The sequence below is a fragment of the Paenibacillus paridis genome (assembly GCF_006345825.1).
Classification (GTDB): domain Bacteria; phylum Bacillota; class Bacilli; order Paenibacillales; family Paenibacillaceae; genus Pristimantibacillus; species Pristimantibacillus paridis.
Genome location: NZ_VCIX01000072.1, coordinates 1 through 57671, shown reverse-complemented (window position 1 = coordinate 57671; position 57671 = coordinate 1). Strand labels below are relative to the sequence as shown.

Below are 57671 nucleotides of genomic sequence, written 5' to 3'. Positions count from 1 at the left end.
TGCATCATCGTCCGTTCCCGACGCTGTTTCTGTCCTTATTCCTTAGACAAATTCCACATTCCCAGCCGCAAAACATTTTGAATATGACTAGTCGGTCGATGCAAAATTTCCATGGGCAAATGAATGTGCTGAAATCGGAAATGGAGCGTTGGCGCAAGACAGGCGCTACCGTGATGATGCTGGCCGGAAACTCGGAGCGCATGGAGAGAATGCGCCGTGTGCTCGATGATTACAACATAGAGACACCTACTCTGCTGGAAGGCAATTTACAGTCCGGGTTCGAGCTGCCATCCTCTCATTTGGTTATTATTACCGAAGGAGAGATGTTCTCGCAGAAGCAGCGCAAAGCGCGCAAGCTGGACAAAAAAGTCGATAATGCCGAGCGGATTAAAAGCTATACCGAGCTTAAGGTTGGCGATTACGTCGTTCACCATAATCACGGAATCGGCAAGTACGTAGGTATCGGTACGCTCGAAATTGCCGGCATCCATAAAGATTACCTCCATATCCTGTATGCTGGCGGCGATAAGCTGTCAGTTCCGATAGAGCAAGTGGATATGATTCAGAAATATGTCGGCAACGAGGAGAAGGAGCCGAAGGTCAACAAGCTTGGCGGCAGTGAATGGACGCGCGCGAAGAGCAAGGTAAAAGCTTCTGTACAGGATATTGCTGACGACTTGATCAAGCTGTATGCCGAGCGCCAGACGGCACCGGGCTATGCCTTTGGACAAGACACCTCTTATCAGAATGAATTCGAGGCTATGTTCCCTTATGACGAGACGCGTGACCAGCTCCGTGCGATCGAAGAGATCAAGAAGGATATGGAGAAAACCCAGCCGATGGACCGCTTACTCTGCGGTGACGTAGGCTACGGGAAGACGGAGGTCGCGATCCGCGCAGCCTTCAAGTCGGCTATGGACAGCAAGCAGGTTGCGGTACTGGTGCCGACGACGATTTTGGCGCAGCAGCATTATGAGACATTCCGCGAGCGCTTCGCGGGTTATCCGATCAACGTACAGGTGCTTAGCCGGTTCCGCTCCCGGAAAGAGCAGAACGAGACGATGAAAGGACTAAAGGCGGGAACCGTTGATGTGGTCATCGGTACGCATCGTCTGCTGTCCCAGGATATTATTTTCAAATCATTAGGCCTTCTGATTGTCGATGAGGAGCAGCGCTTTGGCGTATCCCACAAAGAGAAGCTGAAGAAGCTGAAAACCAATGTCGATGTGCTTACGCTTACAGCGACACCGATTCCGCGGACCTTGCATATGTCGATGCTCGGCGTGCGTGATTTGTCGGTTATTGAGACACCGCCGGAAAATCGCTTTCCTGTACAAACGTACGTGGTAGAGTACAGTCCATCCCTGGTGCGTGAAGCGATTGAGCGCGAGCTTGCCCGCGGCGGCCAAGTCTACTATCTCTATAATCGCGTGCAGGGCATCTATCAAATGGCTGAGCAGATAAACGCGCTCGTCCCTGGTGCTAGAGTCGCGGTCGGGCACGGACAGATGTCGGAGCAGGAGCTTGAGAAGACGATTCTCGACTTTCTGGACGGGGAGTCCGATGTGCTTGTCAGCACGAGTATCATTGAGACAGGCGTCGATATTCCGAACGTCAACACGTTGATCGTGCATGACGCGGACAAGATGGGGCTCTCGCAGCTCTATCAGCTGCGCGGGCGCGTAGGCCGGTCAAACCGGATTGCTTATGCTTATTTTACGTACCAGCGGGATAAGGTGCTGACGGAGGTTGCGGAGAAGCGTCTGCAATCCATTAAGGAGTTTACGGAGCTCGGGTCCGGTTTCAAAATCGCCATGCGTGATTTATCAATTCGCGGAGCGGGGAATTTGCTAGGGGCCGAGCAGCATGGCTTCATTGCTTCTGTCGGCTTCGATATGTACTCGCAAATGCTGGCTGACGAGATCGCTAAGCGCAAAGCCGAGATGAGCGGGGAAGAAGTGAAGGAAGAGAAACCGGTAAGCACGCTTATCGATGTGAGCATAGACGCGTATTTGCCATCGGATTATATTTACGACAGCATTCAAAAAATCGAAATCTACAAAAAAGTCGCCGCTATCCGCACGTTTGAAGAATCGGACGACTTGATCGACGAACTGGTTGACCGCTTTGGCGATTTGCCGCAGGCGGTTAGCAATTTGCTTGCGGTAGCCAGACTTAAGGTGTACGGGACCTTGTATGGCATCGAGCAGGTTGGCGGGAAAGGCGATGACTTGCTTCTTCGCTTCGCGGCCACCGAGAAGCGCCGGATTGACCGGAAGAAAGTGGACCAGCTTTGCTTGAAGCATGAGAACCGATTCAAACAGAGCAGCGATCAGGAGCCAAACCCTAGTATATTACTGCGGGGCAAGGGATTGAATATGGAGCAAAAGATTCATATGATCGAACAATTTTTGCAAGGCTATAAAGATGTTCTTGTCCAAACGGACAAATTGCAAAATGTGTCGCCATAGACAATATTCGCTTTCTGCGTCCCTTTTCTGATACAATACTAACAAGTTCATAAGATGAAAGGGGATTCAACATGTTACACAGTTCACGCAAATCGGCATGGCGCAAAGGCGCGCTGCTTATCGTGGCAGTCGTGCTGGTCTTGACGATGGCGGCATGCGGCGCGAAAGAGACAGAGGTTGCAACTTATAAGGGCGGCAGCGTAACCGATAAGGAGTTCAACAAGTATCTGGACGTATTCACGATCATGCAGCCAACTTATGCGCAAATTATTGAAATTCCGCAATTTAAGGAGCAGTTGCTCCAGCAGTATATCTCGTACAAAATTTTGGGAAGCCAAGCTTCTGATGAATCCGTGAAGAAAGCGGAAGCGGATGTCAAAGAGCAAATGACACAATATAAAGACGCTCTGAAGCAAAACGCTGATCTGAAAGCATCGGTAGACGAGAAGAAATTGAAAAACAAAGATATGGAAAACTTTCTGCTGCTGACCTCCAAAGTGTCAGCACATATGAATGCTCAAGTAACAGATGATGAAATGAAAGCAGAATATGAGAAAAACCTAGTCAATTATGCGAAGGTTACCGTTCGCCATATCTTGGTTGCTACATCAACAACCGATCCAACAACGCAAGAGCAAAAAGAGCTGCGCACGGATGCAGAAGCTTTGGCACGTGCCAAAGAAGTGAAAGAAAAGCTTGTGGCTGGCGGAGACTGGGCGGCATTGGCTAAAGAATACTCCGATGACACAGGCTCGAAAGACAAAGGCGGCCAATATGTTGACCAACAAAACGGCAATTGGGTAGAAGAATTCAAACAGGCAGCATTTAAACAAGAGGTAGGCGTTGTTGGCGATCCTGTGGAAACAGAATTCGGCTACCATGTTATTCTTGTTGAGAAACGTGATACGCCAGCCTACGCTGATCTTACGGAAGAAGGCAAAGAGCCGGTAAGAAGCGTGCTTGCTAACGAGAAAATGAGTAAATTCATGACGGACGAGCTTCCAAAGCAAGAGATCGTCATCAAGCTTCCTAAAGCGGAAGAAGAGACTCCTGCAAGTGACGCCCCTGCTGGCGAAACGCCGGCAAGCGATGCTCCGGCTGGCGAGGAAACACCGGCAACGGATGCGCCTGCGACGGATGCTCCTGCAACGAAATAAGCTTGAAGATGCTCGATTCAGACCCTTTAACCGCAAGCTGGTTAAGGGGTCTTTTTCTGAAAAATATGCGAAGCAAGGGCTGATTGACGGGTGAAGACGAATCAATATGTGCTGCGAGAAGCGAGAAGTGTTGTTTTGAAGTTCCCTGAACCATCCAAGGAAATGGTGATACAGGCTCCTGCTCTATTCCTCCTTGGCGAGGGCCACGGCATAATGGAGATGAATGACCAACAATATGAGTTAAGCTTTGGCTGTCTCTTGTTTGCTCACGGGGGATCGCGTGTTGTTATATCCAGTTCCGGCCAGTCTGATCTGCATCTCTATATGATTCAATTCACGCCTTATAAGCTGATGGAAGATACGCAAGATCGGCTTTTTTATCAACAGGATGGCGAAGGGCTCCCAAGCAACGGTTTGATTGCGACTAACCGCTTTGGCGTCTTGATTGGCCTATTCAAGGCCATTATTGAAGATTATGAAACTGAGGCCACCGAAAATCCTTTGGAGGGCCAGAGACTTCTGCTTGAGCTGCTGCAAGAGGTACTGATTACAAATCGGCAAATCCCTCAATATAACCACGCAACACCGATACAAAAGGCCATTCACTACATAAAGGAAAATTACAATACGAAGCTGGAACGTCCCTTTCTGGCGCATTTAACCGGCTACCATCCGCATTATTTATCTAAGCAGTTTCATAAGGAGACGGGTAAAAGCTTGTCGGATTATATTTTGCAAACTCGCATGGATAAGGCAAAAGAGCTCCTGTCGATTACCGACAGTCATATTAATGAGATCGCATCGGAAGTGGGATATGCGGATGCGTTGTATTTTAGCCGAAAATTCAAGCAAGCGACTGGCAGTTATCCAACGGAATTTCGTCAAAGCCCCAAGCGCATCGTGGCTTTTCAATATATCGGCACTTTGCTGGCCTTAGGCATTACGCCAGTTGGCGTAGATGCGCGTTTGGTTCGACACTCGCAGCTGCTGAGGAGCGAGCTGGCCGGCATCCCGTCTTTCGAAGAATGGGAAAGCCATAAGGTGCGCATGCTGCAGCCGGATATTATCGTTGCGCCTAATTATTTCAGAGCAGACCAGCTTCGCCAGATGCGTGATATCGCGCCGGTCCTTACACAATCATGGGAAGAAATAAGTCCGTTGGAACGAATGCGAATGCTAGGGCAAATGGTTGGAAAGCAGCGTGAGGCAGATAACTGGATTTATCAGTTTAAGCATATGGCTGGCCAGCTGAGACGCAAGCTTGAGAATGTAATTGAAGCAGGAGAAACGGTTGCGGCTTATGAAATTGCAGACGGCAATGTGTATGCGCTTAGCAGGCAGGACCGTGGGGCTTATGCTTTATATGACGCACTAGGATGTACGCCGCCTGCCGCGCTCAAGCAAAATGTGCTGGATGTGGGAAAAAGTAAAATTATATCGCCAGAGGAGCTTTCTGGCTACGCGGCTGATCATATGGTGGTTAGTATATATGACGAGGCTGGAATGGAAAATACGAACCGTTTATTGGCAAGCGAAACGTGGCAGCAGCTACCCGCTGTTAGGAATAATCGAATGTATTCCATTCCGGTAAATAAATGGTTCTCTAACGATGGCGTTTCCTTGCAGAAGCTTACAGTGCTGTTGGCCCAGTTGATTTTGTCCCAATAAGCAGGTGACAATAATCCATATGACATGGTGACTTTTATCTATGGACGATGAGTGAAGTCATCTGATATGCTTCTAACGATAATGATTCGCATTATCACAAATGCGAAAATGTTGTTGAACGTAACTAGGGAGGCTCATCATGTTAAAGAGAAAATCGTTGTTAATCATTAGTGCGTTAATTCTTATGCTGTCTGTACTCGTATCTGCCTGCGGGGGAGCGAATAATGCAACTAATAGCAAAACTTCGACGAATACACCGGCAGAAACGGAAGCGCCAGCGCCAACGGAAGCACCTGTGGCTGAGTACCGCAGCTTCGATACAACGAAGGGTGCTGTTCAGATTCCGGTTAAACCACTTCGGATTGTTACCGACTATTACGGCGGGGAACTGTTGTCAGTAGGGGCAAATGTGGTTGGTGTGGAGCCAAGCGCTTTCGACAATCCCTTTATTGCTGAGCAGTTGAAGGACGCTGCGGATGTAGGAGCTCCAATTAATGTGGAGAAGGTATTGGAACTAAAGCCTGATTTAATCGTGGTGATGTATGACGAGAGCTATGAATCCTTGTCCAAAATTGCTCCTACACTATATCTGCCTTACGGCACGGCATCGGATATCTATGAGAGCGTGCGGTTATTTGGCGATATTGTCGGAGACAAAGAGAAGGCAGAGCAATTCATCACAGCCTATGACCAAAAGGCCAAGGAAGGCCGCGAGAGGCTGAAAGGTATCGTAGATGAGAATACGACGGTTGGTATTTTTGAGCTGACAGACAAAGGCGAAATCTGGATGTTCGGAGAAAATTCGGGGCGCTCGGGTCAAGCTGTATATAACGCATTGGGCTTAAAAATTCCCGATTCCATCAAAAAACAAGTAGATGCAAACGGCGGATTCTTCCAGCTGTCCAAAGAAGCATTGCCTGAATATGCGGCGGACTACATGTTCATGACCGTTTATGATCCGGAGAAAAAGGGCGAGGCGATAAAACAATTGACAGACCTGGCCGTATGGAAAGGGTTGGATGCAGTAAAAAACAATCAGTATTTTGAAAATGATTTTGATACCTTCTATCGCTATGACCCACTCGCTATAAGCGGACAGGTCGATCTGATCGTAGATATGCTTATCGCAAGAGCGGACGAGAATAAGAAATAATACGGATAGGTATCAAGTAAACCCATCTTAAGGCACATGCCTTGAGATGGGTTTTTTATTTCTTCTATATATGTAATGATATCTGTCATAAATGATTTAAAACGAACATATAAAAATAGATCCACACGTCAATAAGGTCAAAATACCTAACATAAATTAAATAAAAATACCCCTAAATTCCTATTTTTTATAAAAAACCTACTCCTTTAAAATTTTGGTGTAAAGTATATTGACATCCATATAATGGTCAATCTATAATGAAAGCACGAACGATGGAGTTGAAAAAAGCTTGATCGTTCGGAAAAAACAGATAAATACATAGAATTGGGGAGTGGGAAGATGAAAAAGAGAATGTTTTATCAATGCGGCTTGTTGCTTGTGGCTTTGACGATTGTATTGGCAGGCTGCGGAGGAAACAACAAACCGGCATCTACGAACTCAGAAACGGATAAACCGACCAATGCGGCAAATACAGGTGGAAGCGCGGAGGGGGAAATTAAAGTCGGCATTCTTCACTCGCAGAGCGGTACGATGGCCATAAGCGAAGTATCGGTCATCGATGCGGAAATGATGGCGATTGACGAGATTAATGCGGCGGGTGGCGTGTTAGGCAAAAAAATCGTACCGGTGCTTGAGGATGGAGCGTCGGATTGGCCGACCTTTGCAGAGAAAGCGCGCAAGCTGATCTCTGAAGATAAGGTGGCTACAGTATTCGGCGGCTGGACTTCGGCAAGCCGGAAGGCAATGAAGCCGGTATTCGAGGAGCTGAACGGCTTGCTCTGGTATCCCGTGCAGTATGAAGGCTTGGAGTCATCCCCTAATATTTTCTACACAGGCGCAACGACCAATCAACAGATCGTACCTTCGGTCTCTTGGCTGCTCGAAAACCGCGGCAAGAAATTTTATTTGCTCGGATCGGATTATGTTTTCCCCCGCACGGCAAACCTCGTCATTAAAGAGCAGTTGAAAGCGGAAGGCGGCGAACTGGTGGGCGAAGAGTACACTCCGCTCGGCCATACGGATTACAGCACGCTGATCAGCAAGATTAAGGCGGCTAAACCGGACGTGGTGTACAACACCTTGAACGGTGACAGTAACGTAGCCTTCTTCAAGCAATTGAAGGATGCGGGTATTACAGCAGAGGATCTAACGACATTATCGGTTTCTGTTGCAGAGGAAGAGATTCGCGGTATTGGCGTTGATGTGCTAGAGGGTCACTTGGCCGCATGGAACTACTACCAAACGACAGATACGCCGGCGAACAAAACCTTCGTTGAAAATTACAAAAAGAAATACGGCGATGAGCGAGTTACGGCTGACCCGATCGAGGCCGGTTACACGGCGGTGTACTTATGGGCAGCAGCCGTAGAGAAAGCGGGTTCGACGGAAGTGGATAAGGTGAAGGAAGCAGCGAAAGAGCTGGAGTGGGATGCGCCGGAAGGCAAAGTGAAAATTGATGGAGCAACGCAGCACATTTACAAAACCGTACGTATCGGCGAAGTGCAGGCTGATGGCCAATTCAAGGAATTGTGGAATTCGGGTGAAGCGGTGAAACCGGATCCGTACTTGAAAGGTTATGAATGGGCAGCTAGCATTCAGCCGACGGAATAATTCATAAGCAAGCTATGGTCTAATACGCAGCAATACATGGGGGAGTATTCGATCGCTTCGAATGCTTCCCTTCTGTTTTTTTTGCGAAAGATAGGCGTAAGCCATTTACGCATGAAAGGAGCGGTCATATGGAATTATTTCTGCTGCAGCTGTTCAACGGTTTAAGTATCAGCTCTATTCTCCTGTTGGTTGCCTTGGGGCTTGCGATCACGTTTGGCTTGATGAAGGTCATCAATATGGCGCATGGCGAGCTCATTATGATTGGAGCGTATTCAACCTATTTAACGCAAAACCTGTTCCATGATTATTTGCCCAAATCAATGTTCGATTGGTATTTTGTATTGGCGGTTCCTGTGAGCTTCGCCATTGCTTTCGTATTTGGCCTTATTCTTGAAATGTCCTTGATCCGTTTCTTATATGGCCGCCCGCTCGATAGCTTGCTGGCAACCTGGGGAGTCGGGCTAGTTCTACAGCAGCTGGCAAGATCCATCTTTGGCGCTCCGAACGTGGCGGTTACAAGTCCGGCTTGGCTCAATGGCGGATTAAAGATTATGGATGGCACTTTGCTTCCGTATAAACGGCTTTTTATTATCGCGCTCGTTATTGCTTGCCTAGTAGCGATGTACTTCTATATTTACAGAAGCCATGAGGGACGAAGGATGCGCGCAGTTATGCAAAATCGCGATATGGCAGCCTGTCTTGGGGTTTCGACAAGGCGCGTGGATGCCATGACCTTTGCCATTGGCTCCGGCATTGCGGGTATTGCCGGGTGCGCACTGACGCTGCTCGGACCGATCGGGCCTTCGCTAGGCACCTATTACATCGTGGATGCGTTCATGGTCGTCGTCCTTGGCGGTGTAGGCAAGCTAGTGGGAACGGTGCTTGGAGCGATGGGGATCGGCATGTTTAATACCTTATTCGAATATTGGACGAATGCATCGCTTGGCAAGGTGCTCGTGTTTGTTTGTATCGTTGCATTCCTTCAATGGAAGCCGATGGGACTTGTAGCCATGCGCTCGCGGTCGCTTGATTAGGATAAGAAAGGTGTGAGGCTCATGCGATTGCAAAAGTTTACTCCCCAGCGAATATGGATACTGATTGGGTACGCGGCCGCGGCCGCGGCGCTTTTCTCGGCACCGCTCTTTGTGAGTGATTTCAGGCTTAACTTGCTGGCGAAATTTCTGGCCTTTGCCATTGTGGCGCTGGGGCTTGATCTGATATGGGGCTATACCGGTATTCTGAGTCTTGGTCACGGCATTTTCTTCGGGCTAGGCGCTTATGCGATGGCCATGTATTTGAAGCTGGAGGCGAGTGGGGGGAAGCCGCCGGATTTCATGGGCTGGAGCGGCCTGAAGGAGCTTCCTTTGTTTTGGCAGCCGTTTCAGAGCTTTTGGTTTGCTGTCGCCATGGGAATAGTCATTCCTGCGCTTCTTGCATTAATTCTCGGTTACGTGACGTTTCGCAACCGGATACGCGGCGTTTACTTCACTATTTTGACGCAGGCTCTAGTTATCATTACTACGACGCTTCTTATAGGTCAGCAGGCTTTTACGGGTGGAACGAACGGGCTAACCGGTTATTCTACTGTTCTAGGCTTCTCGATTGGTTCACCGGAAACGAAGCGGGTGCTCTATTATATTACGGTCGTGGCGCTGATCGGCATATTCGTTTTCTGTCGTTATGTCATCGGCAGTCGCTTCGGTAAGGTGCTTCGGGCCATTCGGGATGGCGAGAATCGTGTTCGTTTTATCGGATACAATCCGGCGATTTACCAAATGGTTGTTTTTACGATCTCGGCTGCTATCGCGGGTATAGCGGGTATGCTGTTCGTGCTGCATGTCGGCATTATATCGCCGTCCATGCTGGGCATTGTGCCGTCGATTGAAATGGTGCTATGGGTAGCCATTGGAGGACGAGGAACGCTTATTGGCGCGGCGCTGGGTGCGATTCTCATGAACTGGGCCAAAAGCGAATTCAGCACGGCGTATCCGCAAGGCTGGCTTTTCTTTATGGGGCTGTTGTTTGTTGTTGTTGTCGTCTTTATGCCTAAGGGTGTAGCTGGTCTGGTCAGTCAAATCAAGTTCCGCAAAAAGAGGAGGGAACCGAAGCATGAAGGAGTCCGCAATCCTGCTGTGTGATGATGTAACGGTTGAATTTGACGGGTTTAAGGCGGTTCAAGGGATGAATTTAAAGCTGGAGAAAGGCGAGCTTCGTTTTCTTATCGGTCCCAATGGCGCGGGAAAGACAACGATGCTGGATGTGATTTGCGGCAAAGTGCGGCCATCGATGGGCCGGGTTACCTTTCATGGCAAGGTGGATATTACGAAAAAGAAAGAGCATCAGATTGCCGAGCTTGGCATCGGCCGGAAGTTCCAGGCGCCTTCGATCTTTCCTTCCATGACGGTCATTGAAAACTTGGAGATCGCGATGCGTCAGAAACGGTCGGTGTTTGCCACGCTGTTCGCAAAGATGGCCGAGGAGGAACGCTCGCGCATCGATGGGCAGCTGGAGATGATCGGTCTGCAGCAGAAAGCGCAATGGCGCGCCGGAGGGCTGTCGCACGGGGAAAAGCAGTGGCTTGAGATTGGGATGATGCTGCTGCAGGAGCCGGAAATTTTGCTGCTGGATGAGCCGGTTGCGGGGATGACAGATAAAGAGACGGATAAGACGGGCGAGCTGCTGCACCGAATTGCGCGCAAGCGCTCGGTTGTCGTCGTGGAGCATGATATGGAATTTGTCCGAAACTTTGCGAGCAAGGTAACGGTCATGCATGAAGGAAGGCTGCTTAAGGAAGGATCGATGGATGAGGTTCAACGGGATGATCGCGTAGCGGAAGTGTATCTGGGGAAAAGGCGGGATGCCGATGTTAGCCGTTCAACAGCTTGAGGCCGGATATGGCGAGAGTATAATATTGCGCGAGGTATCGTTAAAGGTGAAGCAGGGGCAGGTCGTCTGCTTACTGGGACGCAATGGCGTCGGGAAGACGACGCTAATGAAGAGCATTATGGGGCTATTGAAGGCCCGCGAGGGGACGGTTTCCTACAATGGCTCCGACCTTACGAAGAAAGCGCCGGGAATAAGGGCAAAAAGTGGTATTGGCTATGTGCCACAGGGGCGCGAAATATTCGCGCAGCTGTCGGTGTATGAAAATTTGCTGCTGGGCTTGGAGGCTTCGCGGACGAAGCTGACAGCTGTTCCGGACGAGGCGATAGCAAAGTTTCCTGTTCTGCCGACGATGTATGCGCGCCGCGGCGGCGATCTGAGCGGCGGGCAGCAGCAGCAGCTTGCATTCGCGAGGGCGCTTGCTTCTAAACCGGAGGTGCTGCTGCTCGATGAGCCATGCGAAGGGATTCAGCCGTCGATTGTAGACGACATTAGGGACGTTATCCGCTCGATAAAGGCAGATGGCAAGACGGCTATCCTGCTGGTGGAGCAGAGCCTGGAATTCGTGAAGAGCGTCGGTGATTATTTCTATGTGCTGGAGAAAGGCGCGATTGCTTGGGAGGGCGGCTTGGAGTCGCTCGACGACGAGGTCATCCGCAAATATTTAACCGTTTGAGCAAGAAAAAGCGCCTTCTCCGGATTTAGGAGAAGGCGCTTTTTTTGTTGAAGCTTTTATTTGTTGTGCTTTGTATGGTTGAGAAGTGAAGTGAAATGAGAAGTGAAAAGTGAAAAGAAAGTCGTAATTTCGACTATATAAAAAAACCTTGAAATCCTGGCGTAACTAGCTGGTATTCACTCATTTTATGCATTGGCTATGGAGATATAGGTTTTAGCAGGAATTTATCCCTCTAAAATAGTCTTATAGGCAGGTAGGGGGAAATTAGCGGGAATTTATCCTGTTATTCTAAAGGAATAAAGCAAATATCGACTTTCCGCCTTCAATTAGAGGGATGAATTCCATCTAAAGGGCCCAAAAACCTAAAAATCTTGAAATTATAAGGAGGAATTCCATCTAAATGAAATGGAGAGATGCAGCAGCCAAAATGCTGCAAAAAGTATAGGAAAAGTGGGGTGGAAAGCGGCCAAAAGGAACACCCAAAGGAACACCCAAAGAAACTTTCCATGGAACTATCCAAAGGCCCTCCAAGCAGTATTGGCCAGACTGCTCTATTTAGCTGTGAACGGAAGGCTGCCGCCAAAGGACGGGGCAGCCGACTGCAGTTGGTATTTATAGATATTTTTGAAGAATGGCTTGATAGCTTGATTTTTGGCGCAGTCCAACCAGCTTATCCATCGGTACACCATCTTTATAGACGATTACGGTGGGCGTTCCGAGAATGCCAGCCTTGGAAGCGGCTGCTGGCAGCTCCTCGCAGTTCACTTTAATGAAGCTTACTTCTCCGTTCATTTCTTCCTCTAGTTCCTCCAAGACGCCTAGCAAGGTTTTGCAGGGCGGGCAAAAAGGGGCGGCGTAATCGACAAGGACAACACCTTGGCTTAGGGCTGAGTCTAGTGTGAGCTCCGAATCTGCGTTAATTATAGCCATTTTGGTTTCTCCTCCTATTTATTAGGTTCTTGTTCAGTACTCGTAAGCGATGCGATTCGGTCGAGCAGATTGGTTCTGATCTGGCTTAGTTCTATGATTTGGCGATCGATTTCAGCTAGCTTTTGGCGGTACACTGGCAGCACCTCTGAGCAAAATGCTTCTTTATGTTGAAGCACGCAGGTAAGGAAACCGGCTATTTGCTCTGTTGTTAAGCCTAGGTTCAAGTAAAGCTTGATGCTTGCAACCGTTTCGACAGCAAGTGGCGAGTAATCCCGATAACCATTATCTTGACGGACGGATGTGAGTAATCCGCAATGCTCGTAATGGCGCAGCGAACGAACGCTGACGCCTGTTTGTTGTGACAATTCACCGATTTTCATGCGGTACCCCCGGGGTTATGAAATGGTTTAATCGTAGTATAAACCCTGACATCAGTGTTAGGGTCAAATCTTTTTTTAAAATAGGCGATTATAACGATTGCTTATATTTGTAAAAAGTGATATCATTTTTATATCAAAACAATATATAAATTCCGTTGAAGGAGTGGGTGTCATGAAGGAGAAAAAGGCTTGGTATGTGAGTGGTTATATGGCTCTATTATTTGCCATTGTCGCTGGAGCCGGGGGAATATATCTATTCATATCTCAAACGTCGCAGAATCAACCTTCCGGCATAATGATAGGTGTTGGCATATTTTTGGTGCTGCTATCAGCCTTATGCCTATCCTCGCTTATGATCGTACAGCCGAACGAGGCGAAGGTTGTAACGTTGTTCGGTACCTATATGGGTTCCGTTCTGGAGAGTGGACTATGGATGGTGCTGCCGCTGACGAGCAAAGCTAAAATCTCGCTAAAGGTGCGTAACTTTAATAGCCAGACGCTCAAGGTAAACGATGCCGAGGGGAATCCGGTTGAGATTGGAGCGGTAGTCGTTTTTAAAGTCATGGATACCGCAAGAGCAAGCTTTGATGTCGATAATTACGAACGTTTTGTAGAAATTCAGAGCGAAACGGCGGTTAGGCATATTGCGGCGCAATATCCTTATGATGTGTTCTCTGAAGACGTGGCTTTGTCCTTAAGAGGCAATGCGGACGAAGTGGCGGCAGAACTTAATCAGGAATTGCAAAATCGCCTTTCGGTCGCTGGCGTTAAGGTGATTGAGACTCGTCTTACGCATTTGGCTTATGCGCAGGAGATTGCAAGTGCAATGCTCCAGCGGCAGCAAGCGATCGCGATTGTGGCGGCACGCTCCAAAATCGTTGAAGGAGCCGTCGGCATGGTGGATATGGCGCTTCGGCAGCTTGAAGCAAACGGTATCACTCTGGATGATGAGCGTAGGGCTGCTATGGTGAACAACTTAATGGTTTCGATTGTGTCCGATCGTGCCGCTACTCCTGTGATTAATACAGGAACGCTGTACGGCTAGAGGCTGATTGAAATGGCAAAAGAAAAGAAAGCATTTCCGCTTCGATTGGATCCTGAAATTCACCGCGCGTTGGAGCAGTGGGCGGCGGATGAATTCCGGAGCGTCAATGGGCACATTGAATTTTTGCTGAGAGAAGCGCTGGGCAAGGCAGGGCGGCTGAAGAAGACGCCGAAGGAAGAAAATGAATCCTGAATTAGTGGAAAATTGAAGTTCCAAAAGAGCAGTTAAAGGAAATGGCTGTGCAGAATCATTCTGCACGGCCTTTTTTGTGATGATTACGGTTGAGGCGTTTAACTAAAAATGAGGGCTTTCATGTTAATTAATATTACATAATCGTTGACAAAGGCGCATGTTCGACGTTATAATTCGAATTAACGTTAGGTTTTATGACAATTAAATATAGGTTCTCCTCCGTAATATGGATGGGAACAAAAAAAGCTGTCTAGGGTTCCGTTCAATCGATATGAAGCCTCTGTTGATTTCTTGCAGATGGGCGAAAGCGTTTGAGTTCTGGTCCGAGAGATAGCGTATAGCGAACAGGTAGCCATGAATGGCTCTAAACCGAGGGGCTGTATAACACGGAAGGATAAAAGCCTGGGAGACGATCTCCTAGGCTTTTTTTTAATTAAATCTACTGGGGAGTGATCGAATGCTGACAGCTAAATCGACCAACGGGACTATTGAGATTCGCGGATTGCAAAAGGTATATGAGTCAAAGAAAAGCCGTTTCGAAGCTCTTCGCGACATCGACCTGAACATTGGCGAAAACGAGTTTCTCACGATTGTAGGACCTTCAGGCTGCGGGAAATCAACGCTGCTTCGCATGGTGGCAGGCTTGGACGAGCCGAGCGGCGGGTCGCTCCAGGTGGATGGCGAGGACATTATCGGACCTGGCGCTGACCGGGGGATGGTCTTTCAAGGGTATACGCTGTTTCCTTGGCTAACGGTCCGTGAAAATATTGAATATGGCATGAAACTGAAAGGCATTTCAATTTTGGACCGTCGTAAGCTGTCTAATTATTTTCTGAAGGTTATTCGCCTTGAATCTTTCGCAAAGTCCTACCCGAAGCAGTTGTCCGGGGGCATGAAGCAGAGGGTAGCCATAGCGCGGGCACTAGCCAACCGACCGAAGGTGTTGCTGATGGATGAACCTTTTGGGGCACTGGATGCGCAGACGAAGCTGGAGATGCAGGAGATGCTCCTTGAAGTATGGGAGAGGGAGAAAACGACCGTTCTCTTTATTACTCATGATATTGATGAAGCGATATTTCTGTCGCAGCGCATCGTGGTCATGGGAGCCGGACCGGGCCGGATTTTGAAGGAATATCGCGTGGAATTGCCTGAAGGGCGCTCGCCAGAGGTGCGTGAGCATCCTGACTTTTTGGCCCTAAAGCGAGAGCTTGGACAGCTTCTTAAGCACTAAATTGCTTTTTTTACGATGCGCAGACGGCTGTGGAGGAAAGGTTAGAGTAACTAATTTAGTTGTTATCCAAACCATGAGGGAGGAAATAGGAATGACGGCAATGGAGCGAGCAAAGAAAATAGAGGCTTCTAAGGAGCAGAAATTACTAACTCCCTTGGCATTAAAGAAAAGCAGTACTGCCCTTGCGGTATTTGGCGTGATTGCGACCGTTCTGTTTTTCCGACATCCCGAGGCTTTCTCTAAATCGGCAGAATAATAAAGCGTATTTGTCCCTCTTTCGCATCCGTGTTCCATTCCTCTTCTCTTCAGGCATGCGACAGCTTATCAAGTCATTGACTGCCATTGACTACGATGAAGCTGTCGTCGCCGTATCGCCACCAACCCCGTAGTATAGCTATCTTGTTTACTTCATTAGAAAATTTTCCCCAGGGCTAACTTTGCCATTTATTTAAGCTTTCTTCGCTTTTTCTTTCAAATGTACATGCATTATACTGCATGACCCCCATAAAACAATGAATTTTCACGAAAAAAGTAAAAGGGTATTCTAAAATTGTGTAATGCATGAGAATGGAAGTTGAATTAAATAGATCGAATATGCGGTCTGACTGCGCAACCAAAATATTCTGATTAAGATGCAAGCAAAAGCAGGAAACGGGGCATGCTGAAAAGGGATGATAAGGAAGTGGAAGCACGAAAACGAGCCATGCCATTGGCCGTTTTTGTACAAGGAGATGGAACGTTTGGTCGGAAATGTCATCCGTGTATAAGATATTGGGAGCGGATGAATACTATGGTCAGATTCAAAATCTTTGAAGGATGTTTCTTCTTCGTTATAAACGAGCAGCAAAAGTCCAGTCGATTCAAAATCCTCTAGGAAAGCGGGGCAACAAGAAATGAAAGCAACTGGAATTGTACGTCGCATCGATGATCTCGGGCGTGTGGTGATTCCGAAGGAGATCCGCCGTACACTGCGTATTCGCGAGGGTGACCCTCTAGAAATATTTGTAGATCGTGATGGCGAAGTTATTTTGAAAAAATATTCTCCTATCGGTGAACTGGGCGATTTCGCTAAAGAATATGCGGAGTCGTTGTTTGAGGGCACGAACCATGTAACTTTAATTACAGACCGGGACAACATCATTGCTGTCGCTGGAGCATCCAAAAAAGAGCTGTTGGACAAGCAAGTGGGAGCTGTTCTGGAGAGCTGTATGGAAAACCGCAAAACGATGACAGAGGCTAACGGCGGCGCATTCGAAATCATTAAGGATACGCAGGAGAATTACAGCTCCTTCGTCATTGCTCCGATCATTGCGGGCGGTGATCCGATTGGTACCGTTGTGCTGCTAAGCAAGGATGAATCGGTGAAAATGGCTAATATGGAAACTAAGATGGCAGAGACGGCAGCAGGTTTCCTAGCCAAGCAAATGGAGCAATAAATCACGGAATGTTTGAAAAAGGGAATACAAGAGTGTGGAGACAGCTTCTTTGATCGAGAGAAATCTTGATTGGGGAAGCTTTTTCAAGGTTTGCGATTGTGAGGTATAATAAAGACCAATATCAATCGAGGGATAGGCAGGAGTGGGGCAGATGAACCGCAAGCCGGGGGAAAATGGACATGCAGCGGATGGGCTGGAGCTGGCGGGTGGTCGAAAGACGGATAATGCGGCCGTAAAAGGAGCAGTAGACAAGAGCAAAGTCGAGGAATTGATGCCTTCTTTGGAAGTTGGAGCAACTGCTGAGGGGGGCGATCAACCGTCTGCAGAAGGCAGAGTTCAAGTGGGGCGCGGCTCTAAACGGCTTCTTGTGAATGGCGTCGTGCTGATGGCAGGCGCGGCATTGCTGTCTAAGCTGATCGGCGTTTTTCAGAAAATACCGCTGCAAAATATGGCGGGAGACCGGGTATTTGGCATTTATAATGCAGTTTATCCGTTCTACCAGTTGGCCGCTTCCTTGGCAACAGCGGGGCTGCCTACGGCAGTGTCCTTGCTCATTGCGGAGAGGCTGCGAAAAGGAAATGATACGGAAGGGGTAAGGAGAACGCTATATGCGGCTTTGCTGCTGCTTGGCATGACAGGCATCGTGTCTTTTGGCTTCATGTGGGCGGGATCGGATCATGTGGCGCGCTGGATTGGCGATGCAGAGACGTCGGGGGCGATACGATCGGTATCCTTTGCTCTGCTGTTAGCTCCTTTTGTCGCCGCATTGCGTGGTTATATGCAAGGCCTTGGAAAGATGGGCTTATCCGCTGCATCGCAGGTTGTCGAGCAAATGGTACGGGTGGGGGTAATGCTTCTTGTGCTTGGATTAAGCTGGTCGGCGGGCTGGGCGGAGGCTTCTGTGGCCTCGGGCGTAATGAGCGGTTCTGCGTTCGGAGGAGCAGCGGCTTTGCTGATACTGGCTGTTTCTTCATGGAGCAAACGAACAGGCGAGCGTTTCAGCCGCAAAGCTGACGCCTTAAAAGAAGAGATTAAAAAGCTTGCTGTCATAGCCCTGCCTGTTGCGCTCGGGGCCGTTGTCGTTCCGGTACTTGGCGTAGTGGATGCCTTTACTGTGCCGAGATTGCTGCAAGTAAGCGGAGCCTCTGAAGCGCATGCGATGGGGATGTTCGGCATTTACAGTAGAGCGCAGCCGCTAGTTCAGCTGGTTGTAATGGTGGCTGGAGCTGCGGCGGCTGCGTTGGTTCCTGGGCTGGCGCTTGCACGGATGAGGGGGGCCTACGGGCAGCTGCGCACGCAGCTCTCGCTTGTTGAACGGGCGGCATGGGCAATTGGGGCGGCGGCAGCCGTAGGCCTAGTGCTGCTTGCGGAGCCGCTCAATATTATGCTGTATGAGGACGCCAAAGGAACCTTAGCGTTTGCCTTAATCGGCTGCACCGCCCTAGCTGGCAGTGTGAACGCGGTAACTGCACCGGTGCTGCAAAGTCTTGGCGCAGTTCGAATTCCAGCGGTTCTGCTGCTATTGGCGGCTGTGCTGAAAGGCGTGCTTAACGCTGTGCTTGTTCCTTCATACGGCATTGAAGGCGCCGCCATTGGCGGAGTCGTGGCCTTAAGCGCTGCTGCGCTGCTTGGCACGATTGCTGTTCGCTATCATGCCGCAGCAGCGGGAGCGTCAATGACGGGTACTTGGGGAACCATGCGCGGCGAGTCTTACGTCGGCGAGCGTACGAATGCAGCGTCACGTAGGAGCCATGAGGTGAGCGGCGGAGCGGAAGGTGCGAGTGCGTTGGCGACGGAACGCTGGAGCGATCCGGCGAGCGGCGGAGCGGAAGGCGCGAGTGCGGCGGCGGTGCGTGGGAGCGATGAGGTGAGCGGTGAAGCGGAAGGTGCGAGTGCGACGGCGGAACGTGGGAGCGATGAGGTGAGCGGTGGAGCGGAAGGCGCGAGTGCGGCGGTGGAACGTGGGAGCGATGAGGTGAGCGGTGAAGCGGAAGGCGCGAGTGTGGCGGTGAAACGTAGGCGTGATGAGGCGAGCGGTGAAGCGGAAGGTGCGAGTGTGGCGGTGAAACGTAGGCGTGATGAGGCGAGCGGTGTAGCGGATGGTGCGAGTGCGACGGCGGAACGTGGGAGCGATGAGGTGAGCGGTGAAGCGGAAGGTGCGAGCGGAGCGGCGAAGCGGAGGCGTTGGCCGGCGCCTGGCCGCGCGGCCGCAGGCACGGGCTTTGCGCTCGCGGTCATGGCCGCGGCGCTTCTTGTCGCCGAGCGAGCGCTGAACGCCGCGCTCGGCGGGCTGCCGCCTAGGGCGGCAGCAGCTGCGCTTGCGCTGACGTGCGTCGCCGTCGGCGCTTGCGCCTTTGGCGCCGCGGCATTGCGCGGCGGCGCCGTGAGCGCGCGCGAATTGCGCGCGCTGCCGGGCGGCGGCGCATTGGCCGCCCGTTTGCGGCGCTGGCGGCTTATTCCGCCAGCGAAAGATGAGAGCTAACCGGCGAAATGGCGGTTAGCTCCTACAAATGCGGCATCTTGCTTGAGTTTAAGATGCCTATATTTCGAGCCAGTAACTCATGCAGGCTTGTTACTTGAAGCATTGATAAGATTGGATGCAAGTGCTCACCGTTACAGAGTTTCTATGAGTCAACTACATAATTTCGGTCACTGCATGAAATTAAATCGATTGATTGCGTTCATATATCCGGCGTTTTTCTGTTATCTCAGCAGTTTTAAGTATGATGGTCTCCTGTTTTGATTTCCATGGTCTGAGTGTGGAGAAATAGATCTACTTTCTAGATCTATTTTACCGTAAATAGCCGAAACAGCTGAAATAGGTCTAAAAAATAGACCTAATCCAGCCACGCAGCTCCAAATGGACCGGATATAGCCGAGTTTTGGAGAAATAGATCTACTTTCTAGATCTAAATTAGCGTATATAGCTGAATTCGCTGAAATAGGTCTAAAAAATAGATCTAATCCAGCCCAGCAGCTCCAAATGAACCGGATATGGAGGGGTTTTTGAGAAGCCTGAGGATCGTCCGAGAGAAACGAAGTGCTCCGTTTAGTAGCCGAACTTTTAGCTTTACATGTCTTAATCAATCTAAGAACCTGGTTGCAACATAACTACCGCTAATCCTTCATGAAAAAAATTTAATCTGCGTTATTGAAGTTTTGTTGGAATTGGTTCATGATTACTTTTTACAGTCCCTAGTTGACTATTATTTTTATGGTTATGGTGAGTTGAATTACCTATTTTTGGATTCAGTTGGCCTATGCCAACACGTTGGTTTCATTCGAGGCTTGCGGCTGGCGCTGCGCCCTTTCCATAAAGCTGGAAGCAGCATATCAAATCATCTCTAAGGAGGATTTATAATGGTGTCCACACCACAACTTACGGTCGTCGGTCTCGGCTCGGGCGATCCGGATCAATTGACGCTTGGCGTTTGGCGGAGATTGCAGGCGTCGGAGCGTGTTTTTGTACGCACCGCGCAGCATCCTGCGATGTCGATGCTGACGGAAAATGGCATTGCTTTTACGTCGTTCGATACACTTTATGAGCAGCATGATTCCTTTCCCGATGTCTACAAAGCGATTGCCGAAACCCTAATCGCCGAAGCTCGGGGCTCTGCCGGAAACGCTGGTTCTAGCTCGCTTATTTATGCGGTACCGGGTCACCCGATGGTGGCTGAGCGTACCGTCCAATTGCTTCGTGAGCAGTGCCCGGAAGCGGGAATCGAGCTTCAAATCATCGGCGGGGAAAGTTTTCTCGACCAAGCGTTCGTCAGTCTTGGGATTGACCCGATTGAAGGCTTTGCGCTGCTGGATGCAGCGGAATTACAGCCCTCTCTCTTACAGCCGCAGTTGCATACATTGATCGGTCAAGTGTATGATGCTTTCACGGCATCCGATGTAAAGCTTGCGCTGATGGAAAGATATCCCGACGATTACGAGGTTGTGGTCGGCCATGCGCTGGGGGTTGCTTCAGAGCAGCAAATTATTCGCGTTCCGCTGTATGAGCTGGACCGCACGCCAGGCTACGGCAATTTATCGCTGATTTGGGTGCCTCGTACAGACGATGCGGCGCTTCGCAATCGTTCTTTTGAGCGGCTGCACGAGATCGTCTCTATCCTGCGCAGTCCCGAGGGCTGCCCGTGGGATCGTGAGCAAACTCATCAATCCATCCGCAAAAATTTCATCGAAGAGCTGTACGAAGCGCTTGAGGCCATCGATAATGACGATCCTGATGGCATGCAGGAAGAATTTGGGGATGTTATTCTGCAAGTAATGCTGCATAGCCAAATGGAAGAAGAGACAGGCGCATTTTCGGTCTATGATGTGATACAATCACTAAACGAGAAACTTATCTTCCGCCATCCGCATGTATTTGGGGAGCTGAATGCCAGCAATTCCGAGGAGGCGCTTGGCAACTGGGAGCAGATGAAGGCAGAGGAGAAACGTCTGAAAGGAACCGATGCGGGCCGCAACTCGGTGCTTGACGGTATCCCTCCAGATCTGCCGGCTCTCATGAAGGCGTACAAGCTTCAGAAAAAAGCGGCTAAAGTCGGCTTTGACTGGGATGAGCTTGGACCGGTGCTGGACAAGATCGAAGAGGAGCTTGCGGAGCTGCGTGAGGCGATTGCCTCGCAGTCCGAAGAAGAGCAAGCTTCGGAACTTGGCGATTTGTTGTTTGCTGTTGTGAATGCTTCCCGGTTCATTCATGCCGATCCCGAGGAGGCGCTCTCGCGTACGAACAAAAAATTCCGCAGTAGATTTGCGTATATTGAGGAACAGCTTCGTATAAGCGGCAAGCAATTTGACCAGACTGATTTAACAGAAATGGATCGCTGGTGGGAAGAGGCTAAGCGTCATTTGTAGCTTCCATTTCGTCAGGAATCGCCTTAATTCCACACCAACCGCAAAAAAATTTAAAAAAGCGGCAGGATTTATTTGCTAGAAGGCAGAATAAGTATTCTTCGTGAGAGTAAGCATTGAAAGCAACGGCGGCGCTTTAAGCGTCGACCACAAAAAATATCGGTAACGAATTAGGAGGATTTTATAATGAACAAAACAGACTTGATTAACAACATTGCAGAAAAAAGCGGTTTGACTAAACGCGACGTAGAAGCAGTACTTAACGGCTTCTTGGGCGAAGTAACGGATGCGCTTGCTGGTGGCGATAAAGTACAATTGATCGGCTTCGGTACTTTCGAAACTCGTAAACGTGCTGGACGCACTGGACGCAACCCGCAAACAGGCGCTCCAATCGAAATTTCGGAAGCAAAAGTTCCTGCTTTCAAAGCAGGCAACAAATTGAAAGAAGCTATCCAATAGTTTATGCGATTGGATAAATTTCTTAAGGTATCCCGCCTGATCAAACGCCGTACCGTTGCGAAGGATGTATCCGAGCAAGGGCGCGTATGGATCAATGGCCGCGAAGCGAAAGCCAGCAGCGCCGTAAAGGTCGGTGATGAGCTCCAAATCCAATACGGTCAGAAGATCGTAACCGTGCGCGTTGAGCGAATCGCGGAGACGACCCGTAAGGATGAAGCCGGAGAGCTGTATACCTTGGTGAAAGAAGAACAACGCCAGCGCGAGAACACGCTCGACTGGGAACAACAGCAATAACATCGAGGACTGTCTACAAGCTTAACACTTGCAGGCAGTCTTTTTTTTGTGCGTAATAGGCGGCTTCTAATTTTGCTAGATTACCTGTTTCAGCTTCATAAAAAAGGTTTATATACTCGGAGGACGAATCTATGAATCAATTCCAATTGCTCGTTCCTGAGTATCGGCGAAAGGGTTTCCCTTTGTTAAGCCATGCATTTTCGTTATTTACCAAAAATATGCTTCCTATTTTTGCGCTTGTGGCTATCTTGACTCTTCCTGCCGAAGTGATCAAATACTATTTTGTTGACGAAAGCTGGAATGAAAGAGGCTTTTTTTCGTCTACGACGGGAATGGATGCTATTATTCAGCTGATTTTCTTGAGCGTCGTAGCGCTTATGGTGGTTTATTACATACTGGGACGGCTTACTGGCGGGAATGTGGGGCTTAAGCAGTCGATAAGATTTGGTATTCGCAAATGGCCGAAGATACTAATCTACGGTTTTTTGCAAAATGCAATCATAAGCGCGGGCCTGATTCTTTTCGTGATCCCGGGTATTCTCTGCGCGGTATGGCTTATGCTGCTGCCCATAGTTGTGGCTGTGACAGATACCTCCCGTACGAATCCTTTGGAAATTTGCCGCGAGATGGCGCGTAGAAGGTTTTTTAAATTTGCGGGATATGCCATTGGGGGTGGCGCGATCACAGGCCTTGTCCTCGTTCCAGGCATTGGAATAGCGGCTCTATTGCCTGTCGAGAGTGTCATTGTAAACCTGTTGCTTGATTTATATATTAATTTCGCCTTCCAGTTCTTCGTTATCGTATTGCTGCTCGTCTTCCTGCAGGTGAACACCGAGTGGAATGACGATGCTCTTATGTCTGAGAATCCAAGAGATTAGGTTCTAATTCTTGTCTTCCACCCATAAGCTAGTCTTAACATATAAGACAGGATAAGCCTTGCGCTTGCCCGCCTCTTATATTTGAACGTGAAACGTATGCGATGCCGTCATTGGCCTGCTAGCCGTTTGCGTCAAAGACATGCTAATGAAGCGGAGGACGAGTCTATGGTTGACCAAGGCAAAGGTCAGAAGCATCAGGAAGTCAAAATGCTGAATCGAAAGCTGCTTGAGCTTACCGGTGTAGTGAACGTGGAAAGCTTCGACAGCGAGGAGTTTTTACTAGAGACGGAGCTTGGCTTCTTGGCGGTTAAGGGCCAAAATTTGCATATGAAGCATCTGAGCCTTGAACAGGGATTGGTAGCTATTGAAGGGCTCGTCCATTCGCTCGCCTATATGGATGGGAATACTGCCGCTTCCAAATCAAAAGGGCTGTTCGGGAAGCTATTTAAGTGACGCTTAGCATGCAATGGATGACGATGGCAGCCATGCTGTTATCCGGACTAGGCATGGGAACCGTGTTCGACGGCTATCGGGTCGTTTCGAACGAGCTGAAGTTTCCGCGCTGGTGGCTGCCGGTGCTTGACGTGATCTACTGGATGGCGGCGGCGCTAGTCGTCTTTCGGGTGCTGTACGCTAGCAACAATGGCGAGGTGCGGGCGTACGTTTTTATTGGACTTGCTATTGGTATCATAATCTATTATTTGCTCCTCAGCCGAGTGGTTATCGTCGTTGTGAAATGGCTCATAGGAGCAGTACGCAAGCTGATCTCCATTTTGTTGAAATGTCTGGAAATCCTTGTCGTAAAGCCGATTTTATTGCTGTATAAGCTAGGATTGGTCATATTTGCATTTGGGTCTGCGCTCACTATTTTCGTTTTGAAAATTGTGTTACAATTGGTTCGTCCATTTTGGAAACTGTTTGCTTGGATGGTTCGACCTGTCACGCGGCCCCTATGGCGCTGGCTCTCGTCCTACACGGCCAAATGGCAGTTAACCGATAAGCTGAAGGGCTTTGGACTACTAATTGCTCGAATGTGGAGTAAATGGTTTAGGAGGTAACACCGCTCATGGCAACAGCAGCTGTAAATAAAACGCCAGGGAATGCTGGCACAAAACGCCGGTTTAAACTATGGTTGATGTTCATCGTGCTATTTATGGGTTGGGCGGGGTATACGATCTTCGGCCAAATGCAGCAGAAAACGGCGACTGGCGTTAAGCTCACCACAATCCAAGGGCAACTGGATGCCTCAACCAAAGAAACAGAAGCGCTCAAACGTCAAATTGAACGTTTAAATGATCCGGAATATATCGAACAACTGGCAACAAAAGAGCAGGGCATGGTAAAAGAAGGAGAGCAGCAAATATTCAGTGACTAAATAGGGCTGTAAATCGGGTGAACGTCTGTTGACCTTACTTGAACGGTTCGGTTATAATCACGTTAATAGCGTTTTCGCAAAACTTTTAGCTCATGCTTATGAATTCAGTTTTGCTTCGCATAACTTTTAGGGAGGAACATTTTATTTTATGGCAATTGAAGTGGGCGCTAAGTTAGAAGGAAAAGTGACAGGCATTACGCATTTTGGGGCATTTGTCGACTTGTCGGGAGGTGTCACGGGTCTTGTTCACATTTCGGAAATTGCTGATAATTACGTCAAAGACGTGAAGGATCACCTGAAAATCGACGATGTCGTGAAAGTTAAAGTGATCAACGTGGACAAAGACGGAAAGATCGGACTTTCCATTAAGCAAGCCATTGACCGGCCAGAAGGCCAACCAGCGCCACAACAACGCGAGCGTCACAGCGGAGGCGGCGGTGGAAGCACTGGCGGTAGTGGTGGTGGTGGCGAACGTTTCAACCGCGGTGGCGGCGGTGGTGGTGGCGGCGGCGGTCGTCCCTTCAACAAGCAATCGTCTGGCAGACCGGCATACGGTAAACCGTCATTCGAGGATAAAGTGTCACGTTTCCTGAAAGACAGCGAAGAACGCATCTCCTCTTTGAAGAAGAATACGGAGGGCAAACGCGGCGGACGCGGTGCCAAGCGAGTATAAGCTGAATCGTCATAACATTATACATGGAGCAGAACCTACCCGGTTCTGCTCTTTTTGCGTTTCACGTATGGCTGATCATACAAATTAATCGTACAAGCGTACTACATGCTGTCGAAGCAGGCTGCCAAACCTGCGTAAATGCTGATGAATGAAAGGACAGAAGGCATCGGGGCACGGGGAGTGTCGTTTGAATGTCGCATGGCTGCCCCCGAAAAAATACTTTTCTCTGATCCTCCATCATTCCCGACAGGTTATCACGTTGTTTCGCCAACATCCTAAAAATAAACAGCACATATTTTGTTGTCGGAGTTTTGGTTTTCGATTCGGTGAAATGGGGAGAAACCGTTACGGCGCATACCTTTGACAAGGCGCTGACAATGCACGCGGGGCTAATTCTTTTTGTCGGAAAAAATTTACAAACGTGTTACGTTAACTGACAAACTTCATACGGACAACCTCCTATAATGGGAAACACATTACATTCGGAAATGGTGGTGTCTGGTCATGGAAAAGGAAAACGTGGTTGTGCTTCCCGGTATGAAACGGACAGGTCTGGCTCAGGCGTTTATGCAGAAAGGACGAGAGTGGGTGGCGGCACGCCGCTTCATTCAGGTTCTTTTAGCCAAAAAGTGGACATTTCTGCTGGTAGGCGTAGCTTTCTTGCTTGGCAGGGCAGTCATACTTGAATCACTTATGCCGTTTGCAATTGCTTATTTCGCCGTTATTTATTTCATGAGAAGGGATATATACCCGTGGGTGGCCATATCCTTGGTTGCTGGCAGCTGGCTGGCTGCCGATCCGGCGCCCATGTGGATTGCGATGGAGATTGCGGTGTTGTTCTTGTTTCTGAAGGGACTGGAGGCGTACGAGAAGGCTGAGCTTTCCTCGGCCCCTATTCTGGTCTTCGCTTCCACGTTATTAGTTCAGATGTTCAGCGTGTTTATAGGGGACGAGCTAAGCTGGTATAACTTTATGCTCGTTGTCGTGGAGGCGGCGCTTGGTTTCGTGCTTACGCTCGTATTCATTCAGGCCATTCCGGTGCTTACCATGACCAAGAAATCGGCTACGCTCAAAAACGAAGAAATCATTTGTCTGATGATTCTTCTTGCATCAGTCATGACGGGCGCCGTAGGCTGGGTATTTTACGGCATGTCGGCAGAACATGTCATGTCTCGTTATATGCTGCTGTTATTTGCACTTGCAGGCGGCGCACCGCTAGGCGCTTCGGTCGGTGTTGTTGCAGGACTCATCCTAAGCTTGGCTGACTTCGGGGCAGTCGTACAAATGAGCTTACTCGCGTTTGCGGGGTTGCTGGCTGGCTTGCTGCGTGATGGCGGCAAAATGGCGGCGGCATTCGGGATGTTGCTTGGAACATCGATTTTATCCATATATGTAGGAAGCCAGGCTGATGTGATGAGCTCAACCTGGGAATCCGTAGCTGCAGCCACGCTGCTTATGCTTACGCCGCGCAGTATGATTCGTACGATTTCGCGCTATGTGCCGGGAACGAACGAGCATGCCAAGTCTCAGCATGAATATGCAAAGCGGGTGCGTGAGGTGACAGCAGATCGTGTATCCCAATACTCGGAGGTGTTCCGCCAGCTATCTCGAAGCTTTGGTCAACTGAACAACAATGTAACTACGCTGAACAAGGAGGAAGAGATCGGTCATTTTATGAATGCGGTTGCTGAGCGCAGCTGTGCGAGCTGTCATCGTCAGAATGCTTGCTGGGAGGACAAGTTTTTTCACACGTACAAAATGATGACCGATATGATAACCGTAGTAGAAGAGCAGCGGGTGCCTTCGGCAAAGGAAATTCCGCGTGCGTGGTCGGCCCATTGCGTAAAATCGTCTCAGGTACTGAATGACATGACTCAACAGTACGAGCTTTATCAAAATAATATGCACTGGAAGAAGCAAATATTCGACTCTCGCGGACTTGTTGCTGATCAATTGCAAGGCGTGTCGCAGGTCATGGAGGATTTGGCTAAGGAAATTAAACGGGAAGGGCAGACGCTGCATTTGCAGGAAGAACAAATTCGGGAGGCGGTGGAGGGGCTCGGCTTGTCCGTTCAGGGCATTGACATTGTAAGTTTGGAGGAGGGAAACGTTGATATCGAGGTCTATCATTCCTTTGGGCAGGGATATGATGAGTGCCGTAAAATTATTGCTCCGCTCCTCAGTGATATTTTGGGAGAGCACATTGCAGTCAAATCCGAGCGCCCTCCGACAAGGAGCGGGGAACCGACGCTTGTGGCTTTTGGCTCGGCCAAGCAGTATGAAGTTGAGACGGGAATAGCCGGTGCGGCTAAAGGAGGCGATCTGCTGTCAGGGGACAGCTTTAGCATGGTGGAACTGGGCAACGGCAAATTTGCTGTTGCGATTAGCGATGGCATGGGCAATGGAGAGCGGGCGCGACAGGAGAGCAGCGCGGCTTTATCGATCCTGCAGCAGCTGCTGCAGTCTGGCATGGATGAGAAGCTGGCTGTGAAGTCCGTGAATTCGGTGCTTTTGCTGCGATCCTCCGATGAAGTATTCGCTACCGTCGATCTGGCGATTGTAGATTTATACACAGCTCAGACGACGTTTATGAAGATAGGATCGACCCCAAGCTTTATTAAACGAGGAAATGAGGTTATTCCAATAACAGCTAACAACTTGCCCATTGGCATCATTCAAGACATTGATATTGATTTTGTTTCTATGCAAATGCAATCTGGGGATACGCTCGTCATGATGAGCGACGGTATTTATGATGCACCAGGGCTTGCGGTAAATAAAGAATTATGGATGAAACGGATTATTGGCGAACTGGATACGGAAGATCCGCAGGAGATGGCCGATGCGCTGCTGGACAAGGTCGTGCGCCATCATAACGGTGAAATTGTGGATGATATGACAGTGCTCGTTGCAAGGATCGATAAGCATCTGCCGGAGTGGGCATCCTTCCGCTTCCCTGGCGTAACGCGTATGGAGCGGCCAAGGACGGTGAGTTGAAGAGCCATGTCGATCTGACTGCATGGGGGTGGTATGCCTGAACAGTGATTGCGAGATCTGTTAAGCAAGCTATGGGAAGTGCATCTATTTGATGAGTTGAAGAGCTGTGATTAGGCTGTGTGGGAGAGGTGCATCTGAACGGTGAGCAGGTGTGGATCTGACTTCTGAGCTCTATTCTAAACCCCTTATTGTCTGCCGGCTTGCCGGAGCTGGTGGACAAGGGGCTTTTTTGTGTTATTTGCGTTGTCCGTCATGCTGGTAAGTAGGTGGAGGGGAATAAGTAAGGTGCAGAATACGATTGTAAATTATGAGTTTCATTAGCTACCAGTTTATAACCTATTGGCCGCTATTTGAAACATCGTTTAAATTGTTGCCTGAAGTGGCATAAAAAGAATTTAAAACGTTAAAGAGACTGGCTGTCCTTACTCGTTATATGGGAGCGTGCAGAGATTTTCGAAAGATGCTTATAGTTTAGAAGGAATTTATCCCTCTAAACTAGCCTTATTCGATTGAAAAATGTATTAGATGGAATTTGTACCGTTAATTTAACGGTTTCCGTTGATTTCTGATCAAATCTTAGAATTTAGAAGGAGGAATTCCTTCTAAATTCCAGAAATATACTGAATTGTAGATAATAGCGGTAGAAATTCCAGCTAATTTAAATGGAGAGAAGGCCAAAGCGAGTGAAAAGAGCGGATAAATCGATAGTTCAGCTACTTTAGCTAGTTGTGTGCATTCGATATCCATTTATTTAACCGGAACAAAGACCGATAAATGATATAAAGCTTTCAACTTTGATAACCATTGCAGCCGTTATGCGGGTTTTTGACGCCCGGTAAGCAATCTTTTAATAGTCTAGCGGTTTAACCCTCTCAAAAAAGGCAAAGCTAATAGAAAGGTCAAATCTGGCCAGAGCTTTCGAAGAGCTGTTTGTTACACAAACACTAAGCTAATNTGTTTGTTACACAAACACTAAGCTAATGCTTACGAAGCCGTGTTTGTTACACAAACACTAAGCTAATGCTTACGAAGCCGTGTTTGTTACACAAACACTAAAGGAGGGTAAATCATTATGAAACAGATTTTATTGATTACGGATGGCTGCTCGAATGTGGGGCTTAGCCCGGTGGTGGCGGCAGCGCATGCTTATTCGGACGGTATTTCGGTAAATGTGGTGGGCGTGCTAGATCATGGCGATGTAGGTGAGCTTGGTGCGGCAGAGATTGACGAGATTGCGCGTGCAGGCGGTGGCCTGAGCCGAATGGTAAACACGCGCCAGCTCTCGCAAACGGTACAGATGATGACGCGCAAGACGGTAGTTCAAACGATTCAGCTGGCAGTCCAGAAGGAGCTGAAGCATGTGCTCGGCAACGGCTCTATTGAAGCGCTGCCGCCAGAGAAGCGGGGGGATGTCGTTCGTGTCATTGATGAGCTTGGAGAGACGTCAAGCCTTCAGGTAGCCCTTCTTATCGACGCGAGCGCCAGTATGAAGCCAAAGCTCGCGGCCGTGGAAGAGGCGATTCGCGATCTAATGCTGAGCCTGCAAGCTAGGCAGGGGAAAAGCGAGATTTCCGTTTTTCATTTTCCGGGTTCAAGACATGGCGATGATTGTGTAATGGATTTGGGTTGGACCAGCCATTTGAACGGCGTGACCGGAATTTTTCCGAGGCTGCAAATGGGCGGTACGACACCTACAGGTCCGGCGATCATGCAGGTCATTGATTTTTACCGCCAAGGCGATTATGGTAGACAAAGCAGAGATGAAACGGATGGGATGATGAGTGACTACGTCGTTTAAGGTTGAACTTCGCCGCGGCATGGTGGTAACCGGCAAATGGAAGCAAGGGCGCTATAAAGTAGACAGGTTGCTTGGAGAGGGCGCAAACGGTAAAGTATATCTCGTACAGCGCGATCGCAGCTGGTATGCTCTGAAGCTCGGTGTTGATGCCGTAGATTTGCAATCGGAGATTAACGTCTTGCAGTCGCTTGCGAAACAGAAGCAGCACGGGCAGGAAACGTTCCTCTTTGACGTGGACGACTTGTATGGACCCGACGGAAAGGAGTATCCTTTTTATATTATGCGTTATGTGCTCGGGACAACGCTTGGCGATTTCCTGAAGCAGCAGGGCATGGAATGGTTTCCGCTCGTCGGTCTTAACCTGCTCGGCAAGCTGGCCAAGCTGCATCAGGCGGGCTGGGTCTTCGGCGATCTCAAAGTCGAGAATGTGCTTGTTGCCGACTACGGGCATGTCGAGCTAGTGGATTACGGCGGAGTGACGGCATCCGGTAAAGGAATACGGCAATTTACAGAAATTTATGATCGTGGTTACTGGAACGGAGGTTCGCGGTCTGCGGACCCGGAATACGATCTATTCTCGTTTGGGGTGCTGTGCATACAACTTCATGAGCCCAAACGACTGCATCAGCTGACTGTGGAGCTGCTTCCTTTGAATCGGTCAACAGGGGAGCTGATTCAAATCGCCGAATCCAGCCAGGCGCTTAAACCGATTGCCAGCTGGCTGAGCAAAGCATTTGCAGGTCAATATAGGAACGCGGAAGAAGCATCGTCCGCATGGCGCTTATTGATGCACAGGCGCGATACGCGAAGAACCTCAAAGACGCCTGGATGGTTAAAGGGGCTGGCAGCAGCATCGGCGGTGCTGCTTGGAACATCGGTTTACTGGCTGCTGCGCAATGGGCTGTAGGCAGCAGCCATAAGCAGGAAATGAAAGCGAGGATCTACATATGAATCTGCAATACGAGCTAGAGAAAACGGCAGAGGAGCGCAGGCTGTGGTTCGCTGGCGATTGTATCGTCATTGCAGTATCCGGTGGGCCGGATTCGATGGCACTGCTGCATATGCTATCTTCTGTTGCCAAGGAAGGCGAGCTATCGATTATAGCAGCTCATGTGAATCATGGCTTTCGTGTAGAAGAGTCGGCGCATGAGCTGGCCGTCGTACGGGCTTTTGCCGAGCGGCTGGGGGTTGTTTTTGAGAGTATATCTTTGGACATGCCTTCTTATATAGAAGAAACGCGTATGAATAGTCAAGCTGCCTCTCGCGAGAAACGGTATGCTTTTTTGCGCGAAATAGCGGCTAAATATCGTGCCTCTAAGATCGCGCTAGCCCATCACGCGGATGATCAGGCAGAGACCGTTCTGATGCGCGTGATCCGCGGAACAGGCTTAACCGGGCTTGCGGGAATGCTTAGCAAAAGATCTGAAAAAAACGTGGAACTTATCCGGCCGCTGCTTCGTATGAACAAGTCAGACCTTCTGCGTTACTGCGAAGAGCACCAAGTTCCATACTGTACGGACAGCAGCAACAAGGAACGCCATTATTTCCGAAATATCATTCGGCTAGATATTTTACCTTATTTATCCCGTCATAATCTGCAGTTGTCACAATCCCTTCAGCGCTTAGCTGAAGTTGCGGGGGCGGAGGACGAGTGGATGGAGAAACAAACCGAAGCGTTATTTGCGCAGCTCGTTACGTTATCCCCCAATGAATGCGCGATTAACTGCATCGATTTGCATGGTCTCCACGTCGCTTTACAAAGGAGATTGATTAAACTAATATTAAGTTATCTTTCTAAAGAAACGGAAAAGATATCCTTCGAGCAGATTGAGACGATGCGGCTCGCCGCTTCCTCCCTTGCGCCAGCAACATGGCGGATCGATGCCGGTGCGGGAATACGCTGTGCGCGTGAGTATGAGGTGATGAGGTGGGTTCAAACAGCGAACCTTTCACCCGGTCATGGGCAAGATTACGCGTACGAGGTTGGAGAGGATACGGCAAGCTTGGATGTGGAGCAAAGCAGGTGGTCATTTGCCTTCGATTATTCAGCATCTCCTAGCAGTCGTAAGCCTGCTTCTCGATATGAAGCCTGCTTTGATGCTTCGAAGTTAACTTATCCGCTCGTCGTGCGAAATCGCAGGCCGGGCGACAGAATTCAGGTTTTAGGATTAAATGGTTCAAAAAAAGTGCAAGATATGTTCGTTGATGAGAAAATCGCTCCGCTAAAACGCGAGCTATATCCATTACTGTTCGATGCAACGGGGAATTTGCTTTGGATTCCAGGTATTCGCAGATCAAATCATGCGCTTACGGAACTGAACACAAATGACGTGCTGTTCATAAGGGCAGAGAACGAATAAGAGGCACTGGTACACTCATAAACATAGTTAAGGCCTAGGGGGATTTTTACTTTGCAAAACGATATTCAAGAAGTGTTGTATGACGCACAACAGATCAACGAGAAGGTAAAGGAGCTTGGCGCAACGCTGAGCAAGGATTTTAGCGGACGTAATCCGCTTGTTATTTGCGTTCTCAAAGGTGCGTTTATTTTTATGGCGGACCTTGTGAAGGAAATAACGGTACCGCTTGAGCTTGATTTTATGGCTGTATCCAGTTATGGGCAGTCCACGAAATCCTCTGGCGTTGTCAAAATCATCAAAGACCTTGATGTTTCGGTTGAAGGCCGTGATGTTCTGATCGTTGAGGATATTATCGACAGCGGGCTAACGCTCAGCTACTTGATTGATGTTCTGGAGCGTCGTAATTCCAAATCTGTGACGGTCGTAACTTTGTTTGATAAGCCTGCTCGCCGCACGGTTGAGTTGGAGGCAGATTACACAGGTTTTACGCTGCCGGATGAGTTTGTTGTAGGCTATGGATTGGATTTTGCGGAAAAATACCGGAACTTGCCTTATATTGGTATTTTGAAACCGCAGGTCTACGAAAAATAATAGCGATTCACCCGTACATGCCCTTCTCCGTATACCTCTATTGTTATGGAAAGTCATGCTATGGTAAAATATTTTAAGTGCCTGAGAGGAGGTTGGGGATGAATCGGATCATCCGTAATACTGGTTTTTATTTAATTATATTTTTGGTGACCGTTGGGATTTTTCAATTTATCAGCAGCCAAAATGACACAACAGTGGGATTGCGATATGACGAGCTTCGTGCAGCAGTTGAATCAGGCAATGTCAAGGAACTGAGTGTCAAGTACGAGAATCAAACTTATTTTGTGTCTGGTAAATATAATACAAAGCCCGCGGGCTCGGAGAGCGACCAGTTCGTGTCCAGAGTCAGCGTCAAAGCGGAGGAGAAGATCCTCGCTTGGCAGGAGCAGTTTGGTTTTCAGCTTGAAAGCAAGGAAATGGACCAGCCAAGCATTTGGCTTACATTCCTTACTTCCATTATCCCGTTCATTATTATCTTTGTCTTGTTCTTCTTCTTGATGAATCAAGCTCAGGGCGGCGGCGGCAAAGTGATGAACTTTGGCAAGAGCAAAGCGCGGCTTTACGATAATGAAAAGAAGCGGATTACGTTTGAGGATGTTGCCGGAGCAGACGAGGAGAAGCAAGAGCTCGTTGAGGTCGTCGATTTCTTGAAGGATCCGCGCAAGTTTAACCTGGTTGGCGCTCGTATTCCTAAGGGCGTATTGCTCGTAGGTCCTCCAGGTACAGGTAAAACCTTGCTTGCCCGTGCAGTGGCAGGTGAAGCAGGAGTTCCATTCTTCAGTATCTCTGGTTCCGATTTCGTTGAGATGTTCGTCGGTGTCGGCGCTTCTCGTGTCCGTGATTTGTTCGAGAATGCGAAGAAAAACGCTCCATGTATCATTTTTATCGATGAAATCGATGCTGTAGGTCGTCAGCGCGGCGCCGGTCTTGGCGGCGGCCATGACGAGCGTGAGCAAACGCTCAACCAATTGCTCGTTGAAATGGACGGCTTTGGCGCTAACGAAGGCATTATCATTATTGCTGCTACAAACCGTCCTGACATTCTGGATCCGGCGCTTCTCCGTCCGGGCCGTTTCGACCGTCAAATTACGGTTGACCGTCCAGATGTGAAAGGCCGTGAAGCCGTTCTTAAAGTGCATGCGCGCAACAAGCCGCTTGCCAAGGACGTTAAGCTTGAGGTTATTGCAAAGCGTACGACAGGATTCAGCGGTGCTGATCTTGAGAATTTGCTGAATGAAGCAGCACTTCTTGCTGCTCGCCGCAATAAGAAGGATATTGCCATGGTTGAGGTTGACGATGCGATTGACCGGATTATTGTGGGTACGGAGAAGAAGAGCCGCGTAGTCAGCGAGCGTGAGAAACGGATTGTCGCTTATCACGAAGCAGGACATACCATTGCTGGCTTCTTCCTCGAACATGCGGATATGGTGCATAAGGTTACGATTATTCCTCGGGGCCGTGCTGGCGGATACGTCATTATGCTGCCGAAGGAAGACCGTATGCTAGTAACGAAGCAAGAGCTTCTCGACAAAATTACAGGCTTGCTGGCTGGACGCGTTGCGGAAGAGCTGTTTATCGGCGAGATCGGTACAGGCGCTTACAGCGACTTTAAACAAGCAACTAGCATTGTGCGTGCCATGATTATGGAATACGGTATGAGTGATAAGCTCGGACCAATGCAGTTCGGCAGCTCGCAAGGCCAAGTATTCCTTGGCCGTGATATCGGTCACGAACAGAACTATTCCGATGCGATTGCCTACGAAATCGATCAAGAAATGCAATCCATTATTACGGGTTGTTATGACCGGGCGAAGAAGCTACTGTCAGAGAAGAGCAAGGAAATGCATTTGATTGCTCAGACGCTGCTTAGCGAAGAAACGCTTGAAATGGAGCAAATCAAACGTTTGGTTGAGACAGGTACTTTGGAAGGCGGTCCATCCTCTGAAGGGGAAGGCTCTGTATCAACGGAGTCTGCTGCTGATCCAATTGTTGAAACCGTCGGAGACGTTAAGGTACGCATCCAGACTCGGGACCAGGATGAGATTAAGCCTCCTAGCCTTGAGAAAAGAGAAAACCCAGAGGATCCAGACAAGAACGAGTAGGTTTTTGAGGTTAATGGCTAGCTATAGTCGTTCTGCTACTTGTAAAGAGTAGCGGGACGACTATTTTTTTCTTTATTAATGTTCGGATTTAGCCTATAATACGGTTATAAACCTCTATTGAAAATTAGAAAATCTCACATTCAGGTTTGTATTTTTCGGTCTCGATATTACATAAATGTTACATTAAGGCGAAATCAATGATTTAATGTCATTTAAGCTGACATTAAATCATTGACGTTTAATTTTTTGTAACTATAATGAAATAATAGCGGCCAGGATCAGCAAGAATAAGAAGGTAACAGGGGTTGCAATGCTTGACCAAACTTTAGCAAGGGAGAGAACACGCATGAAAAAAACATTTAGCTTTATGCTCGTTATGATGATCGCGTTGACACTTGTGTTGTCAGCTTGCGGAGCGAAGAACAATGAGGGCGGTTCAGGTACAAATACAAACGGTGGTACGAAAGTAGAATCCGACGGAACAGGCAAGGATTTCAAGATCGGTATGGTTACTGACGTAGGCGGCGTACATGATAAGTCCTTTAACCAAAGCGCTTGGGAAGCTCTAGAGAAAGTAACGGCTGAGACTGGCGCAGCAACAAAATTCTTGGAGAGTAAAGGCGAGGCTGATATGGAGCCTAACCTGAACAGCTTTGTTAAAGAAGGATATAACTTGACTTGGGGTATCGGTTTCTTGTTCAACGATGCGCTTAGCAAAGTAGCGAAAGAGAACCCAGACGCAAAGCTTGCTGTAATTGACAGCGTTATTGAAGCGCCTAACGTTGCTTCGATTACATTTGCTGAGCATGAAGGATCTTTCCTTGTTGGTGTGGTTGCCGGTTTGATGACAAAGTCAAACAAAATTGGTTTTGTAGGCGGAATGGAAATTCCGGTTATCAAAAAGTTTGAAGCAGGCTTTAAAGCGGGCGTTGCTGCTGTTAATGCGGACGCTAAAGTTGAAGTAAACTATGCTGGTGATTTCGGTAAACCGGATCTAGGTAAATTAGCTGCTGCTACGATGTATGATGGCGGCGTAGATATTATTTTCCACGCAGCTGGCGGTACGGGCAATGGCGTATTCAACGAAGCAAAAGCTCGTAAAGACAATGGCGACAACGTATGGGTTATCGGTGTAGATAAAGACCAATCGCTTGAGTTCGGCGACGAAATTACGCTTACGTCCATGATGAAGGGCGTTGAAGCAGCCGTTCATAAAGTATCCAAAGACTTGATCGCTGGTAATTTTGCTGGCGGTACTGTTCAAGAGCTTGGCTTGAAAGATGACGCAGTAGGTTTGCCGGCAACGACTAAGAACGTTCCGGAAGATGTGCTTGCTGAAGTTGCGAAATACAAAGAAAAAATCGTTAGCGGTGAAATTAAGGTGCCGACTGAATAGTTTCCTTCATCCAAAGGTATCCTTTGATTGAGGATCGTTTGTCGATGTATCAGACAAGACCGGCTTCGGCCGGTCTTTGTTCTTTTTTTGAATGTAAGAAAGTAGGTATACAGGAGTAACGTGTCATGCTTTTATAGCGTTAACAACCGGGGAGATGATGAGGATGGACCGGAGCCTGACGGCTGTGCAATTAAAGGGGATTACAAAGCGGTTTCCTGGATTGGTGGCCAACGATTCGATCAATTTTGAATTGAAAAAAGGCGAAATTCATGCGCTGCTAGGTGAGAATGGCGCTGGAAAATCGACGCTAATGAATATTTTATTTGGCTTATACCAGCCGGATGAAGGTGAGATCTGGATTAACGGCGAGAAGACCGTCATTGAAGGCGCGTCTAAAGCGATAGATTTGGGTATCGGAATGGTGCATCAGCATTTTAAACTCGTACAACCGTTTACGGTTGCTGAAAATATTGTGCTTGGCAATGAGCCGGTAAAGGGCATAAAAATTGACTACAAGCTAGCTAACGAAAAGGTTCGGGCAATTTCCGAGCGCTATGGTCTGAAAGTAGATCCGCAATCGCGGATTAAAGATATTACGGTTGGCACGCAGCAGCGTGTTGAAATATTGAAAACCTTGTATCGCGGAGCTGAAATCGTTATCTTTGACGAGCCGACCGCTGTACTGACTGTACAGGAAATCGAAGAGCTTATTGAAATCATTCGCAACTTGGCTGCGGAAGGCAAATCGATCATTATTATTACGCATAAATTGAAAGAGGTTATGGCGCTTGCCGATTCGGTTACCGTTATTAGGCGCGGGAAGGTCATCAAGACCGTTACGACCAAAGAGACCAATGAACAGCAGCTTGCGGAACTGATGGTGGGCAGAGACGTTTCTTTCGAAGTAAAGAAAACGAAGCGCGAACCAGGTGAAGTCATTTTGTCCGTAGATGCATTGCAAATGAAGGGCGAGCAAGGCAAGAATGCGCTTAATGGTGTCGGCTTCAATATTCGGGCTGGTGAGATTCTCGGCATTGCAGGCGTTGATGGAAACGGCCAAAGCGAGCTCATCTATGCGATTACGGGCATGCGCAAGGTCGATGGAGGCAGCGTGAAGCTAAATGGCCGCGACATGACGAACCACTCGCCTAGGCAAGTGTCAGTTGCAGGCGTCGGTCATATTCCGGAGGACAGGCACAAACATGGTTTAGTGCTCGACTTTAGCGTGAGTGAGAATATGATTTTGAACACGTATTTCGAGCCCGAGTTTGGCAGGTCGATGTTCATTGACTATCAAGCGATGGACAAGCTGTCCGACAAGCTGGTCAACGAGTTTGACGTACGTTCATCCGGTATTCATACTCCTGCACGCGCGCTGTCGGGCGGAAATCAGCAGAAAGCGATTATCGCACGTGAGCTGCATAAAGACCCGGATTTGCTTATCGCTGTGCAGCCGACGCGTGGCTTGGATATCGGAGCCATTGAATATGTGCATAAGCGCTTAGTTCAAGCACGAAACGAAGGAAAAGCAATTTTGCTTGTTTCCTTTGAGCTTGATGAGCTGTATGCTTTATCGGATCGCATTACGGTCATGTACGAGGGCAGATTGATGGGTGAGGTTGACGCTGAGCATAGGGACGATCAACAGCTCGGTCTCATGATGGCAGGCAATAAGGTAGCAGCAGACGTATCAAAGGGAAGGGGATAGCGCATGGAAACGTTAAAAAAGGTATTTGTTAAATCGTCTATCCTCATACCGATCGTTGCAATCGTACTCGGCCTTATTGTCGGTGCAATTGCCATGCTGGCTGGAGGATATGATCCGATTCTGGCGTATAGCTCGCTGCTCGATAAGCTCTTTAGCACTCCCTATAACATTGGTGAAGCTATCCGGGCGATCACGCCTTTAATTTTCACGGGGCTTGCGGTATCGTTTGCATTCCGTACGGGTCTTTTTAATATCGGGGTAGAGGGTCAGTTTGTAATGGGGATGACGGGCGCAACGATTATTGGTGTGCTTCTTGATCTTCCTTGGTACATTCATGCCCCGCTTGCTGTCATCACAGGAGCAGTGTTTGGCGGCTTATGGGCAGGCATTGCAGGGTATTTGAAAGCAAAACGCGGCGTAAACGAAGTTATTTCTTCGATCATGCTAAACTGGATTGCCCTGTTCCTCTCCAACTTTATTGTAGTGAAGTTTCTCGTGGAGAAAGGGCAGCAAAAATCGATGCCGATTCATGATTCAGCCATGATGAAGATCGATTGGCTAATCAAGCTGATGGACAATGCCCGCATGCACTGGGGAACGGTCGTTGCCGTTCTTTGTGTCATTATATTTTATATCGTCCTCTGGCGTACGAAGCAAGGTTATGAGCTGCGCGCGGTTGGACATAACCCGGATGCAGCCTTGTACGCAGGGATGAACGTGAACGTAACCATGGTTAAATCCATGTTTATCAGCGGTGTGTTTGCCGGCCTTGGCGGCGTATTCGAAATTCTAGGCGTCTTCGGCAACCAGACGGTTATGGCTGCTTCGCCTGGCTATGGCTTTGACGGAATTGCGGTAGCGCTTCTTGGGGGCAATACTCCGATCGGCGTTCTGCTTGGCGCCATGCTGTTCGGCGGATTGAGTTACGGTTCGGCAGGCATGAGCTTTGGGGCGGGCGTTCCACCAGAGGTTGTCCGCATCGTGATTGGCGCCGTTATTTTCTTCGTTGCTTCGCATGGATTAGTAAAATGGTTCCTAAAACCTTTTCTAAATAAACGTGCAAGCAAGCGGAAGGAGGCGGTGTAGCATGAACGTGTTGGAAATCATCGGACAGCTAATTAATACAACGCTCGTGTTCTCCACCGCGCTAATTTTCACGGCACTTGGGGGAATGTACTCCGAGCGTTCCGGCGTCGTTAATATCGGCCTTGAGGGCTTGATGGTGTCTGGCGCATTCGCTGCAGCAGTCGCTACCGAATATGCCATACAAGCAGGCATGGGGAATGTTTCGCCTTGGATTGGATTTATAGCAGCAGCCATTTATGGCACTTTGTTTGCTCTTCTTCATGCGATATCAACAATCACCTTCCGAGCGGATCAGACTGTTGTAGGTGTCGTTATTAACATTCTTTCCTTGGGCTTATCGCTATACTTAACCAAAAGCTTGTATGCGGGTTCAGGTCAAACGCCGCTGCTTGCAAATGTATTTCACAAATGGAAAATCCCTTATTTGTCGGATATTCCGCTGCTTGGGAAAGCCATTTTTACGGCTTACCCGACAACGTACATCGTTCTGGCGTTAGCTGGTATCAGTTATTTTGTATTGTTCCGCACTCCTTTCGGTTTGCGTCTGCGTGCAGTGGGTGAGCACCCGAGCTCGGCAGACACCGTCGGAATCAGCGTAACGAAATATCGTTATATCGGCGTACTCCTCAGCGGAGCGCTCGCTGGGCTAGGTGGCGCTACGATTACGCTAACCACGACGAGCAGCTTTGCGCATAATACGATTTCAGGGCAAGGCTTTATCGCGCTGGCTGCGCTCATCTTCGGCAAGTGGAATCCGCTCGGCGTCGTTGGAGCTGCGATGTTCTTCGGGCTTGCGCAAGCGATGAGAAGCTTTATGCAGCGCTTTGAATTCGCGCAGCATATTCCTTCGGAATTTTTCTACATGCTGCCGTATGTTTTGACTCTTATCGTTCTTGCGGGTGCAGTCGGTCGCTCGAATGCTCCTTCCGCTCTTGGGCAGCCATATGATCCGGCAAAACGTTAATTGAAGCAAAGCCTCTCTCCGTCATGGAGAGAGGCTTTTTTTGGACTGTAAGAATGTATTTGTTGTACGCGATAACGCAGCCTTATATTACTTTGGGATATGCTTAGCTTCCTCTTGTTGGGGAAGCCGTAGTTATTTACGTTTGTTTATAAGTTTTACTTATCCAAACTGCATGAATCATCAAGTATTCTATTCACTTTTCCCAATGCTAACTGAGAATCGTTTTCGCTTAAATGAAGCAATAAAGTCTCTTTTTTGTTGAATAGGACCAAGATGCAGGTATAAGAAAAATTAATTTCAAGTTGCCGCCATAAAAAGGCCTTTAATAGATTGACAGTAGCATCTGCCGCGTGTAAATTAAAACTTAATCAAATGAATTTATCCCTTTTGGTTTAAACTATAGGTAAGCGACTTTCTAAGTTTGTGCATCAATTCACAAAGTTGAGCTTGCCGTATAACGGAATGGGGATGTAACCCCATCCCTCATAAGAGGAGAGGATCTACTGTGGAAGCACTGGCACTGGAACGCAAGGCGGAACAAAACCGTGAGTTGCGTGAACGGTTGTTACAGTTGAAGAAAGAACGGAATGCTATTATTTTGGCTCATTATTATCAGCGTGATGAAATTCAAGAGGTTGCCGATTTTCGCGGAGATTCCTTCCTCCTTGCACAGAAGGCTGCTCAAACCGACGCTGAGGTTATCGTTTTCTGCGGCGTTCACTTCATGGGCGAAAGCGCTAAAATTTTGGCGCCGAACAAGACGGTAATCATTCCGGATGAGCGTGCCGGCTGCCCGATGGCTGACATGGTTAACGTTGACGGGTTGCGTCAGCTAAAGGCGAAACATCCGAATGCAAAGGTCGTAACCTACATTAACTCTTCGGCTGAAATTAAAGCGGAGACGGATATCGTGTGTACATCGGCTAATGCGGTCAAGGTTGTTAATTCAGTTGAGGGTGACGAAGTCATCTGGGTACCGGACAAAAACTTGGGTCATTATGTGCAGCAGAATACCGATAAGAAGATGATTATCTGGGAAGGCTACTGCAACACGCATGACATGCTTACCGTTAAAGACGTAGAAGAAATGAAAGCAAAATATCCAAACGCGCAGTTTGTCGTACATCCAGAGTGCCGTCCCGAAGTGGTGGAGCTTGGCGATTTCGTAGGCAGTACAACCGCGATCATTAAATATTGCAAGGAATCCGATTGTCAGGAGTTTATCGTAGGTACCGAAGACGGAACTGGCTACCAGCTGCGTTTGGACAGTCCCGGCAAAACGTTTCATTTTGCATCCAAATATTTGGTTTGCCCGAACATGAAGGTTAATAATTTGAAGAAGCTCGTGAAGTGCCTAGAAACGATGCAGCCTCAAATCTATGTGCCGCCGCATGTTGCGGATCAAGCCCGTTTGTCCCTGGAGCGCATGCTACTCGTGAAGTAGTATGCGCTACTCCTGTGTTTGAAATAGAAGATTTAGTGATTGCTATGCTATAGATGATGCTTATATTTCACTGCGAAACGTAAGCAATGCAGCCAAAGGTCGGCTTTCGCCGTATACGCTTGGAGGAGCACTGATGATTCCTAGGTATTTAGTTGATGTGCAGCTGAGTGAGCTGCCTGTTATTGAAAAAGATGTCATCGTTATTGGGGCCGGCATTGCCGGTCTTTTTACCGCTATAAGGGCAAGCGAACATCATTCAGTATTGATGATCACGAAGAAATCACTGCTGGACAGCAACACAAGATACGCACAAGGCGGGATTGCCGCGGTCATTTCGGATGAGGATTCTCCAGATTACCATAGTCAAGATACGCTGGTAGCCGGCGCGGGCTTGTGCTCGGACGAAGCGGTTGACGTGCTTGTTCATGAGGGACCCAAGGGCGTTCGAAGCCTGATTAAGATGGGTACCCAATTCGATCTGGAAAATGGGGAATTTGCTCTAACGAAGGAAGGCGCGCACAGTCAGCGGCGTATCTTGCACGCAAACGGCGACGCGACCGGCTTTGAAATTGTACGAGCGCTATCAGAAACGGCGATTGCGAATCCCCAAATCGAGGTATGGGACGACCATTTTGTGATCGATCTCGTTACCCAAGACGGAGAATGCTGCGGAGCTATTGTGCAGAAGCCGGGTGGCCAGCGATTGTTTGTTAAAGGCAAAGCGGTCATTTTAAGCTCTGGCGGTGCTGGCCAGCTTTACCGATATACAACGAATCCCGAGGTTGCTACTGGTGATGGCATAGCGATGGCTTACCGGGCAGGGGCATACATACAGGATGTTGAGTTTATTCAGTTCCACCCGACCTCGCTATGCTATCCGGGAGCGCCTAGATTTCTTATTTCGGAGGCGGTCAGAGGGGAAGGCGCATACCTTCGCAATATAAAGGGAGAGCGCTTTATGGATCGTTACCACGAGCAGCTTGAACTGGCACCAAGGGATGTTGTGGCGCGCGCGATTGTCAGCGAGATGGAAGAGACCAGGTCTACCTTTGTCTATATTGATATTACACATGAATCACCAGACATGGTGAAGCATCGTTTTCCGACAATTTATGAATACTGTTTGAAGTATGGCCTTGATTTAACATCGGACTGGATTCCGGTAGCGCCTGCGATGCATTATATGATGGGCGGAGTCAAAACGGATCTAAATGGTGAAACCAATATCAAGCGATTGTTCGCCTGTGGCGAGGTTTCGTCTACTGGCGTACATGGTGCTAACCGGCTTGCCAGCAACTCGTTGTCGGAAGCGATCGTGTTCGGCAGAAGAATCGTAAAGCGTATTAATGAACTTACTGAGCTTATGACAGTGCCGATCTCCGATAATGAGGCGGAGCGAAGCAGCAGCTCGATTCAGGCTGTTGTGGAAAAAAGGCTTAAGCTGCAAAAAATTATGGTGCGATATGTAGGCTTGCGCCGCGATGCGAAGAGCCTTGCTAAGGGCCTAGAGGAATTGAAGCGGCAATTGCCGATATATCAATCCATTTTGACTGAGCGCGAAGAGTATGAGTTTGCTAATTTGCTGACCTGCGCGCTTCTGACTACGGAAGCCGCACTCTCGCGCGAGGAAAGCCGCGGTGCGCATTATCGGGAGGATTTTCCGCTTCGTGATGACGAGAAGTGGAGAAAACATACGATATTGCACCGTCTACATGGACTGACGGAGGAGCGGATTAAAGATGCTTGATTGGACCGCGGGAGGTTATGATGCTGCTATCCGTGAACAAATTCGCGGCTGGCTTGCCGAAGATATAGGCAGCGGGGATATTACGACGGAGACAACGATACCGAGAGATTCGCGTTCGAAAGCGGTTATTCATGTGAAGGAAAACGGCATAATAGCTGGGCTTCCAATCGCGCGATTGGTATTTGAAGTCGTTGATTCTACGTTGGTATTTGAAGAAAACGTGCAGGACGGCGATTATGTGGACAAGGGTACAGTGCTAGCTACGGTTGAAGGCAGCACGCATAGCTTGCTGACCGGCGAGCGGCTGGCCCTAAATCTGATGCAAAGATTATCCGGCATTGCAACGAAGACGCGTTCGTTTATTGATGCGCTTGAGGGCTTGCCTGTCCGGCTGGTGGATACGCGCAAGACGACCCCTGGACACCGCAAACTGGAGAAGTATGCGGTCCGGGTCGGCGGCGGAGCCAATCATCGATTTGGCCTGTATGATGCCGTCATGATAAAGGACAATCATATTAAGGGCTCAGGCGGCATTCGTGCGGCAGTTGAAGCGGCACGGACAAAAATTCCACATACGATGAAGATCGAAGTTGAGACAGAGTCGCTGAAGCAGGTGGATGAAGCTCTGGAATGCGGAGCGGACATTATTATGCTTGATAATATGGACCATGCGATGATGAAGGAAGCCGTAGCCCGAATAAAGATTGCATCGCCGCATGTCATTGTTGAGGCCTCTGGCGGCGTAACGCTGGATACGGTAAAAGGGATAGCGGCTTGCGGGGTTGATGTGATTTCCGTAGGCGGACTAACGTATTCCTTCCATGCGCTTGATATTAGTTTGGATTTGAATGCGAAGAAGGGTGGGGAATCGCTTTGATCCTCGTCATTGATGTCGGGAATACGAATATTGTGCTGGGCATATACAAAGGCAAAGAGCTTTTGCATTATTGGCGATTAAGCACAAACCGTTCGGCGACAGAAGATGAATATGGCATGAACATCCATAATCTGTTTCATTATGCTGGGGTTAAGCTGGAACAGATGGATGGCGTGATCATTTCGTCGGTCGTGCCTCCTTTAATGCGTACGTTGGAGCAGCTATGTCATAAGTATTTGAAAAAAACACCTTTAGTCGTTGGGCCAGGCGTAAAGACAGGCTTAAATATCCGTTATGAAAATCCACGCGAGGTCGGTGCTGACCGTATTGTAAATTCAGTGGCAGGTATTGTAAAATACGGCTCCCCGCTAATCGTTGTCGATTTTGGGACGGCAACAACCTTTGATTATATCGATGAAGGCGGCAACTACCTGGGCGGTGCGATCGTGCCTGGCATTGGCATCTCTACAGAGGCTTTGTATCAGCGTGCAGCTAAGCTGCCAAGAATTGAACTGGTGAGGCCAAAGAGCGTCATTGGGCGTAATCCAGTCACATCAATGCAGGCGGGCATTATTTTTGGCTACGCAGGCCAAGTAGATGGTATCGTCAAGCGCATTCGCAGTGAATTCGGAGTCAATCCGCGCGTCATTGCTACTGGAGGCCTGGCAGAGTTAATCGCTGCCGAATCGGAAACGATAGAGGAAGTCGATCCGCTTCTGACTCTGGAAGGCTTAAGAATTATATATGAACGCAATCAGGAGGGATTATGATGGAGAATCAGCTGAAGGACGTGCTAGTGCGAGGGACGGCATGGGGTGGCAAAATTCGAGTGTTCGCGGCTCGCACGACTCAGCTTGTTGAGGAGCTACGTCAGCGTCACGGTACTTTTCCTACGGCTACAGCTGCACTTGGCCGTACGTTAACAGCCGGTGCCATCATGGGTGCCATGCTGAAGGGACAAGAGAAATTAACGATTCAAGTGAAAGGCGATGGGCCTATCGGACAAATCGTTGTAGATGCAAATGCTGACGGTGAAGTTCGCGGGTATGTCGATCATCCGGAGGTTCATCTGGCAAGCAATGCGCAAGGCAAGCTTGACGTTGCTGGCGCAGTGGGACGCAGCGGATATCTTCATATCACCAAGGATCTAGGGATGAAGGAGCCTTACCGCGGCAGCATTCCGATTGTATCGGGAGAGCTGGGGGAGGATTTTACTTATTATTTCGCGGTTTCGGAGCAGACGCCGTCAGCAGTAGGGCTTGGCGTACTCGTTGATCCCGATCTTTCGGTATTGCATGCAGGCGGTTTTATCGTTCAATTAATGCCAGGGCTTACAGATGAGGAAATTACAAGGCTTGAGCAAGCGGTAGGCGCTATGCCTCCGGTAACGACTTTGCTGGATCAAGGGGAATCACCCGAGGAATTGCTTCGCAGGATCGTTGGCGACAATGAACTTCAGATTCATGATACAATGGAATTGAAATTTAAGTGCTTCTGTTCCTCGGAGCGTGTGGAGCAGACGCTTCTCAGCCTGGGTGAGCATGAATTGCAACAAATTATAGATGAAGACGGAAAAGCGGAAGTCGTTTGCCAATTTTGCAACGAAGCGTATACATTTGAAAAGGCAGAGCTAGTCAGACTGCTTGATCAAGCGAAACCAAAGCCGATCCAATAATCGGAGGCATTAGGGGAATGAGGAAATACGAGGTGCTGAGGGCCGTTGTCATCCTTCAAGCCGTATGTATGGTCGTGTTAACGGTAGTCGTTGTCATTAAGGTATTCCCCGGAAACGACCGTTTGCACGGCCCGCAGCCGCAGACGAATGTGGGCAGCGAGGGAGAACAGGGCGAGCCCGGCCAACATTCGGGCGAACAATCGGATCACAAACGTATTATTGCGAAAATAGGCAAGGAAACGATCTCGCTGGCTGATTTGGAGGAACAACTTCATAAGCTATACGGAGATGCGGTATTGCGTACATTGATGGTGCATAAAGTCATTGATATGGAAGCAGAGGCATCCGAGCTAAGCGTGTCGGCAGAAGAACAAAACCGTGAGCTGGATAAAATGGTGGATGGCTACGATAGCGAGGCCCGTTTCTATGAAGTGATGAAGGAACAGCTGGGCATGTCGAAGGAGCAGGTGCTTGAGGACCTTCGCTACCGTCTGCTTCTGGAGAAGATCGTGATTCGCAGCATTGAAGTTTCAGATGATGAAGTTGAGCGCTATATCGCTGATCATCCCGAGGAATTTGAAGCGAGGTCTCAGCTTCATCTGCAGTGGATCATGACAGAAACGGCGAAGGAAGCGAATTCGGTGCTGAAGCTGCTTGCGGAAGGCGAAGATTTCAGCGTACTTGCGCGGACGTATTCCATTGATTCCTTTACGGCAGATACAGGCGGTGATTTAGGCTTGATCGCAGAGGATGACCCGTTCTATAATCGCGAAATGCTGGAGATGGCGAGCCGTTTGCAAATTGCTGAAATGGCCGGCCCGATCAAGGTAGAAGGCGGGTACGCAGTGATCCGCCTGGTTGAACGCCAGGTAACGACAAGCATATCTGGGTCTGAATTGTATGATGAGGTCCGCAAACAGCTGGCCTTAGAGCATGCAGAATCATTAACGGATGCGGAAGATGAGCTTTTGGAAAAATATGATGCAGTAAAAGTAGAATAGTGCAGCCCGGCCGGCGTTTGCATTGGAGTGAGAAACTCACTATTGACAACGGATGCAAGACATTGTTAAGATGGAATTAGTGAATAAACCAACTGAATTAGTCGGAATAAGGAGGCAGTTATTTCCATGGCCAAAATTGTGCAAAGCGTTTTAGATCTTATCGGTGATACTCCGCTTGTTCGTTTGAATCGTCTCGTACCTGAGGGCAGCGCAGAAATTTATGTGAAACTTGAATACCAAAATCCAGGTGCCAGCGTTAAAGACCGTATCGCAATTAGCATGGTTGAGGTTGCTGAGCAAGAGGGTATTATTAAACCGGGCGATACGATTATCGAGCCTACTAGCGGTAACACAGGAATCGGACTAGCACTTGTAGCAGCAGCAAAAGGCTATAAGGCTATCCTTGTTATGCCAGAGACAATGAGTATTGAGCGTCGCAACCTGCTTCGTGCTTATGGTGCTGAGCTAGTTTTGACACCAGGTTCTGAAGGGATGAATGGCGCGGTTCGCAAAGCGGAAGAGCTTGCTGAAGCGAACGCGGATTATTTCCTGCCGCAGCAATTCAAAAACCAAGCCAACGTGAAGGTTCACCGCGAAACAACGGGTCCAGAGATCGTTGAGGCGATTAACTCGCTTGATGGCAAATTGGATGCATTCGTTGCCGGTATCGGTACTGGCGGTACAATTTCTGGAGCAGGCGAAGTGCTTAAGAAAAATTTCGAAGGCATCAAAATTGTTGCCGTAGAACCAGCTGCTTCACCGCTTCTGTCAGGCGGCAAACCGGGCGCGCACAAAATTCAAGGTATCGGCGCAAACTTTGTACCCGATATTTTGAACCGTGAAGTGTATGACCAAGTAATTGCCGTTGAAAACGAAGAAGCATTCGAATATGCTCGCCGTGCAGCCAAAGAAGAGGGTATCCTTTGCGGTATTTCTTCAGGCGCAGCAATCTTTGCAGCGCTTCAAGTGGCGAAAGAGCTTGGTGCAGGCAAACGCGTAGTTGCTGTTATCCCGAGCAATGGCGAACGCTACCTGTCGACTCCTCTCTTCAATTTCGAAAACTAATTTTAGATCGAATATACGACAGCCTTTCATTCCCCGGAATGGAAGGCTTTCTTTTTACTTAGCTATTCTGTATACTGAGCAAAATAAGTCAAGTAACCGGGGGTTGAAGGTGATGGTCACCGCTTTAGAACAGTGGACTCGGTGGCACGCTGAACGGAAATATACGACGCTGCCGCTGCTGAAGGAATTGCCCTTCCAGATCGATACGAGAGCAGGCGTTGCCTCGTGGGAAGAGGTGTGGCAGGATGCTTCGCCCTATGCTTTTGTTCTAGAAAGCGGCAAGGATGGGCGGTATACCTACTTGGGACTGCATCCTGACGGTATCATACGTGGCAAAGGCTTGTCAGCCGAGTCAGTGCAATTCGAATCCGTTGAGGAGCAGACTAAGCGTCGGTGGGAAGGAAAGCCTCTACAGGTCGTTAGGGAATGGATGAGCGGCCAGCTTGGACCAAGGCTTGAGGAAGGGCCCAAGTGGATAGGCGGCTGCGCCGGGTTCTGGGGTTACGATATTATACGAACCATTGAACGCTTGCCTGTACGGGCAGAGGATGATCGAGCGATCCCCGATTATTTATTCATGCAAATGAACGAGCTTTGGATTATCGATCATGTAGATTCTAAGGTCTATTGTTCCGTTCATACCAAGATCAATTTGGATGCGGATACCCAAGAGCTAAATGCTGCATATGAACGTGCATTGTCGAGGGCAGAAGGGATGACCGATTATTGGCTGACCTGGTTTGACGAGGCTCGTGTCAAGGAGAAAGCGGATGCACTTCAGGCGCGGCGGAAACAAATGCTTGAAGACGATCTGATGCAAATCGACGTCGAATCCGTTGCAGGCCTGACTTCGAAATTCCCGAAGGAAGCTTATATGGAGGCTGTTCGGAGTATACAGCAATACATTGAGCAAGGGGATGTTTTCCAGGTTAACCTCTCTGTAAGGCAAAGCAAAAGAATATCAGCTAAGCCAGAAGAGCTGTATGAATGGATTAGGTTGGTTAATCCTTCTCCCTACATGGGTTTCCTGCGCTGTCCCGATTTTCAGCTTGTATCGGCTTCGCCGGAGTTGCTCGTTGAGCTGCGTGAGAACAAGCTCGCTACCAGGCCGATTGCTGGAACGCGGAGGCGTGGCCGTACAGAAGAGGAGGATCGGCAGTTGGCCGATGAACTTCTCTCGAACGAGAAGGAGCGCGCCGAGCATATTATGCTGGTGGATCTGGAGCGAAATGACCTTGGCCGGATTTCTGAATATGGAACCGTTAAAGTCGAAGAGCTAATGGTCATTGAACAGTATTCGCATGTCATGCACCTTGTGTCTCAAGTAGAGGGTCAACTGGCTAGCGGAAAAGATGCTTATGATGTTATTGCTGCGACCTTTCCGGGAGGAACGATTACGGGTGCGCCAAAAATCCGTACGATGGAAATAATCGAGGAGCTGGAACCGACACGCCGTGGACCATATACCGGATCGTTAGGGTGGATTGACTATAACGGGGATATGGAATTTAATATAATTATTAGAACCATGGCATTGCAGGACGGGGTTGTTCATATTCAAGCAGGAGCGGGAATTGTTATTGATTCCGATCCGGAGCGGGAATACAAAGAATCGTTGAGCAAAGCAAAGGCTTTATGGAAGGCCATTCAGTACAGTGAACGGTTTGCGGAGCATAACCATGCTGCGGAGCCGGATAGAGGGGGAGCCTTAACATGATACTGGTAATCGATAATTATGACTCTTTTACGTACAATCTCGTTCAGTATTTGGGTGAGCTTGGCGAAGATATTGTAGTGAAACGCAATGACGAGATCGACCTTGCAGGCATTGAAGCATTGGCGCCTGATCATATTCTGATCTCTCCTGGGCCTTGTTCGCCGAATGAAGCGGGCATTAGCTTGTCCCTTATCGAGCATTTTAAAGGAATCATTCCGATATTTGGCGTTTGTTTGGGCCATCAGTCCATTGGACAAGCCTTCGGAGGCGAAGTGGTTCGTGCGGAGAGACTGATGCATGGAAAAACCTCTGCGATTCATCATGATCAAAAATCAATCTTTGCAGGAATGCCTACACCTTTCACCGCTACTCGCTACCATTCTCTAATCGTACGTCGCGAGACGCTGCCGGATTGCCTTGAAATTACGGCGGAGACGGAAGAGGGCGAAATTATGGGGTTGCGTCATAAAGAATATCCGATTGAAGGGGTGCAATTCCACCCTGAATCGATTATAACGGAGCATGGGCTAACGATGCTTCGTAATTTCTTGCAAAATCGGGCGGGCGCAGTGCGATGAAAATCGGTCTGAACGGCTCCGTCATGGAAGCGAGCGAAGCCGTGATCTCTGTATATGATCACGGTTTTTTGTACGGATTGGGTTTATTCGAAACCTTCCGTACTTATGAGGGCAGACCCTACTTGCTGGACCGACATATGAATCGTTTGTATAGGGGCTGCGAGCAGCTAGGTATCCGCAATTGCCCAAGCGTGCGGCAAGTGTCCGATATGATCCAAGATCTTCTCGCTGCCAACGAACTGAAGGCCGGATATGTACGCTTGACTGTCAGCGCGGGAGAAGCAGAGCTTGGTTTGCCGACCGGTGATTACGAGCAGCCGAATGTGTTAATGCTTGTGAAGAACTTGCCGCCTGTCAATGATGCGGTTCATATGCGCGGACGGGAGCTGCGGCTCGTGCAGACGAGGCGGAATACGCCAGAGGGCGAGGTTCGCTTCAAGTCCCTCCATTATATGAACAATATTATTGCCAAGCGTGAGCTGCTCGCTAGTGGTGCTTCGCCGGGCGCGGAGGGGATCATGCTAACACGTGAGGGTTGGCTGGCAGAAGGGATTGTCAGCAATTTATTTTTTGCTAAAAATTCGGTCATCCATACGCCAGCTCTTGAAACTGGCATATTGCCTGGCATCACGCGTGAGCGCGTGATGGAGTTGGCGACCGAGGCGGGGTATCAAGTGAACGAAGGGCTGTACAGCTGGGAGCAGCTGCAGTCGGCCGATGAAATATGGCTTACCAATTCCATTCAGGAAGTGGTCCCTGTCACTACCTTGACGGATGCGAGTGGACGAAGCATTGTCATCGGCGATGGGGAAGCGGGGGAAATGACTAGGCAGCTGTTCTCCCTTTACCGACAGGACACTAAAGGCCAGTGTGACTATGATGAATAAATACAGCAAAAGCATTTGAGTAAATGAAGAAGGAGGGTGATCCAACCGTGGGTCAACAGCCAATTTATTATAAAAGAATTTACGACTTTGGCGATGATTCGAGAATAGAGCTCGGCAGCCGAACCTTAGTCATGGGAATTTTGAATGCAACGCCTGATTCGTTCTCGGACGGAGGAAAGTATACAAATGTGGAAGCTGCGCTTGCACACGCTCGCGCGATGGTTGAGGCCGGGGCTGACATTTTGGATATTGGCGGTGAGTCGACTCGTCCAGGTTTCGAGCCGGTCGGGCTGGAGGAAGAAATACGGAGAATTGTTCCGGTGATCCAGGCATTGCGCCAAGCTCTGCCTCATATTCCTCTTTCCATTGATACCTACAAAGCCGAAACCGCACGTCAGGCGCTGGAGGCTGGAGCGCACATTATTAATGATATTTGGGGTTTAAAAGGTGATCCGAATATGGCAGCCATTGCGGCTGAATACGGCTGCCCGGTTATTATTAACCATAATCGTCATGAGCGGAGCTATAATGATTTGGTTCCTGATGTTCTCTCTGACCTGCAAGGAAGTGTTACCATTGCCCGGGCAGCTGGAGTGGCGGATGAAATGATTTGGCTGGACCCCGGAATAGGCTTTGCCAAAACCTACGAAGACAATCTGGAGCTGCTCGGCCGTCTGACCGAGCTGAATGAGCTTGGATATCCGGTGCTTCTAGGCACCTCCCGCAAACGATTCATTAAGCAGACTTTAGATTTACCCGTAGACGAGCTTGTCGAGGGGACAGCTGCAACGGTGGCTCTTGGCATTGCACAAGGCTGCCAGATTATGCGCGTTCATGATGTCCGTGCAATCAAACGGACTGCGCTGATGACGGATGCCATTTGTTACTTCAACCAAAACCGTTAGGAGAGGAAACAACCATTATGGACAACATGACGATAAAAGGAATGAAGTTTTACGGATATCATGGTGTATTTGCGGAAGAAAACAAGCTTGGCCAGCAGTATTATGTGGACATTGTGCTAAGCATGGATTTGGAGCAGGCGGCGTTGACGGATGACTTGAATTGTACGGTGAATTATGCGGAAGTTCATGCGCTTGCCAAAACGATCGTAGAAGGGCCTCCTTTCAAGCTAATTGAAGCTTTAACCGGTCACATTGCATCGCAGGTACTGGAAGCTTATACTATGGTAAATGAAGTTACAGTTCGAGTAACCAAGCCGCATCCCCCGTTTGACATTCATTTTGATGGAGTAACGGTTGAGCTGCGCAGAAAGCGGGACGCTGATGGACGAACAATTCCCGCTTGACGGTGAATGGAGTGTCGCCTATATCGCATTAGGCTCTAATATGGGAAACAGGGAGCAGCTTTTGCTCACCGCTATTGGACTTATTGACGCTCATCCCAAGATGGAAGTTAACAAGGTATCAGGCATGTATGAGACTGACCCTGTGGGATACACGGACCAGCCGCCATTTCTTAATATGACATTAGCCATTAGGACGTCACTTTCTCCGCTGCTGCTGCTTCGTCAGCTTCTCGACTTTGAGCAGGATTTAGGGAGAGTTCGACAAATACGTTGGGGACCAAGAACCATTGACCTCGATCTTCTCCTATATGATAATGTCAGAATGGATCTAGAGGAGCTTACATTGCCGCATCCGCGCATGATGGAGCGGTCATTTGTGCTTGTGCCGCTGCATGATGTCATAGAAGAATCGCATCAGCTATATGCTGAGGTGAATGCAGCGTCCAGCGCGGCGCTTTTGGATGGAAAGGAAGGCATCACGTTATGGAAAATAATCAATTGGCGCAGCGCGTCAGAGCCTTTCGAAAACTGAAGGGCTATACTCAGCAGGAGCTGGCCAAGGTGCTTGGCGTATCAGTAGCCGTACTCGGTTCGTTAGAACGCGGAACAAGAAAGACAGACCCGAAGCTGTTAAGTCATATCGCCAAGACGTTAGGTATTAGCTACGAGGAACTTATGTTGGACGACCGTGAATAACATGGGATGAAATAAGAGCCTTAAACCATAAACGATTAGAAGAGGACCAAGGGGCAGAATGCTCAAAATCGTTGAGATCTAGCTGAAGAAGCGAGTGGTACTAGCCTCGCGCGGTTGCGCGCGGGCAGTAAGGCCGTCAGCGTTTATCGGCGACACTCGAGTAGTTGTATACAGGCAAGGCTAATTGGGACATTATAAGGGATGTTAAGGAAACGGTATCCATTCCCGTAATTGGAAATGGCGACGTTTTTTCTCCATCAGATGCTAAGCGCCTGCTTGAGCATGCCGGCTGTGACATTATCGTAATTGGGTGCGCCGCGTGTAAGGGGCTTATCATGGAAGAAACCGGTGCAACCGAAGAGGTTGATGCTAGACATTCCAATCGGTCGGTTAAGCAGGTTTACTTGTGGAATCAGCCAACCGACATTGTTCGACAAAAGCCGCTGCGAAGCGGCTTCTGCCGCAGCAGGTACAAATGAAACGGTTTCAATGGCTCGGTTGGCTTTGATTGACATTCGGGGTAACTTTGCAATATAATCGTGCAATATAATCTAACGTACACATCAAGAGCGCTTCAAACAACAGAGGTATGATGAACCGGAAGCGTAATATATTAGGTAACAGTGAATTCATACGTGGTATGAAAAATTAGTCACATGACAGGAGAATCGGAAAGATGAACGATAAGCAAATCATTCTGACTCAAGAAGGGCTGCGCAAGCTCGAAGATGAATTAGAAAACTTAAAATCGGTCAAACGCCGTGAGGTTGCCGAGCGTATTAAAGTGGCAATTGGCTATGGCGATATCAGCGAAAACTCCGAGTACGAAGATGCCAAAAACGAACAAGCCTTCATTGAAGGCCGTGTGCTTACCCTAGAGAAGATGCTGCGCAACGCACGCATTATAAATAATGATGATATCGATATTGATACCGTTAGCATCGGCTCGATCGTAACGGTTGAGGATATGGAGTATGGCGACAAAATGGAGTATTCCATTGTCGGCACAGCGGAAGCGGATCCCTTGCAAAACAAGATATCGAATGAAAGTCCGGTTGGCAAAGCGATTTTGGGCAAGAAAATTGGCACAGTCGTGGAAGTTAACGTACCAGTCGGCATTATTCAATACAAAATTCTCGATATCAAAAAATAAGGCTTGCTATGTGCGAATCGGAAAGCTTCCTTGTAGGAAGCTTTTTGAACGTTTAAACTATAAGAATCTAGTTAGCTCAGGCGCAAAAAGCATATCGATTTCGCCAGTCGGCGGGAGTATGCTGCATTAAGATCGGCGACAGTCGCCTATGCTTGCCGAATGATCAAGGAGATGAAAGCAGTGGAACATGAGAACAACGAGCAGGAGCTAAGCGAGCTTTTGCAAATAAGAAGAGACAAACTGGACGAGCTTAGAGGGCTTGGCGTAGATCCGTTTGGCCGGAAATTTGAGCGTACCCATAATGCCAAGGATATTGTAAAGGCTTATGAGGAGCTTAGCAAAGAAGAACTGGTTGAAAAAGGCGTGGAGGTTCGCATAGCGGGCCGCATTATGCAAAAGCGCGGCATGGGTAAAGCCGGCTTCGCAACCATTCAGGATTTGAGCGGGAAGGTTCAAATTTATGTCCGCAAGGACACGGTAGAAGAGCATAAGTTTGCTGCCTTCGATCTGCTTGATATCGGCGATATTATCGGAGTAGCAGGCGTTGTGTTCAAAACGAATACAGGCGAGGTATCCGTTAAGGCGCTGGATATTGAGGTTTTGACGAAATCCTTGCTTCCTTTGCCGGATAAATACCATGGACTTAAGGATGTTGAGCTTCGTTACCGTCAGCGCTATGTCGACCTGATTGTAAACCCGGACGTACAGCAAACCTTTATTACCCGTTCCAAAATTATTCAATCGATGCGTCGTTATTTGGACTCGCGCGGTTATCTTGAGGTAGAAACGCCAACCTTGCATTCCATCGCTGGCGGAGCGGCAGCTCGCCCATTTGAAACCCATCATAATGCGCTAGATATGCAGCTGTATATGCGTATCGCGATTGAGCTTCATTTGAAACGATTGATCGTAGGCGGCTTGGAGAAAGTGTATGAGATTGGTCGCGTATACCGAAACGAAGGCATTTCAACACGCCATAATCCGGAATTTACGATGATTGAGCTCTATGAAGCATATGCCGATTACAAAGACATCATGGCGCTTACCGAGAATGTGATTGCTCATATCGCTCAGGAAGTGCTCGGCACAACCAAAATTACTTACCAAGGCCAGGAAATAGATCTAACCCCGCAGTGGCGTCGCGTTTCCATGGTTGATCTAGTTAAAGAAACTACGGGTGTTGATTTTGGCGTGGAGATGAGCGACGAGGAAGCTCATCGCCTAGCGAAAGAGCATAAGGTTGCGGTTGATCCGCATATGACATTCGGTCATATCCTTAATGCTTTCTTTGAACAATTTGGCGAGCATACGCTCATTCAGCCTACGTTCGTAACGGGCCATCCTGTTGCAATCTCTCCGCTTGCGAAGAAGAATGAGGAAGATCCTCGTTTCACGGATCGGTTCGAGCTGTTTATCGTAGCGCGTGAGCATGCCAATGCCTTCACCGAGCTGAATGACCCCATCGATCAACGCGAGCGCTTTGAATCTCAATTGCTTGAGCGCGAGCACGGTAATGATGAAGCGCATGAAATGGATGAAGATTTTATCCGTGCTTTGGAGTATGGTATGCCTCCAACGGGCGGCCTAGGAATCGGCATTGATCGTTTGATTATGCTGCTTACAGATTCACCATCGATTCGCGACGTTCTGTTGTTCCCTCATATGAGAGATCAACGTTCCGCGGAATAGACATATGCAAAGAACCGCAAAGCATTGGCTGCAGCGGTTCTTTTTTTATATGAAATTATCTTATTTCGATGATATGTAGCAGAAATTCTTAAAAACTAGCAAAATATGAGTATAATTATATAAAACGTCTATTGTATTGCTAGAATCATATGATAAAATAGAACTAATAAAGCGATACACGATAACGGCAAACCTATTGAAAAATAGGGACGCAAAGCTAAAGGGCCTTCCGATTAGATGGCAGCCAGCTACCGAATGGACAAGCTTTTTTTTGTTTTCAGGATAAGTTATCCAACAAGCTTTAAACGATAATGGCAAACCTATCGAAAGGTAGGGACGCAAAGCTAAAGGGCCTTCCGAAAGATGGCAGCCAGCTACCGAAAGGGAGTTTGTATATGCGTAAATTTATGATGTTAATCGCAGTGTTTGTTTTGTTTTCTTCCATTCACGTAATGCCTGCAAATGCCAGCGGAGTTGATCCGACGGCATGGCTTAATAAGGACAATCTGGATAACGGTATCGTTTCCATACAATACCCAGTAAACGTCAAGTTGAAAACAAAGCTAATGATCGCTAAAGGGCAAACTAATTATACGTACAACCTGACTGCAGGGAAAGCAAGTGAGAGCTTTCCACTTCAGCTCGGAAATGGTGAATATACAATATCGCTGTTGGAGAATACAACAGGCAATAAATATAAACAAGTGAAGAAAGAAACCGTGCAGCTTAGCTTGAAAGACAGCAAGGTTCTATACCTGAACTCGATCCAAAACATTGAGTGGACAAGCAGTAGCCTTGCAATCGTAAAGGCTAAAGAATTAACGAAGAATAAGAAGACCGATGCCGAGAAGGTAAAAGCAATTTATGACTACATTATTACAAATGTAGAATACGACAATAAGCTTGCAGCTAACTTGTCAGTTGATTATCTGCCAAGCATTGACCGTACCTTCAAGACAAACAAAGACATTTGCTACGGTTATGCATCGTTGTTTGCAGGAATGCTTCGCAGCTTGGATATTCCAACTAAGCTCATGATGGGAAAATCGACTTACGTTGATGTGTACCATGCTTGGAATGAAGTATATCTGGATGGCAAATGGGTCATCATCGATACCACTGTAGATGCTGGTTTAAAGAAGGGCAACAAGAAGATCGACCTTATTAAAGAAGCATCGAAGTACACAGTGGCGAAGCAATATTAAGATCGAAGTATGCAACGAGTACGCGTTTATCGCGTGCTCGTTTTTTAATGCGCGTAGATAAAATAATGACTGAAGTTGATCATCTTATATGAACACATATTCGGGTGTTTGGTTGTCACAGAGGGCTTATAAAAAGTTTTTTAAAGATTTATAAAATAATGCTTGCAATGCCATAGGCGCCTGTGATATATTATCTAGGTCGCCAACGAGACACACGGCCGACACGAAAGAAAAGATTGCTCTTTGAAAACTGA

At 48.5% G+C, this 57671-nt stretch carries 53 protein-coding genes, 1 pseudogene and 3 riboswitches (1 of these 57 running past the window's edge); of the genes and pseudogenes, 51 read left to right on the top strand and 3 right to left on the bottom strand.

Annotated features, from left to right (window positions below):
• The 9 genes from mfd to urtE form a co-directional block, all read left to right on the top strand.
• Positions 1-2471: the 3' portion of a transcription-repair coupling factor gene (mfd, locus tag FJQ58_RS05480; RefSeq protein ID WP_139991429.1), read on the top strand. It extends 1057 nt beyond the left edge of the window; the window shows 2471 of its 3528 coding nt (coding positions 1058-3528); its start codon lies off the left edge, out of view; the stop codon is at positions 2469-2471.
• 71 nt (positions 2472-2542) lie between these two features.
• Complete coding sequence (locus FJQ58_RS05475; RefSeq protein WP_139991428.1) at positions 2543-3628, top strand: peptidylprolyl isomerase; 1086 nt, start codon at positions 2543-2545, stop codon at positions 3626-3628.
• A gap of 90 nt (positions 3629-3718) precedes the next feature.
• Entirely contained in the window at positions 3719-5296 is a 1578-nt protein-coding gene (locus FJQ58_RS05470) for an ABC transporter substrate-binding protein (RefSeq protein ID WP_139991427.1), read from the top strand.
• Positions 5297-5435: 139 nt separating this feature from the next.
• Complete coding sequence (locus FJQ58_RS05465) at positions 5436-6449, top strand: ABC transporter substrate-binding protein (RefSeq protein ID WP_139991426.1); 1014 nt, start codon at positions 5436-5438, stop codon at positions 6447-6449.
• Between the two features lie 339 nt (positions 6450-6788).
• Positions 6789-8060, top strand: coding sequence for an urea ABC transporter substrate-binding protein (gene urtA / locus FJQ58_RS05460; RefSeq protein ID WP_202915217.1), 1272 nt, complete (start codon positions 6789-6791; stop codon positions 8058-8060).
• 128 nt (positions 8061-8188) lie between these two features.
• Positions 8189-9094, top strand: a complete 906-nt coding sequence (gene urtB / locus FJQ58_RS05455) for an urea ABC transporter permease subunit UrtB (protein ID WP_139991425.1) — start codon at positions 8189-8191, stop codon at positions 9092-9094.
• A gap of 21 nt (positions 9095-9115) precedes the next feature.
• Positions 9116-10198 (top strand): urea ABC transporter permease subunit UrtC, encoded by a 1083-nt coding sequence (gene urtC / locus FJQ58_RS05450; RefSeq protein ID WP_139991424.1) that lies wholly within the window; start codon positions 9116-9118, stop codon positions 10196-10198.
• Complete coding sequence (gene urtD, locus FJQ58_RS05445) at positions 10170-10946, top strand: urea ABC transporter ATP-binding protein UrtD (protein ID WP_139991423.1); 777 nt, start codon at positions 10170-10172, stop codon at positions 10944-10946. Before urtC ends, urtD begins: the two co-directional genes overlap by 29 nt.
• Positions 10924-11619, top strand: a complete 696-nt coding sequence (gene urtE / locus FJQ58_RS05440) for an urea ABC transporter ATP-binding subunit UrtE (protein WP_139991422.1) — start codon at positions 10924-10926, stop codon at positions 11617-11619. Before urtD ends, urtE begins: the two co-directional genes overlap by 23 nt.
• Positions 11620-12231: 612 nt before the next feature.
• Here the strand turns inward: urtE and FJQ58_RS05435 are convergent.
• Together FJQ58_RS05435 and FJQ58_RS05430 are read right to left on the bottom strand one after the other, a co-directional pair.
• Positions 12232-12549, bottom strand: coding sequence for a thioredoxin family protein (locus FJQ58_RS05435; RefSeq protein ID WP_139991421.1), 318 nt, complete (start codon positions 12547-12549; stop codon positions 12232-12234).
• A gap of 14 nt (positions 12550-12563) precedes the next feature.
• Positions 12564-12929: a MerR family transcriptional regulator gene (locus tag FJQ58_RS05430; RefSeq protein WP_139991420.1), complete on the bottom strand. Its 366-nt coding sequence runs from the start codon at positions 12927-12929 to the stop codon at positions 12564-12566.
• A gap of 172 nt (positions 12930-13101) precedes the next feature.
• Here FJQ58_RS05430 and FJQ58_RS05425 point away from each other — a divergent pair, with 172 nt between their 5' ends.
• From FJQ58_RS05425 to FJQ58_RS32845, 39 genes and pseudogenes are all read left to right on the top strand, one after another.
• The gene (locus FJQ58_RS05425; RefSeq protein ID WP_139991419.1) at positions 13102-13974 is read left to right on the top strand and encodes an SPFH domain-containing protein; all 873 of its coding nucleotides are present in this window, start codon (positions 13102-13104) and stop codon (positions 13972-13974) included.
• 12 nt (positions 13975-13986) lie between these two features.
• Positions 13987-14166: a type II toxin-antitoxin system antitoxin gene (locus FJQ58_RS05420; RefSeq protein ID WP_139991418.1), complete on the top strand. Its 180-nt coding sequence runs from the start codon at positions 13987-13989 to the stop codon at positions 14164-14166.
• A 239-nt stretch (positions 14167-14405) separates the two neighbouring features.
• A riboswitch (guanidine-I (ykkC/yxkD leader) is annotated at positions 14406-14577 on the top strand.
• A gap of 46 nt (positions 14578-14623) precedes the next feature.
• Entirely contained in the window at positions 14624-15397 is a 774-nt protein-coding gene (locus FJQ58_RS05415) for an ABC transporter ATP-binding protein (RefSeq protein ID WP_139991417.1), read from the top strand.
• A gap of 91 nt (positions 15398-15488) precedes the next feature.
• Entirely contained in the window at positions 15489-15653 is a 165-nt protein-coding gene (locus FJQ58_RS32255) for a hypothetical protein (RefSeq protein ID WP_162341326.1), read from the top strand.
• Between the two features lie 637 nt (positions 15654-16290).
• The gene (gene spoVT / locus FJQ58_RS05410; RefSeq protein WP_139991416.1) at positions 16291-16833 is read left to right on the top strand and encodes a stage V sporulation protein T; all 543 of its coding nucleotides are present in this window, start codon (positions 16291-16293) and stop codon (positions 16831-16833) included.
• A 151-nt stretch (positions 16834-16984) separates the two neighbouring features.
• Positions 16985-19315 (top strand): polysaccharide biosynthesis protein, encoded by a 2331-nt coding sequence (locus FJQ58_RS05405; RefSeq protein ID WP_139991415.1) that lies wholly within the window; start codon positions 16985-16987, stop codon positions 19313-19315.
• An 881-nt stretch (positions 19316-20196) separates the two neighbouring features.
• Entirely contained in the window at positions 20197-21696 is a 1500-nt protein-coding gene (gene yabN, locus FJQ58_RS05400; RefSeq protein WP_420799816.1) for a bifunctional methyltransferase/pyrophosphohydrolase YabN, read from the top strand.
• Between the two features lie 183 nt (positions 21697-21879).
• A complete protein-coding gene (locus tag FJQ58_RS05395; protein WP_053373361.1) occupies positions 21880-22152 on the top strand; it encodes an HU family DNA-binding protein in 273 nt (90 codons plus the stop codon).
• A 3-nt stretch (positions 22153-22155) separates the two neighbouring features.
• The gene (locus tag FJQ58_RS05390; RefSeq protein ID WP_076338521.1) at positions 22156-22446 is read left to right on the top strand and encodes an RNA-binding S4 domain-containing protein; all 291 of its coding nucleotides are present in this window, start codon (positions 22156-22158) and stop codon (positions 22444-22446) included.
• Positions 22447-22577: 131 nt separating this feature from the next.
• Positions 22578-23324 (top strand): hypothetical protein, encoded by a 747-nt coding sequence (locus FJQ58_RS05385; protein ID WP_139991413.1) that lies wholly within the window; start codon positions 22578-22580, stop codon positions 23322-23324.
• A 165-nt stretch (positions 23325-23489) separates the two neighbouring features.
• Positions 23490-23777, top strand: coding sequence for a sporulation protein YabP (yabP, locus tag FJQ58_RS05380; RefSeq protein WP_139991412.1), 288 nt, complete (start codon positions 23490-23492; stop codon positions 23775-23777).
• A complete protein-coding gene (yabQ, locus tag FJQ58_RS05375) occupies positions 23774-24382 on the top strand; it encodes a spore cortex biosynthesis protein YabQ (protein WP_238403826.1) in 609 nt (202 codons plus the stop codon). The genes yabP and yabQ overlap by 4 nt, the downstream gene beginning before the upstream one ends.
• Before the next feature lie 8 nt (positions 24383-24390).
• Entirely contained in the window at positions 24391-24699 is a 309-nt protein-coding gene (locus tag FJQ58_RS05370; protein WP_139991411.1) for an FtsB family cell division protein, read from the top strand.
• 148 nt (positions 24700-24847) lie between these two features.
• Positions 24848-25372, top strand: coding sequence for a S1 domain-containing RNA-binding protein (locus FJQ58_RS05365; protein ID WP_139991410.1), 525 nt, complete (start codon positions 24848-24850; stop codon positions 25370-25372).
• Positions 25373-25876: 504 nt separating this feature from the next.
• Entirely contained in the window at positions 25877-28369 is a 2493-nt protein-coding gene (gene spoIIE / locus FJQ58_RS05360; RefSeq protein ID WP_139991409.1) for a stage II sporulation protein E, read from the top strand.
• Positions 28370-29441: 1072 nt separating this feature from the next.
• Positions 29442-30167 carry a vWA domain-containing protein gene (locus FJQ58_RS05355; protein WP_139991408.1) on the top strand — a complete coding sequence of 242 codons (726 nt, stop codon included), beginning with the start codon at positions 29442-29444 and terminating at the stop codon, positions 30165-30167.
• A complete protein-coding gene (locus FJQ58_RS05350) occupies positions 30151-31074 on the top strand; it encodes a protein kinase domain-containing protein (RefSeq protein ID WP_139991407.1) in 924 nt (307 codons plus the stop codon). The genes FJQ58_RS05355 and FJQ58_RS05350 overlap by 17 nt, the downstream gene beginning before the upstream one ends.
• A gap of 40 nt (positions 31075-31114) precedes the next feature.
• Positions 31115-32527, top strand: a complete 1413-nt coding sequence (gene tilS, locus FJQ58_RS05345; RefSeq protein ID WP_139991406.1) for a tRNA lysidine(34) synthetase TilS — start codon at positions 31115-31117, stop codon at positions 32525-32527.
• A 51-nt stretch (positions 32528-32578) separates the two neighbouring features.
• Positions 32579-33118: a hypoxanthine phosphoribosyltransferase gene (gene hpt / locus FJQ58_RS05340; protein WP_139991405.1), complete on the top strand. Its 540-nt coding sequence runs from the start codon at positions 32579-32581 to the stop codon at positions 33116-33118.
• Positions 33119-33216: 98 nt separating this feature from the next.
• On the top strand, positions 33217-35220 hold the full coding sequence (gene ftsH, locus FJQ58_RS05335) for an ATP-dependent zinc metalloprotease FtsH (RefSeq protein ID WP_139991404.1): 2004 nt from the start codon (positions 33217-33219) through the stop codon (positions 35218-35220).
• Between the two features lie 346 nt (positions 35221-35566).
• On the top strand, positions 35567-36616 hold the full coding sequence (locus FJQ58_RS05330; RefSeq protein ID WP_139991403.1) for a BMP family lipoprotein: 1050 nt from the start codon (positions 35567-35569) through the stop codon (positions 36614-36616).
• Positions 36617-36779: 163 nt separating this feature from the next.
• Positions 36780-38324, top strand: a complete 1545-nt coding sequence (locus FJQ58_RS05325) for an ABC transporter ATP-binding protein (RefSeq protein WP_139991402.1) — start codon at positions 36780-36782, stop codon at positions 38322-38324.
• 3 nt (positions 38325-38327) lie between these two features.
• A complete protein-coding gene (locus FJQ58_RS05320; RefSeq protein ID WP_139991401.1) occupies positions 38328-39410 on the top strand; it encodes an ABC transporter permease in 1083 nt (360 codons plus the stop codon).
• 1 nt (position 39411) lies between these two features.
• Positions 39412-40374, top strand: coding sequence for an ABC transporter permease (locus tag FJQ58_RS05315; protein WP_139991400.1), 963 nt, complete (start codon positions 39412-39414; stop codon positions 40372-40374).
• 505 nt (positions 40375-40879) lie between these two features.
• A complete protein-coding gene (nadA, locus tag FJQ58_RS05310; protein ID WP_139991399.1) occupies positions 40880-41818 on the top strand; it encodes a quinolinate synthase NadA in 939 nt (312 codons plus the stop codon).
• Positions 41819-41951: 133 nt separating this feature from the next.
• A complete protein-coding gene (gene nadB, locus FJQ58_RS05305) occupies positions 41952-43565 on the top strand; it encodes an L-aspartate oxidase (protein ID WP_139991398.1) in 1614 nt (537 codons plus the stop codon).
• Entirely contained in the window at positions 43558-44442 is an 885-nt protein-coding gene (gene nadC / locus FJQ58_RS05300) for a carboxylating nicotinate-nucleotide diphosphorylase (RefSeq protein ID WP_139991397.1), read from the top strand. The genes nadB and nadC overlap by 8 nt, the downstream gene beginning before the upstream one ends.
• Complete coding sequence (locus FJQ58_RS05295; RefSeq protein ID WP_139991396.1) at positions 44439-45212, top strand: type III pantothenate kinase; 774 nt, start codon at positions 44439-44441, stop codon at positions 45210-45212. Before nadC ends, FJQ58_RS05295 begins: the two co-directional genes overlap by 4 nt.
• Positions 45212-46117 carry an Hsp33 family molecular chaperone HslO gene (gene hslO, locus FJQ58_RS05290; protein ID WP_139991395.1) on the top strand — a complete coding sequence of 302 codons (906 nt, stop codon included), beginning with the start codon at positions 45212-45214 and terminating at the stop codon, positions 46115-46117. Before FJQ58_RS05295 ends, hslO begins: the two co-directional genes overlap by 1 nt.
• A 17-nt stretch (positions 46118-46134) precedes the next feature.
• A complete protein-coding gene (locus tag FJQ58_RS05285; RefSeq protein ID WP_139991394.1) occupies positions 46135-47118 on the top strand; it encodes a peptidylprolyl isomerase in 984 nt (327 codons plus the stop codon).
• 126 nt (positions 47119-47244) lie between these two features.
• The gene (gene cysK, locus FJQ58_RS05280; protein WP_139991393.1) at positions 47245-48183 is read left to right on the top strand and encodes a cysteine synthase A; all 939 of its coding nucleotides are present in this window, start codon (positions 47245-47247) and stop codon (positions 48181-48183) included.
• A 112-nt stretch (positions 48184-48295) separates the two neighbouring features.
• Positions 48296-49900, top strand: coding sequence for an anthranilate synthase component I family protein (locus FJQ58_RS05275; RefSeq protein WP_202915216.1), 1605 nt, complete (start codon positions 48296-48298; stop codon positions 49898-49900).
• Positions 49897-50478 (top strand): aminodeoxychorismate/anthranilate synthase component II, encoded by a 582-nt coding sequence (gene pabA / locus FJQ58_RS05270; protein WP_139991391.1) that lies wholly within the window; start codon positions 49897-49899, stop codon positions 50476-50478. The genes FJQ58_RS05275 and pabA overlap by 4 nt, the downstream gene beginning before the upstream one ends.
• Entirely contained in the window at positions 50475-51365 is an 891-nt protein-coding gene (pabC, locus tag FJQ58_RS05265) for an aminodeoxychorismate lyase (protein ID WP_139991390.1), read from the top strand. Before pabA ends, pabC begins: the two co-directional genes overlap by 4 nt.
• Positions 51366-51412: 47 nt before the next feature.
• Positions 51413-52270 carry a dihydropteroate synthase gene (gene folP, locus FJQ58_RS05260; protein WP_238403823.1) on the top strand — a complete coding sequence of 286 codons (858 nt, stop codon included), beginning with the start codon at positions 51413-51415 and terminating at the stop codon, positions 52268-52270.
• A gap of 17 nt (positions 52271-52287) precedes the next feature.
• The gene (folB, locus tag FJQ58_RS05255; RefSeq protein ID WP_139991388.1) at positions 52288-52674 is read left to right on the top strand and encodes a dihydroneopterin aldolase; all 387 of its coding nucleotides are present in this window, start codon (positions 52288-52290) and stop codon (positions 52672-52674) included.
• Complete coding sequence (folK, locus tag FJQ58_RS05250) at positions 52652-53206, top strand: 2-amino-4-hydroxy-6-hydroxymethyldihydropteridine diphosphokinase (RefSeq protein WP_139991387.1); 555 nt, start codon at positions 52652-52654, stop codon at positions 53204-53206. Before folB ends, folK begins: the two co-directional genes overlap by 23 nt.
• Entirely contained in the window at positions 53158-53370 is a 213-nt protein-coding gene (locus FJQ58_RS05245; RefSeq protein ID WP_139991386.1) for a helix-turn-helix domain-containing protein, read from the top strand. Before folK ends, FJQ58_RS05245 begins: the two co-directional genes overlap by 49 nt.
• 120 nt (positions 53371-53490) lie before the next feature.
• A pseudogene (locus FJQ58_RS32845) lies at positions 53491-53690 on the top strand (tRNA-dihydrouridine synthase); the annotation flags it as partial.
• On the opposite strand, the gene FJQ58_RS32840 reads toward FJQ58_RS32845, so the two are convergent.
• Complete coding sequence (locus FJQ58_RS32840; RefSeq protein ID WP_238403829.1) at positions 53628-53885, bottom strand: hypothetical protein; 258 nt, start codon at positions 53883-53885, stop codon at positions 53628-53630. The pseudogene FJQ58_RS32845 and the gene FJQ58_RS32840 overlap by 63 nt on opposite strands.
• 161 nt (positions 53886-54046) lie before the next feature.
• Between FJQ58_RS32840 and greA the strand changes: the two genes are divergently transcribed.
• The 3 genes from greA (at position 54047) to FJQ58_RS05225 (ending at position 57417) form a co-directional block, all read left to right on the top strand.
• Positions 54047-54523 carry a transcription elongation factor GreA gene (greA, locus tag FJQ58_RS05235; protein ID WP_139991384.1) on the top strand — a complete coding sequence of 159 codons (477 nt, stop codon included), beginning with the start codon at positions 54047-54049 and terminating at the stop codon, positions 54521-54523.
• Between the two features lie 180 nt (positions 54524-54703).
• Positions 54704-56212: a lysine--tRNA ligase gene (lysS, locus tag FJQ58_RS05230; RefSeq protein WP_420799815.1), complete on the top strand. Its 1509-nt coding sequence runs from the start codon at positions 54704-54706 to the stop codon at positions 56210-56212.
• A 176-nt stretch (positions 56213-56388) separates the two neighbouring features.
• Positions 56389-56468: riboswitch (cyclic di-GMP riboswitch) on the top strand.
• A gap of 47 nt (positions 56469-56515) precedes the next feature.
• A riboswitch (cyclic di-GMP riboswitch) is annotated at positions 56516-56594 on the top strand.
• A 13-nt stretch (positions 56595-56607) separates the two neighbouring features.
• Positions 56608-57417 carry a transglutaminase domain-containing protein gene (locus FJQ58_RS05225; protein ID WP_139991382.1) on the top strand — a complete coding sequence of 270 codons (810 nt, stop codon included), beginning with the start codon at positions 56608-56610 and terminating at the stop codon, positions 57415-57417.
• The last annotated feature ends 254 nt before the right edge of the window (positions 57418-57671 follow it).

Bases quoted from the DNA above. Each gene is read 5' to 3' on its own strand.
- nadC (WP_139991397.1), top strand. From the start codon at position 43,558: ATGCTTGATTGGACCGCGGGAGGTTATGATGCTGCTATCCGTGAACAA.
- yabP (WP_139991412.1), top strand. From the start codon at position 23,490: ATGGTTGACCAAGGCAAAGGTCAGAAGCATCAGGAAGTCAAAATGCTG.
- FJQ58_RS05420 (WP_139991418.1), top strand. From the start codon at position 13,987: ATGGCAAAAGAAAAGAAAGCATTTCCGCTTCGATTGGATCCTGAAATT.
- FJQ58_RS05415 (WP_139991417.1), top strand. From the start codon at position 14,624: ATGCTGACAGCTAAATCGACCAACGGGACTATTGAGATTCGCGGATTG.
- FJQ58_RS32840 (WP_238403829.1), bottom strand. From the start codon at position 53,885: ATGTCAATCAAAGCCAACCGAGCCATTGAAACCGTTTCATTTGTACCT.
- FJQ58_RS05465 (WP_139991426.1), top strand. From the start codon at position 5,436: ATGTTAAAGAGAAAATCGTTGTTAATCATTAGTGCGTTAATTCTTATG.
- cysK (WP_139991393.1), top strand. From the start codon at position 47,245: ATGGCCAAAATTGTGCAAAGCGTTTTAGATCTTATCGGTGATACTCCG.
- FJQ58_RS05370 (WP_139991411.1), top strand. From the start codon at position 24,391: ATGGCAACAGCAGCTGTAAATAAAACGCCAGGGAATGCTGGCACAAAA.
- FJQ58_RS05385 (WP_139991413.1), top strand. From the start codon at position 22,578: ATGAATCAATTCCAATTGCTCGTTCCTGAGTATCGGCGAAAGGGTTTC.
- urtE (WP_139991422.1), top strand. From the start codon at position 10,924: ATGTTAGCCGTTCAACAGCTTGAGGCCGGATATGGCGAGAGTATAATA.
- urtD (WP_139991423.1), top strand. From the start codon at position 10,170: ATGAAGGAGTCCGCAATCCTGCTGTGTGATGATGTAACGGTTGAATTT.
- FJQ58_RS05285 (WP_139991394.1), top strand. From the start codon at position 46,135: ATGAGGAAATACGAGGTGCTGAGGGCCGTTGTCATCCTTCAAGCCGTA.
- hslO (WP_139991395.1), top strand. From the start codon at position 45,212: ATGGAGAATCAGCTGAAGGACGTGCTAGTGCGAGGGACGGCATGGGGT.
- FJQ58_RS05395 (WP_053373361.1), top strand. From the start codon at position 21,880: ATGAACAAAACAGACTTGATTAACAACATTGCAGAAAAAAGCGGTTTG.
- folK (WP_139991387.1), top strand. From the start codon at position 52,652: ATGGACGAACAATTCCCGCTTGACGGTGAATGGAGTGTCGCCTATATC.
- FJQ58_RS05430 (WP_139991420.1), bottom strand. From the start codon at position 12,929: ATGAAAATCGGTGAATTGTCACAACAAACAGGCGTCAGCGTTCGTTCG.
- FJQ58_RS05435 (WP_139991421.1), bottom strand. From the start codon at position 12,549: ATGGCTATAATTAACGCAGATTCGGAGCTCACACTAGACTCAGCCCTA.
- spoIIE (WP_139991409.1), top strand. From the start codon at position 25,877: ATGGAAAAGGAAAACGTGGTTGTGCTTCCCGGTATGAAACGGACAGGT.
- pabC (WP_139991390.1), top strand. From the start codon at position 50,475: ATGAAAATCGGTCTGAACGGCTCCGTCATGGAAGCGAGCGAAGCCGTG.
- FJQ58_RS05405 (WP_139991415.1), top strand. From the start codon at position 16,985: ATGAACCGCAAGCCGGGGGAAAATGGACATGCAGCGGATGGGCTGGAG.
- FJQ58_RS05245 (WP_139991386.1), top strand. From the start codon at position 53,158: ATGGAAAATAATCAATTGGCGCAGCGCGTCAGAGCCTTTCGAAAACTG.
- FJQ58_RS05390 (WP_076338521.1), top strand. From the start codon at position 22,156: ATGCGATTGGATAAATTTCTTAAGGTATCCCGCCTGATCAAACGCCGT.
- urtA (WP_202915217.1), top strand. From the start codon at position 6,789: ATGAAAAAGAGAATGTTTTATCAATGCGGCTTGTTGCTTGTGGCTTTG.
- FJQ58_RS05425 (WP_139991419.1), top strand. From the start codon at position 13,102: ATGAAGGAGAAAAAGGCTTGGTATGTGAGTGGTTATATGGCTCTATTA.
- pabA (WP_139991391.1), top strand. From the start codon at position 49,897: ATGATACTGGTAATCGATAATTATGACTCTTTTACGTACAATCTCGTT.
- FJQ58_RS05275 (WP_202915216.1), top strand. From the start codon at position 48,296: ATGGTCACCGCTTTAGAACAGTGGACTCGGTGGCACGCTGAACGGAAA.
- nadB (WP_139991398.1), top strand. From the start codon at position 41,952: ATGATTCCTAGGTATTTAGTTGATGTGCAGCTGAGTGAGCTGCCTGTT.
- tilS (WP_139991406.1), top strand. From the start codon at position 31,115: ATGAATCTGCAATACGAGCTAGAGAAAACGGCAGAGGAGCGCAGGCTG.
- FJQ58_RS05365 (WP_139991410.1), top strand. From the start codon at position 24,848: ATGGCAATTGAAGTGGGCGCTAAGTTAGAAGGAAAAGTGACAGGCATT.
- urtC (WP_139991424.1), top strand. From the start codon at position 9,116: ATGCGATTGCAAAAGTTTACTCCCCAGCGAATATGGATACTGATTGGG.
- FJQ58_RS05330 (WP_139991403.1), top strand. From the start codon at position 35,567: ATGAAAAAAACATTTAGCTTTATGCTCGTTATGATGATCGCGTTGACA.
- FJQ58_RS05325 (WP_139991402.1), top strand. From the start codon at position 36,780: ATGGACCGGAGCCTGACGGCTGTGCAATTAAAGGGGATTACAAAGCGG.
- greA (WP_139991384.1), top strand. From the start codon at position 54,047: ATGAACGATAAGCAAATCATTCTGACTCAAGAAGGGCTGCGCAAGCTC.
- FJQ58_RS05225 (WP_139991382.1), top strand. From the start codon at position 56,608: ATGCGTAAATTTATGATGTTAATCGCAGTGTTTGTTTTGTTTTCTTCC.
- FJQ58_RS05475 (WP_139991428.1), top strand. From the start codon at position 2,543: ATGTTACACAGTTCACGCAAATCGGCATGGCGCAAAGGCGCGCTGCTT.
- FJQ58_RS05355 (WP_139991408.1), top strand. From the start codon at position 29,442: ATGAAACAGATTTTATTGATTACGGATGGCTGCTCGAATGTGGGGCTT.
- FJQ58_RS05315 (WP_139991400.1), top strand. From the start codon at position 39,412: ATGAACGTGTTGGAAATCATCGGACAGCTAATTAATACAACGCTCGTG.
- spoVT (WP_139991416.1), top strand. From the start codon at position 16,291: ATGAAAGCAACTGGAATTGTACGTCGCATCGATGATCTCGGGCGTGTG.
- urtB (WP_139991425.1), top strand. From the start codon at position 8,189: ATGGAATTATTTCTGCTGCAGCTGTTCAACGGTTTAAGTATCAGCTCT.
- ftsH (WP_139991404.1), top strand. From the start codon at position 33,217: ATGAATCGGATCATCCGTAATACTGGTTTTTATTTAATTATATTTTTG.
- FJQ58_RS05320 (WP_139991401.1), top strand. From the start codon at position 38,328: ATGGAAACGTTAAAAAAGGTATTTGTTAAATCGTCTATCCTCATACCG.
- folB (WP_139991388.1), top strand. From the start codon at position 52,288: ATGGACAACATGACGATAAAAGGAATGAAGTTTTACGGATATCATGGT.
- FJQ58_RS32255 (WP_162341326.1), top strand. From the start codon at position 15,489: ATGACGGCAATGGAGCGAGCAAAGAAAATAGAGGCTTCTAAGGAGCAG.